This is a genomic window from Kordiimonas aestuarii (assembly GCF_025574465.1).
GTDB classification, from domain to species: Bacteria; Pseudomonadota; Alphaproteobacteria; order Sphingomonadales; family Kordiimonadaceae; genus Kordiimonas; species Kordiimonas aestuarii.
In genome coordinates this window covers 229592-287262 of record NZ_JAOBPP010000018.1, presented here as the reverse complement: position 1 = coordinate 287262, position 57671 = coordinate 229592, and the positions used below count along the sequence as shown (strand labels likewise).

General features: G+C 56.0%; 52 protein-coding genes (2 of these 52 running past the window's edge). 35 read left to right on the top strand and 17 right to left on the bottom strand.

Annotated features, from left to right (window positions below):
• Positions 1 to 365: the beginning of an SLC13 family permease gene (locus OEU85_RS07345; RefSeq protein WP_262690816.1), read on the bottom strand. It extends 1117 nt beyond the left edge of the window; 365 of the gene's 1482 nt are visible here — the first part of the coding sequence; it begins with the start codon at positions 363 to 365; its stop codon lies beyond the left edge, outside the window.
• A 194-nt stretch (positions 366 to 559) separates the two neighbouring features.
• On the opposite strand from OEU85_RS07345, the gene OEU85_RS07340 reads away from it, so the two are divergent.
• The 11 genes from OEU85_RS07340 to OEU85_RS07290 all read left to right on the top strand — a co-directional run bounded on the left by OEU85_RS07340 (position 560) and on the right by OEU85_RS07290 (position 12689).
• Complete coding sequence (locus tag OEU85_RS07340) at positions 560 to 2371, top strand: DUF885 domain-containing protein (RefSeq protein ID WP_262690815.1); 1812 nt, start codon at positions 560 to 562, stop codon at positions 2369 to 2371.
• Positions 2372 to 2552: 181 nt separating this feature from the next.
• Positions 2553 to 4343 (top strand): ATP-binding protein, encoded by a 1791-nt coding sequence (locus tag OEU85_RS07335; RefSeq protein ID WP_262690814.1) that lies wholly within the window; start codon positions 2553 to 2555, stop codon positions 4341 to 4343.
• A gap of 212 nt (positions 4344 to 4555) precedes the next feature.
• A complete protein-coding gene (gene ffh, locus OEU85_RS07330) occupies positions 4556 to 5938 on the top strand; it encodes a signal recognition particle protein (protein WP_262690813.1) in 1383 nt (460 codons plus the stop codon).
• A gap of 94 nt (positions 5939 to 6032) precedes the next feature.
• Positions 6033 to 6467: a 30S ribosomal protein S16 gene (gene rpsP / locus OEU85_RS18610; protein ID WP_394805391.1), complete on the top strand. Its 435-nt coding sequence runs from the start codon at positions 6033 to 6035 to the stop codon at positions 6465 to 6467.
• A 57-nt stretch (positions 6468 to 6524) separates the two neighbouring features.
• Entirely contained in the window at positions 6525 to 7130 is a 606-nt protein-coding gene (gene rimM / locus OEU85_RS07320; protein WP_262690812.1) for a ribosome maturation factor RimM, read from the top strand.
• Positions 7127 to 7846, top strand: coding sequence for a tRNA (guanosine(37)-N1)-methyltransferase TrmD (gene trmD, locus OEU85_RS07315; protein WP_262690811.1), 720 nt, complete (start codon positions 7127 to 7129; stop codon positions 7844 to 7846). The genes rimM and trmD overlap by 4 nt, the downstream gene beginning before the upstream one ends.
• Before the next feature lie 4 nt (positions 7847 to 7850).
• Positions 7851 to 8231 (top strand): 50S ribosomal protein L19, encoded by a 381-nt coding sequence (gene rplS, locus OEU85_RS07310; protein WP_262690810.1) that lies wholly within the window; start codon positions 7851 to 7853, stop codon positions 8229 to 8231.
• 192 nt (positions 8232 to 8423) lie between these two features.
• The gene (gene leuC / locus OEU85_RS07305; protein ID WP_394805394.1) at positions 8424 to 9830 is read left to right on the top strand and encodes a 3-isopropylmalate dehydratase large subunit; all 1407 of its coding nucleotides are present in this window, start codon (positions 8424 to 8426) and stop codon (positions 9828 to 9830) included.
• 15 nt (positions 9831 to 9845) lie between these two features.
• Positions 9846 to 10451, top strand: coding sequence for a 3-isopropylmalate dehydratase small subunit (gene leuD, locus OEU85_RS07300; RefSeq protein WP_262690808.1), 606 nt, complete (start codon positions 9846 to 9848; stop codon positions 10449 to 10451).
• A 34-nt stretch (positions 10452 to 10485) separates the two neighbouring features.
• On the top strand, positions 10486 to 11577 hold the full coding sequence (gene leuB, locus OEU85_RS07295) for a 3-isopropylmalate dehydrogenase (protein ID WP_262690807.1): 1092 nt from the start codon (positions 10486 to 10488) through the stop codon (positions 11575 to 11577).
• 92 nt (positions 11578 to 11669) lie between these two features.
• Positions 11670 to 12689, top strand: coding sequence for an aspartate-semialdehyde dehydrogenase (locus OEU85_RS07290; RefSeq protein ID WP_262690806.1), 1020 nt, complete (start codon positions 11670 to 11672; stop codon positions 12687 to 12689).
• A 36-nt stretch (positions 12690 to 12725) separates the two neighbouring features.
• Here the strand turns inward: OEU85_RS07290 and OEU85_RS07285 are convergent, their stop codons facing one another.
• Complete coding sequence (locus OEU85_RS07285) at positions 12726 to 13976, bottom strand: sensor histidine kinase (RefSeq protein WP_262690805.1); 1251 nt, start codon at positions 13974 to 13976, stop codon at positions 12726 to 12728.
• Positions 13977 to 14212: 236 nt separating this feature from the next.
• On the opposite strand from OEU85_RS07285, the gene OEU85_RS07280 reads away from it, so the two are divergent.
• The 3 genes from OEU85_RS07280 (at position 14213) to OEU85_RS07270 (ending at position 18617) form a co-directional block, all read left to right on the top strand.
• Positions 14213 to 16039 carry a M2 family metallopeptidase gene (locus OEU85_RS07280; protein WP_262690804.1) on the top strand — a complete coding sequence of 609 codons (1827 nt, stop codon included), beginning with the start codon at positions 14213 to 14215 and terminating at the stop codon, positions 16037 to 16039.
• Between the two features lie 59 nt (positions 16040 to 16098).
• Entirely contained in the window at positions 16099 to 16971 is an 873-nt protein-coding gene (locus OEU85_RS07275; protein WP_262690803.1) for an HpcH/HpaI aldolase/citrate lyase family protein, read from the top strand.
• A gap of 116 nt (positions 16972 to 17087) precedes the next feature.
• Positions 17088 to 18617, top strand: coding sequence for a tetratricopeptide repeat protein (locus OEU85_RS07270; RefSeq protein ID WP_262690802.1), 1530 nt, complete (start codon positions 17088 to 17090; stop codon positions 18615 to 18617).
• A 51-nt stretch (positions 18618 to 18668) separates the two neighbouring features.
• Here OEU85_RS07270 and OEU85_RS07265 read toward each other — a convergent pair whose 3' ends face one another.
• Entirely contained in the window at positions 18669 to 20645 is a 1977-nt protein-coding gene (locus OEU85_RS07265; protein WP_262690801.1) for an alpha/beta fold hydrolase, read from the bottom strand.
• Positions 20646 to 20726: 81 nt separating this feature from the next.
• Entirely contained in the window at positions 20727 to 22670 is a 1944-nt protein-coding gene (locus OEU85_RS07260; protein ID WP_262690800.1) for an alpha/beta hydrolase family protein, read from the bottom strand.
• Between the two features lie 314 nt (positions 22671 to 22984).
• Here OEU85_RS07260 and sdhC point away from each other — a divergent pair, with 314 nt between their 5' ends.
• The 6 genes from sdhC to OEU85_RS07230 all read left to right on the top strand — a co-directional run bounded on the left by sdhC (position 22985) and on the right by OEU85_RS07230 (position 28577).
• A complete protein-coding gene (sdhC, locus tag OEU85_RS07255; RefSeq protein ID WP_262690799.1) occupies positions 22985 to 23380 on the top strand; it encodes a succinate dehydrogenase, cytochrome b556 subunit in 396 nt (131 codons plus the stop codon).
• Positions 23381 to 23383: 3 nt separating this feature from the next.
• The gene (gene sdhD / locus OEU85_RS07250) at positions 23384 to 23767 is read left to right on the top strand and encodes a succinate dehydrogenase, hydrophobic membrane anchor protein (RefSeq protein ID WP_262690798.1); all 384 of its coding nucleotides are present in this window, start codon (positions 23384 to 23386) and stop codon (positions 23765 to 23767) included.
• Between the two features lie 3 nt (positions 23768 to 23770).
• Complete coding sequence (sdhA, locus tag OEU85_RS07245) at positions 23771 to 25558, top strand: succinate dehydrogenase flavoprotein subunit (RefSeq protein ID WP_262690797.1); 1788 nt, start codon at positions 23771 to 23773, stop codon at positions 25556 to 25558.
• A 15-nt stretch (positions 25559 to 25573) separates the two neighbouring features.
• Positions 25574 to 26350, top strand: a complete 777-nt coding sequence (locus OEU85_RS07240) for a succinate dehydrogenase iron-sulfur subunit (RefSeq protein ID WP_262690796.1) — start codon at positions 25574 to 25576, stop codon at positions 26348 to 26350.
• Positions 26351 to 26426: 76 nt separating this feature from the next.
• Positions 26427 to 27140, top strand: a complete 714-nt coding sequence (locus OEU85_RS07235; protein ID WP_262690795.1) for a substrate-binding periplasmic protein — start codon at positions 26427 to 26429, stop codon at positions 27138 to 27140.
• A 150-nt stretch (positions 27141 to 27290) separates the two neighbouring features.
• A complete protein-coding gene (locus tag OEU85_RS07230; protein WP_262690794.1) occupies positions 27291 to 28577 on the top strand; it encodes a type 2 periplasmic-binding domain-containing protein in 1287 nt (428 codons plus the stop codon).
• Here the strand turns inward: OEU85_RS07230 and OEU85_RS07225 are convergent.
• Positions 28560 to 29357, bottom strand: coding sequence for a tyrosine-protein phosphatase (locus OEU85_RS07225; protein WP_262690793.1), 798 nt, complete (start codon positions 29355 to 29357; stop codon positions 28560 to 28562). The genes OEU85_RS07230 and OEU85_RS07225 overlap by 18 nt on opposite strands.
• 195 nt (positions 29358 to 29552) lie before the next feature.
• Between OEU85_RS07225 and zapE the strand changes: the two genes are divergently transcribed.
• Both zapE and OEU85_RS18605 read left to right on the top strand, forming a co-directional pair.
• Positions 29553 to 30746 carry a cell division protein ZapE gene (gene zapE, locus OEU85_RS07220; protein WP_262690792.1) on the top strand — a complete coding sequence of 398 codons (1194 nt, stop codon included), beginning with the start codon at positions 29553 to 29555 and terminating at the stop codon, positions 30744 to 30746.
• Between the two features lie 322 nt (positions 30747 to 31068).
• Positions 31069 to 31440, top strand: coding sequence for a phytanoyl-CoA dioxygenase family protein (locus OEU85_RS18605; RefSeq protein ID WP_394805390.1), 372 nt, complete (start codon positions 31069 to 31071; stop codon positions 31438 to 31440).
• Here the strand turns inward: OEU85_RS18605 and OEU85_RS07215 are convergent.
• Positions 31437 to 32153: a 2OG-Fe(II) oxygenase gene (locus tag OEU85_RS07215; RefSeq protein WP_262690791.1), complete on the bottom strand. Its 717-nt coding sequence runs from the start codon at positions 32151 to 32153 to the stop codon at positions 31437 to 31439. The two genes, OEU85_RS18605 and OEU85_RS07215, sit on opposite strands and share 4 nt — an antisense overlap.
• A 389-nt stretch (positions 32154 to 32542) precedes the next feature.
• Here OEU85_RS07215 and mdh point away from each other — a divergent pair, with 389 nt between their 5' ends.
• The 8 genes from mdh to OEU85_RS07175 all read left to right on the top strand — a co-directional run bounded on the left by mdh (position 32543) and on the right by OEU85_RS07175 (position 42846).
• A complete protein-coding gene (gene mdh / locus OEU85_RS07210) occupies positions 32543 to 33505 on the top strand; it encodes a malate dehydrogenase (RefSeq protein ID WP_262690790.1) in 963 nt (320 codons plus the stop codon).
• 60 nt (positions 33506 to 33565) lie between these two features.
• Positions 33566 to 34735: an ADP-forming succinate--CoA ligase subunit beta gene (gene sucC, locus OEU85_RS07205; protein ID WP_262690789.1), complete on the top strand. Its 1170-nt coding sequence runs from the start codon at positions 33566 to 33568 to the stop codon at positions 34733 to 34735.
• Positions 34735 to 35610, top strand: coding sequence for a succinate--CoA ligase subunit alpha (gene sucD / locus OEU85_RS07200; RefSeq protein WP_262690788.1), 876 nt, complete (start codon positions 34735 to 34737; stop codon positions 35608 to 35610). Before sucC ends, sucD begins: the two co-directional genes overlap by 1 nt.
• Positions 35611 to 35668: 58 nt before the next feature.
• Positions 35669 to 38563, top strand: a complete 2895-nt coding sequence (locus tag OEU85_RS07195; protein ID WP_262690787.1) for a 2-oxoglutarate dehydrogenase E1 component — start codon at positions 35669 to 35671, stop codon at positions 38561 to 38563.
• 22 nt (positions 38564 to 38585) lie between these two features.
• Positions 38586 to 39860 (top strand): 2-oxoglutarate dehydrogenase complex dihydrolipoyllysine-residue succinyltransferase, encoded by a 1275-nt coding sequence (odhB, locus tag OEU85_RS07190; RefSeq protein WP_262690786.1) that lies wholly within the window; start codon positions 38586 to 38588, stop codon positions 39858 to 39860.
• Between the two features lie 83 nt (positions 39861 to 39943).
• Positions 39944 to 41350: a dihydrolipoyl dehydrogenase gene (gene lpdA, locus OEU85_RS07185; RefSeq protein WP_262690785.1), complete on the top strand. Its 1407-nt coding sequence runs from the start codon at positions 39944 to 39946 to the stop codon at positions 41348 to 41350.
• Between the two features lie 194 nt (positions 41351 to 41544).
• On the top strand, positions 41545 to 42072 hold the full coding sequence (locus OEU85_RS07180) for a response regulator (protein ID WP_262690784.1): 528 nt from the start codon (positions 41545 to 41547) through the stop codon (positions 42070 to 42072).
• A gap of 240 nt (positions 42073 to 42312) precedes the next feature.
• Positions 42313 to 42846 carry a response regulator gene (locus OEU85_RS07175; RefSeq protein WP_262690783.1) on the top strand — a complete coding sequence of 178 codons (534 nt, stop codon included), beginning with the start codon at positions 42313 to 42315 and terminating at the stop codon, positions 42844 to 42846.
• Between the two features lie 3 nt (positions 42847 to 42849).
• On the opposite strand, the gene OEU85_RS07170 is transcribed toward OEU85_RS07175, so the two are convergent.
• The 4 genes from OEU85_RS07170 to OEU85_RS07155 are packed head-to-tail and all read right to left on the bottom strand — an operon-like array spanning position 42850 to position 45137.
• Positions 42850 to 43170 (bottom strand): hypothetical protein, encoded by a 321-nt coding sequence (locus OEU85_RS07170; RefSeq protein WP_262690782.1) that lies wholly within the window; start codon positions 43168 to 43170, stop codon positions 42850 to 42852.
• Positions 43171 to 43215: 45 nt separating this feature from the next.
• Entirely contained in the window at positions 43216 to 44172 is a 957-nt protein-coding gene (locus OEU85_RS07165) for a tyrosine recombinase XerC (RefSeq protein WP_262690781.1), read from the bottom strand.
• A gap of 4 nt (positions 44173 to 44176) precedes the next feature.
• Entirely contained in the window at positions 44177 to 44833 is a 657-nt protein-coding gene (locus OEU85_RS07160; RefSeq protein ID WP_262690780.1) for a COQ9 family protein, read from the bottom strand.
• Positions 44805 to 45137, bottom strand: coding sequence for a hypothetical protein (locus OEU85_RS07155; protein ID WP_262690779.1), 333 nt, complete (start codon positions 45135 to 45137; stop codon positions 44805 to 44807). Before OEU85_RS07155 ends, OEU85_RS07160 begins: the two co-directional genes overlap by 29 nt.
• Between OEU85_RS07155 and rpsU the strand changes: the two genes are divergently transcribed.
• Positions 45136 to 45354: a 30S ribosomal protein S21 gene (rpsU, locus tag OEU85_RS07150; RefSeq protein ID WP_020401352.1), complete on the top strand. Its 219-nt coding sequence runs from the start codon at positions 45136 to 45138 to the stop codon at positions 45352 to 45354. The two genes, OEU85_RS07155 and rpsU, sit on opposite strands and share 2 nt — an antisense overlap.
• An 81-nt stretch (positions 45355 to 45435) precedes the next feature.
• Here the strand turns inward: rpsU and OEU85_RS07145 are convergent, their stop codons facing one another.
• From OEU85_RS07145 to OEU85_RS07125, 5 genes are all read right to left on the bottom strand, one after another.
• Positions 45436 to 45732 carry a DUF3892 domain-containing protein gene (locus OEU85_RS07145; RefSeq protein ID WP_262690778.1) on the bottom strand — a complete coding sequence of 99 codons (297 nt, stop codon included), beginning with the start codon at positions 45730 to 45732 and terminating at the stop codon, positions 45436 to 45438.
• Between the two features lie 245 nt (positions 45733 to 45977).
• Positions 45978 to 47489, bottom strand: coding sequence for an L-piperidine-6-carboxylate dehydrogenase (gene amaB / locus OEU85_RS07140; protein WP_262690777.1), 1512 nt, complete (start codon positions 47487 to 47489; stop codon positions 45978 to 45980).
• Between the two features lie 35 nt (positions 47490 to 47524).
• Positions 47525 to 49240 (bottom strand): thiamine pyrophosphate-binding protein, encoded by a 1716-nt coding sequence (locus OEU85_RS07135; RefSeq protein ID WP_394805389.1) that lies wholly within the window; start codon positions 49238 to 49240, stop codon positions 47525 to 47527.
• A complete protein-coding gene (locus OEU85_RS07130) occupies positions 49200 to 50366 on the bottom strand; it encodes a saccharopine dehydrogenase family protein (RefSeq protein ID WP_262690775.1) in 1167 nt (388 codons plus the stop codon). Before OEU85_RS07130 ends, OEU85_RS07135 begins: the two co-directional genes overlap by 41 nt.
• Positions 50367 to 50370: 4 nt before the next feature.
• On the bottom strand, positions 50371 to 51456 hold the full coding sequence (locus tag OEU85_RS07125; RefSeq protein ID WP_262690774.1) for a saccharopine dehydrogenase: 1086 nt from the start codon (positions 51454 to 51456) through the stop codon (positions 50371 to 50373).
• Positions 51457 to 51629: 173 nt separating this feature from the next.
• On the opposite strand from OEU85_RS07125, the gene OEU85_RS07120 reads away from it, so the two are divergent.
• Positions 51630 to 52055, top strand: a complete 426-nt coding sequence (locus OEU85_RS07120; RefSeq protein ID WP_262690773.1) for an Lrp/AsnC family transcriptional regulator — start codon at positions 51630 to 51632, stop codon at positions 52053 to 52055.
• Between the two features lie 5 nt (positions 52056 to 52060).
• Here OEU85_RS07120 and OEU85_RS07115 read toward each other — a convergent pair whose 3' ends face one another.
• Entirely contained in the window at positions 52061 to 53413 is a 1353-nt protein-coding gene (locus OEU85_RS07115; protein ID WP_262690772.1) for a sensor histidine kinase, read from the bottom strand.
• Positions 53403 to 54818: a sigma-54-dependent transcriptional regulator gene (locus tag OEU85_RS07110; RefSeq protein ID WP_262690771.1), complete on the bottom strand. Its 1416-nt coding sequence runs from the start codon at positions 54816 to 54818 to the stop codon at positions 53403 to 53405. The genes OEU85_RS07115 and OEU85_RS07110 overlap by 11 nt, the downstream gene beginning before the upstream one ends.
• A gap of 192 nt (positions 54819 to 55010) precedes the next feature.
• Between OEU85_RS07110 and OEU85_RS07105 the strand changes: the two genes are divergently transcribed.
• The 3 genes from OEU85_RS07105 to OEU85_RS07095 form a co-directional block, all read left to right on the top strand.
• Positions 55011 to 56372: an efflux RND transporter periplasmic adaptor subunit gene (locus tag OEU85_RS07105; protein ID WP_262690770.1), complete on the top strand. Its 1362-nt coding sequence runs from the start codon at positions 55011 to 55013 to the stop codon at positions 56370 to 56372.
• A 127-nt stretch (positions 56373 to 56499) separates the two neighbouring features.
• Positions 56500 to 57183, top strand: coding sequence for an ABC transporter ATP-binding protein (locus OEU85_RS07100; RefSeq protein ID WP_262690769.1), 684 nt, complete (start codon positions 56500 to 56502; stop codon positions 57181 to 57183).
• A gap of 56 nt (positions 57184 to 57239) precedes the next feature.
• Positions 57240 to 57671 carry the 5' portion of an ABC transporter permease gene (locus OEU85_RS07095; protein ID WP_262690768.1) on the top strand. It continues 2052 nt past the right edge of the window, so only the first 432 of its 2484 coding nucleotides appear in the window; its start codon is at positions 57240 to 57242; its stop codon lies beyond the right edge, outside the window.

The following is a 57671-nucleotide window of genomic DNA, read 5'->3' as shown; positions in this document are numbered from 1 at the left end:
AGAATCAACAGCGCGATGCGCCTGTGCAGGTTCCAGCGCTGCATGCCCATGGCGGCAAGGAAGCCACCGAGCAGCAGGAAGATCACGGGTTCAGCATAGGGCCAGGAGGCTTCCTTGGATGTGGTCACATCCAGGACCGGTAAAAGGACAAGGGGAAGCAAGCTGGTTGCAGGCACGGGGATCGCTTCTGTCGCCCACCAGCAGGCCATGAGGGTCGCGATGGCGACCGTCGTCCACGCAGCCTCGCCCAGGCCTTCCGGGGTAGGGGAGAACAGCAGAACAAGAAAAAGCACCGGACCCAAAAGCAGGCCGATCGTCTGGTATAATGCGCGCCCGCCTGTGTGCTCTGGCGTCAAGCCTGACATGGTGTTCTCCCCCGCATGTGTATCCCCGTCTCCCCAGTTGGTTGCTCCTTGGATAACGAACAAGCGGGATGGTGTGAAGGGAAACTTGACCTTATGCCCTGCAATTCAGCTCAAACCCGTTACAGGCGTAACATTCGCTTGTGCGCGCCGTTGGCTTTTGTATGCTGCGTGACAAAGATAAAAGGGAGGATTTCATGTCCATCAGAAAAATAGTCGGGCTGGCATTTCTGCTGCTCGTGATAGCGGGCGGGGTGTGGCTCGCAAAGCTTGTTTGGTTCAAGCCGTTCAGCTTTGACCATTTTCAAACCCGGGTTATTGTTGAGGAAGGCCTGCGCAGCCCGCAGACAATGTCCAGTCTGCGGATGCTGGAGCCGTATGGCATCACGTCCCACAATGGCGAGCTGGATGATATTTCCATTGAAGCAGACATGGAAGGACTGGCACGCACCAAGGATAACTTTGAAACCCTGATGTCCTACGTCGATGAGGATCTCACGGAAGCCCAGCGCTTCAACAAGCGCTTGATGGCTTATCCGATGGAGCAGGAGATCAAGAACGAACGCTTCATGTTCTATAATTACCCGCTGACGCAGCTTTACGGTTGGCACAATGGTGTGGCGAGCTTCATGACCGGCACCCATTCAGTTACCGATGCGCAAGAGGCGGACTATTACAATGCGCGCCTTCGCAAGCTTCGTACCCAGTATGAGCAGCTTATGGGCCAGCTCAAGAAGCGGGAAGAAATGGGCATCATCCCGCCAAAGTTCATTTTGCAGAAGGTCGAGAACCAACTGCGTCCTTTCCTGACTGATGATCCGAGGGATAACGCGTTTTATGCCGCGATGAAAGCCAACCTCGACAAGCTTGATGATATCAGTGCTGAAGAGAAGACGCGCATTCTGAATGAGACAGAAGCTGCCATTCGCGAAGTTGTATTTCCGGTGTGGGCGGAACTGCTGGACTATACCGTGCAGTTGAAGAACATCGCGACCGATGAGGCGGGTGTGTGGAAGCTGCCGGACGGCGCGGCCTATTATCAGACCCAGCTCGAGCATCACACGACAACCAAGATGACAGCTGAAGAAATTCACGCGCTTGGTTTATCTGAGGTGGTGCGTATCCAGAACGAGATGCTCGCGCTCTTTGAAGCGGAAGGGTATGACACGTCCATTCCGTTCGCGGAGCTGATCAACAATTTCACGGCGGAAGACCGTCACTATTACCCGGATACCGACGAGGGCCGTGCGCAGATCCTTGAGGATTACACCGCGCTCGTGCGGGAGATCGAAGCCGGTGTTGCCGGCATGTTCAACCGGACGCCCAAGGCGCAGGTTGAGGTTGTGCGTGTGCCGGTCTTTATCGAACAGGGTGCGCCGGGTGGTTATTATGAACAGCCAGCCTTTGATGGCAGCCGTCCGGGCCGGTTTTATGCCAACCTCTATGATATCAAGGGCACACCGAAGTTTGGTATGCGCGCGCTGACCTATCATGAAGCCGTGCCGGGCCACCACTATCAGATCGCGCTGCAGCTTGAGCAGGATGATCTACCACTGTTCCGCAAATTCTCGGGCTATGGTGCTTATGTGGAAGGCTGGGCGCTTTATGCCGAGCGGGTGGCGATGGAAATGGGTTTCCAGAAAACCAACGCGGACAAGATTGGCGCGCTACAGTCTGAATTGTTCCGTGCTGTTCGTCTGGTTGTGGACACCGGTATGCACGCCAAGCGCTGGACCCGGGAAGAAGCCATCAAATATATGGCGGACAACACCGGTATGGCGATGACGGATGTGGTGACCGAGATTGAGCGTTACATCGTTTGGCCGGGCCAGGCTTGCGGCTACAAGATCGGCCAGCTGACGATCCTGCGCCTTCGGGACAAGGCTCGCCAGGCGCTTGGTGACAAGTTTGACATTCGCGAATTCCATGATGTCGTATTGATGGGCGGCGCGGTGCCGCTGACCATTCTGGAAGAACAGGTGGATGCCTATATCGCCAGCAAAAGCTGAGCGTGAGATATACCATCAGGCAAGGGGTGGCTTTGGCCGCCCCTTTTTATTTGTGCGCACAAATGCATTTGCAGGCTGACCGCGAGAAGATTTTCTTTTAAGTTGCTTCAAGTGATTGGAGAAGGGCGAGCGAAACCTGACTAGGGTACGACATCCAGATGAAACCGGCGATCCCGCCGAGATGGCTGAGACGCAGCGGCTTATACGCCGGGCGATTGACGGGCTTTATTTGCGTCAACTCCCCATCGTTACCCTTGTTATCGGGTGCTATTATGCCTTCCTTACTCTGGCACATTATTTTGTGCTGCCACCTGATCTCAAGCCGACACTGATGGCATTGGCCGCAACAGCGGCTGTTGTATCTTTCCTGACCTTTTATGCCGCGCGTGCCGGGAAGATATCTGAACGGGCGTCGCATATCGCCTTTGTACCAACGGGGTTGCTGGGGGTTGCGAATGTTTACGGTCATGTCGCGCTGAGCGGCGACATGCTGCAAATGACCAATGCCGTGCTGGCGCTTCTGGTGTTCAGTTTTGTGACCTTGCTGCCCATGGTATTTTATGCGCTGACTGCCTTGTCTGTGGCGCTTTATGTACAGTGTCTCATTGCGCTTGGCGGTGACCAGACGGCGCATTTTGCCTTCATGCTGGTGCCAGGGCTTCTCCTTGGTCTTCTGTGTTTTACACAGCGTTACCGGACACTGACCCATCTTGAACGGTTGCGGATTACCGATAAAGCCAAGACAGACCAGCTTGAGCTGATGAACCAGCAAATCATGGGGCAGGTTGAGGAAGCCGAGCGGGCCGCGGCCGAGGCCAAGCGGGCCAATGAGGCCAAGGGCATTTTTCTCGCCAATACCAGCCATGAGTTGAGGACCCCGCTGACAGGTGTGCTGGGCACCATGAACCTGCTGGAACATACAAACCTTGACGACGAGCAGCGCGAACTTGTCGGCGCGGCCCAGGTCAGCGCCAAAACGCTCCTGACATTGATTAATGATATCCTCGATCTTGCCCGGCTGGATGAAGGTAAGCTTGCGCTGACGGCCCAGGCTTTTGAAGTGGGCGAACTTGTCCGCCACATCGCGGGGCTGATGCGCTCGGCGGCGGAGGAAAAGGGGCTCTCGCTGACTTGCCATTTTGGGGATGCGATGGATTACCGCCTTGTGGGGGACCCTGTGCGCATTGGCCAGATCCTGTTGAACCTGATCGGGAATGCCATCAAATTTACCGAGGACGGTCGCGTTGACATTACCACAAGCATCGACGCGCGCGACAGCAACCTGTACCGGCTGACCCTTCTGGTTGAAGATACGGGCATCGGGTTCAGCAAAGAGGAAGGCGCTCGCCTTTTCCAGCGTTTTGAGCAGATGGACAGCTCCGCCCGCCGCAAGCAGGGCGGCGCGGGTCTCGGGCTTTCCATTTGCCGCGAGCTTGCGGTGCTGATGGACGGGACACTCGACGCTGACAGTATGCCGGGTGTGGGATCGCGCTTCCGTTTCGCGGTGACATTGCCAAAAGCCGAGGGCAAATATGACCCGACACCCAAGGTGATGGACCACACTGAGACGCTGCAGCGTCTGAAGCTGAAGGTTCTTCTGGCGGAGGACAACAAGGTTAACCAGATGCTGATCGTGAAATTGCTGGAGCGCTACGGCTGGGAGATCATAGTGGCGTCAAATGGCGAAGAGGCGCTACAGTGCATTCTGGCGGACCGGTATGACCTTGTGCTGATGGATGTGCGTATGCCGGTCAAGGACGGCGTGACAGCTGTGCGCGAGGTGCGGGCCGCGGGCGGCGACAGGGGCGCGGTGCCGATCATCGCGCTTACCGCCAACACGATGGCGGAAGATATCGAAAGCTATCAGGCGGTCGGAATGAATATGGTGGTTGGCAAGCCAATCCAGATCCCGGAGTTTGAGGCGGCGGTCATGACCCTCTTCCGCGACCGCGTGCCGGATGCGGCGGAATAGCGCGGCGGCGCCTTGTTTTGCTTGACTCTCCGCCTGCTTCTTCCTACATAAGCCACGCTTTCCAATAGGAATGACAGACATAAGACGCGTCTTCAATGGTCCGCCCTGAGATGCCCACCAGTCAGCGAGTTTCGCCCACTGGTGCCATTATGGTTTGGCTAAGTCTTTGGAAAGTTTTGGAATTATGTACAAGATGCAAGGCGATTTTGCGTATGTTTGACAGCTTGTCCGATCGGCTCAGTGGTATTCTCGATGGTTTGAAGCGCCGTGGTGCGCTCAAGGAATCGGATGTCACCGAAGCGCTGCGCGAAGTGCGCATCGCGCTGCTTGAGGCCGATGTCGCGCTGCCGGTTGTCAAAGATTTCATCGCAAAAGTAAAAACCAAAGCCGTTGGCCACGACGTGCTGAAGTCGGTGACGCCCGGCCAGCAAGTGATCAAGATCGTCAATGACGAACTGGTTGCAATGCTGGGTGCTGAAAGCACGGGGCTGAACCTGATTGGCGTGCCGCCGGTTGTTGTCATGATGGTGGGTCTGCAGGGCTCGGGTAAAACCACGACAACCGCCAAGATCGCGAAGCGCCTTAATGAGAAGGACCGCAAGAAGGTCCTGATGGCATCGCTTGACGTGCGCCGCCCGGCCGCGCAAGAGCAGCTCAAGATACTGGGTGAACAGATCGGCGTGAAAACCTTGCCGATTGTCGCGGGTCAGATGCCGGTGGACATCGCACGCCGCGCGCTTGACGCTGCGAAGCTGCAGGGCTTTGACGTTGTCATGCTTGATACCGCAGGCCGCCTGCATGTCGACCAGGCGCTGATGGCCGAGGTTGTGGCCGTGCGCAACGCAACGATGCCGACCGAGACGCTGCTGGTGGCGGACAGCCTGACAGGGCAGGACGCCGTTAACGTGGCAAAAGAATTTGATGCGCAGGTCGGGATCACCGGCGTGGCGCTGACCCGTATGGACGGTGACGGCCGTGGTGGTGCCGCGCTTTCCATGCGTGCCGTGACCGGCAAGCCGATCAAGCTTGCGGGTACGGGCGAGAAAATGGACGCGCTTGAGGATTTCCATCCCGAGCGTGTCGCCAGCCGTATCCTTGGCATGGGTGACGTTGTCAGCCTGGTTGAGAAAGCGGCAGAGACGATTGAAAAAGAAGACGCTGAAAAAATGGCCAAGAAAATGGCCAAAGGCGAATTCGACCTTGATGACCTGCGCACGCAGTTGCAGCAGATGTCCAAGATGGGCGGCATGAAGGGTGTGCTGGGCATGTTGCCGGGTATGGGCAAGCTCAAGGGTGCCATGAATGCCGGTGTTGACGACAAGGTCTTCAAGCGTCAGGAAGCGATCATTTCATCAATGACCCCGCAGGAGCGTAAAAAACCGCAGGTGCTGAACGCATCGCGCAAGAAGCGTGTTGCTGCCGGTTCGGGTACCAGCGTGCCTGAGGTCAACAAGCTTCTCAAGATGCATATGCAGATGGCGAAGATGATGAAAAAGATGTCCCGCATGGGCAAGAAGGGCGGCATGCCCGGAATGCCAGGTATGGGAGGAATGCCGGGTGGCTTGCCGCCGGGCTTCGACAAGTTGTTCTCGTGAGCGGTTAGCCAACCTCTCACTGGAATTGTTTTGAAAACTTGAGAATACGTCCGGCAAGGCCCGCGAGGCATCGGACATCTGAAAGGAAAATAAAATGGCTGTTGCAATTCGTCTCGCCCGTGGTGGCGCCAAGAAACGTCCTTACTACCGCATCGTTGTTGCGGATACACGCGCACGCCGTGATGGTAAGTTCATCGAGAAAATCGGTCACTACAACCCGATGCTCGAGAAAGACGACGAAAACCGGGTGAGCTTCGACACTGACCGTGTGAAGCATTGGCTTGGTGAAGGCGCGAAGCCTTCTGATCGTATAGCTCGCTTCCTCGAAGCGGCTGGCATCGTTGAGGGCAAAACCCGCAACAACCCGAACAAAGGTAAGCCAGGCCAGAAAGCTCTCGACCTGATCGAAGAGAAAAAAGCAAAAGCTGAAGCTGCTGCGGAAGCTGCCAAGGAAGCTGAAGAAGCGGCGAAGGCTGCGGCGGCCGCCCCGGCTGAAGAAGCGCCAGCTGAAGAAGCTGCTGCTGAATAATCACAGACTTCAGTATTGCCCGGCGTATGTGCCGGGCAAACTTAAGGTGATTTCAAAATGGCCAACGGGTCTTCAGAACGACGCCAGCGCGGTGTCGAAGATGGCTGGATTTGCGTGGGCGCTCTTGCGGGCGCCCATGGCGTTCGCGGCGACGTGCGCGTGAAATCCTTCACCGAAGATCCAGAGGCCATTTTTGCGTTTGCGTCCCTGCACAAAGGGGCGAATGGGCCTGTGATCAAACTCAAGCGGTTGCGCGAAGACAAGGAAGGTTTTATCGCTCGCCTTGACAGTGTGAAAAACCGTGAGGATGCACAGGCACTTAAAGGCACGGGACTTTACGTTGCCCGTGATGTGTTTGCCGCGGAGGATGAGGACGAGTTTTACCTCGCCGACCTTATCGGCCTTGATGCGCTGGATAAAAGTGGCACCCGTGTCGGTTTTGTGCGCGCCGTCGAGAATTTTGGCGCGGAAGACCTTGTTGAACTGGTGCTTGATAAGCCGTTACCGGGCCTTGGCCGATTTGCCTTCATTCCTTTCCGTAAGGCCTTTGTGCCGGTGGTGGATATTGCGGGCGGCACGCTGACCATTGCGTTTGACGACTGGGTATCAATCCATGTGAGTGAACGCGATGAGGATGACACAGCGGGTGAGGCGGTAAAATGAATCCGTTCTTCACCGCGCAGGTCCTGACGCTGTTCCCGGATATGTTCCCGGGTTGCCTTGGTGGTTCGCTTGCAGGGAAAGGCCTTGAAGAAGGCCGCTGGGCACTGAAAACGCTGGACATTCGAGATTTTTCGAGCGATAAGCACCGCTCCGTTGACGATACCCCTGCTGGCGGTGGCCCGGGGATGGTGCTTCGGGCCGACATTCTAGGTGGGGCGATTGACGCCGCGCGCGAAAGTGCGAAGCCGGAATGGCCACTTGTTTATATGAGCCCGCGCGGCAAGCGCTTTGACCAGGCCGAGGCTCACAGGTGGCAGGACGCAGGTGGTGTGACCATCCTGTGCGGTCGGTTTGAAGGTGTTGACGAACGTGTGCTTGAGGCACGCGGTGTTGAAGAGATAAGCGTGGGTGATTTTGTACTCTCAGGTGGAGAGCCGGCAGCCCTCGTTATGTTGGATGCGGTTGTGCGCCTTTTGCCCGGTATTATGGGCGCGGCTGCCACGCTGGATGAAGAGAGTTTTGAGAGTGGGCTCCTGGAGTACCCTCAATACACCAGACCTCAGGTCTGGGAAGGTCGGGAAATTCCCGAGGTGCTCACAAGTGGGCACCATGGCCGTATCGCCCAGTGGCGACGCGAAAAAGCAGAAGAGTTAACCCGTATACGCCGGCCGGACCTCTGGTCGACCTATGTGCGGGGAAAAGAAAAAAAGGTATAGACCGATGAATATCATTCAAAAGCTCGAGCAAGAGAAAATTGCTGGCCTCACGGAAGGTAAAACCATCCCTGAGTTTGGCGCTGGTGACACGCTGCGTGTTGATGTGAAAGTCGTTGAGGGTGAGCGCGAGCGTATCCAGGCTTTCGAAGGTGTTTGCATTGCACGCGCCAACAAAGGCATCAGCTCCAACTTCACCGTTCGCAAAATCTCCTATGGTGAAGGCGTTGAGCGTGTATTCCCGCTTTACGGCCCAACCGTAGACGCGATCACCGTTGTTCGCCGTGGTAAAGTACGCCGCGCCAAGCTGTACTATCTCCGTGGCCGTCGCGGTAAGTCTGCTCGGATTGTCGAAAAGCGCGATTTCCGCAAAAACGACGCGAAATAAAATTACACACTTCGGCGAGAAGCTTTTTATTTCTTGCGTAATGCCGAGGGTGACTATAAAGAACGGGGGCGGGTCACAGATCCTGCCCCCGTTTTTCTTTTTGGCTGAAACACAAGCCGTGCTCTAGTGCGAGCATGATAAAGGAAAACACCCTCACGCGCTGATGGCGCACAGGCAAACGATGAAGCGGAGCTGAAAATGCCGAAGACGATGTACGATAAGATATGGGAAGGTCATGTTGTCGAACAAAGAAGCGACAATGTTGCCCTACTATATATCGATCGTCATCTTGTGCATGAAGTAACCTCCCCACAGGCGTTTGACGGCCTGCGCGCGTCGGGTCGCACTATCCGTCGGCCTGACAGCATCATTGCCGTGCCGGACCATAATGTGCCGACCAAGGACCGCAACAAGCCGAACCCGGACCCGATGTCCACGGCACAGCTGGCGGCGCTTGAGGATAACGCCAGGGAATTTGGCCTTGATTATATTCCCATGGATGATGTCCGGCAGGGTATCGTGCATGTGGTTGGACCTGAACAGGGCTTCACGCAGCCGGGTGTAACCCTTGTGTGTGGTGACAGCCATACTTCTACCCATGGTGCCTTTGGCGCGCTGGCGTTTGGTATCGGTACCAGCGAGGTTGAGCATGTGCTGGCCACGCAGACGCTGATCCTCAAAAAAGCAAAGAACATGCGGGTGACGGTTACTGGTGAATTGCCGCTGGGTTGCTCTGCAAAAGATGTTGCGCTGGCTATTATCGGCGAGATAGGCACGGCTGGTGGTACGGGCCATGTGATTGAGTATGACGGGCCAGTGATTGCAGGCCTATCGATGGAAGGGCGTATGACTCTTTGCAATATGTCCATCGAAGCAGGCGCGCGTGCAGGCCTTGTGGCGCCGGACGACAAAACATTCGACTATCTCAGGGGCCGCCCTTATGCGCCAAAAACAGGCCAGTGGGAAGCTGCGGTTTCTTATTGGAAATCGTTGCGTTCGGACGAGGGCGCGAAGTTCGACCGCGAGGTCGTGATCAACGGCAGCCAGATCGTGCCGCTTGTGACGTGGGGCACCAGCCCTGAAGACGTGGCGCCAGTGACGGGCTCCATTCCGCTTATCGCCAGCTTCAAGGATCGGTCCAAGCAGGAAGGTGTCGTCAAGGCACTTGAATATATGGGCCTTAAGGAAGGCACCGCGATCACCGATATCAAGGTGGACCGTGTGTTTGTTGGCTCCTGCACCAATAGCCGGATTGAAGACCTGCGCGAAGCGGCGGCGGTTATCAAGGGCCGCAAGGTCGCCGGCCATATTATCGAGGCGATGATTGTGCCGGGTTCTGGCCTGGTGAAGGAGTTGGCAGAGCAGGAAGGCCTTGACAAGGTATTCACTGATGCGGGCTTTCAGTGGCGAGAGCCCGGTTGCTCCATGTGCCTTGCGATGAACCCCGATAAAGCGGGGCCGGGCGAGCATGTTGCAAGCACGAGCAACCGCAACTTTGTCAGCAGGCAGGGGCCGGGTGCCCGTACTCATCTTGTCAGCCCCGCGATGGCGGCGGCAGCGGCCATTGCCGGCCATTTTGTTGACGTGCGTGATTTTTAAGGCGGGAGAGAGACGATGGAAAAGTTCACTGAAATCAGCTCAATCGCCACACCGTTCCCACGCTCGAATATCGACACGGATATCATCATCCCGGCCAAACACCTGAAGTCGATCAAACGCACAGGCTTTGGCCAGCACGCGTTCGAAAGTATCCGTTTTGATGCTGACGGGAACCGCATCAAAGACAATGTGTTTGATGGAGAGCGGTATAAGGGCGCGAAGATTCTGATCGCGGGTGACAACTTTGGCTGTGGGTCAAGCCGCGAACACGCGCCCTGGGCCATTGCCGACCTTGGTTATCGCTGCATCATCGCCCCCAGTTTTGCCGATATTTTTGCTGGCAACTGCATAAAAAACGGTATCCTGACCGTTGAACTGTCACAGGATGCGGTGGATGCGCTTGTGCTGGCGGCGGAGGCCGGGCATGTCATCAATGTCGACCTTGGCGACCAGACGGTGACCTGCGGTAATGCGCGTTATGAATTTGACTTCAATGGCGAGCACAAAGAGATGCTGATGAAGGGGCTGGACGAAATTGGCCAGACCTTGACCGCCAAGACTGCCATTGCAGGCTTTGAAGGCAAACAGAAGACCCAAACCCCGTGGCTTTACCGCGCATAAGCCGCCTTGCAGACAGACATTCGAGGAATATTTCATGAGCACCTATAATATCATGTTGCTGCCAGGTGACGGCATCGGTCCGGAGATCACAGCAGAAGTTCGCCGGATCATGGCGTGGGTTGAAAAAGCGTATAGTGTTACCTTCAATACTGACGAAGGCCTTATCGGCGGTTGCGCCTACGATGCGGAAGGCACGCCGCTGTCTGACGCCACGCTGGCGAAGGCAAAAGCGTCGGACGCTATCCTGCTTGCCTGCGTCGGCGGTCCGAAGTGGGACGGGAAAACAGCCTATGACAAGCGCCCGGAAGCGGGGTTGTTACGTCTCCGTAAAGACCTTGACCTGTTTGCGAACCTGCGCCCGGCCATGTGTTTTGATGCGCTGGCGGACGCTTCAAGCCTGAAGCGCGAGTATGTTACAGGGCTGGATATCCTTTTTGTGCGCGAGCTTGCGGGCGGTGTGTATTTTGGCGAACCACGCGGCATTGAAGACCTGCCGGAAGGCGGGCGTGTGGGCATCAACACCCAGCGTTACACTGACAAAGAGATCATCCGCATCGCGCGGGTGGGGTTTGAGATGGCGCGCAAGCGGGGCGGGCTTGTGCACAGCGCCGAGAAAGCCAATGTAATGGAAGCAGGCCTGTTGTGGCGCGAGGAAGTAACCAAGCTGCACGCGCAAGAATATGCAGACGTCAAGCTTGAACATATTCTTGCCGACAACTGTGCGATGCAACTGGTGAAGGCCCCCAAACAGTTTGACGTTATTTTGACCGACAACCTGTTTGGCGACATCCTGTCTGACGCTGCGGCCATGTTGACTGGTTCGCTGGGTATGCTGCCGTCCGCTTCACTTGGCGATGGTGGGCCCGGGCTCTATGAACCTGTGCATGGTTCTGCGCCAGATATTGCGGGTCAGGGTGTTGCCAACCCGCTGGCGGCGATCCTGTCGTTCGCGATGGCGCTGCGTTACTCACTTGATATGGGTGATGCGGCTGACAGGGTCGAGGCGGCTGTATCAGCCGCGCTGAATAGTGCGCGCACGGGGGATATATGGGCCGAAGGTTTCGAGAAGGTGGGCACGTCCGGGATGGGCGCTGCCGTGCTCGAAGAGCTTGAAAAGTCGCAGTAAATCTAACGTCTGAGTTCATCTAATAGAGTTTGACCAAGCCTCGGGCGGGCCTCAAAAGGGTAGCCCAAAATGTAACCCCACAGGAGATTAAGATGGGTTTTCGTGTCGCTGTCGTTGGTGCGACCGGTAATGTCGGTCGTGAAATGCTGAATATCCTTGCCGAGCGTGATTTTCCGGCAACGGAGATTATTGCCATTGCGTCGCGAAAATCGATTGGCCAGAAGGTAGGTTACGGTGAAAAAGAACTGAGCGTTGTCGCGCTTGATACCTTTGATTTCAAAGGCGTTGATATTGCGCTGTTTGCTGCGGGTTCAGGTGTCTCCAAGGAGTTTGGCCCCAAGGCGGCTGCGGCTGGCGCCATGGTGATCGATAACTCATCCTTCTTCCGCATGGACCCGGATGTGCCGCTCATTGTGCCTGAGGTGAACCCGCATCACCTGCAGAAGATCAAGAAAAACATCATCGCCAACCCGAACTGTTCCACAGCGCAGATGCTGGTGGCCTTGAAACCGCTGCATGACGTCGCAACAATCAAGCGGGTTGTGGTGTCGACCTACCAGTCGGTATCGGGTGCGGGCAATGAAGCGATGGATGAGCTTTTCACCCAGACCCGGGCGATTTTCGTGAACGACCCGATCGTGAAAGAGAAATTTTCCAAGCAGATCGCCTTCAACGTGATCCCACATATCGACGTGTTCATGGACGATGGCTCCACCAAGGAAGAATGGAAAATGGTGGCCGAGACGCACAAGATGCTCGATCCAAATATCAAGCTGACCGCGACTTGTGTGCGCGTGCCGGTATTTGTCGGCCACGCGGAGGCAATCAATATCGAATTCAAGAACGAGATCACCGAAAAGCAGGCGCGTGCGTTGCTGCGTGAGGCACCGGGGTGTCTGGTGGTCGACAAGCGCGAGGACGGGGGTTACATCACGCCGGTTGAATGCGTTGGCGACTTCGCAACTTTCATCTCGCGTATCCGCAAGGACTCGACGGTCAAGAATGGCCTTAATATCTGGGTGGTGTCGGACAACCTGCGCAAGGGCGCGGCGCTGAACGCGGTGCAAATTGCGGAATCACTGGTGAACCAAGGCATTCTGACAGCAGAATAAGGTCTGGTGGTTTCAGGAGTTTCTGGGACGGCGGCTTTAGATAAAGTCGCCCCCTTCTTCTGTGACGATGCAACTTGGGAAGATAAGATGGGCTTTTGTGCCCTTGCCGCTTTCGCTTTCCATCTCAAGCCGCCCGTTCTGGCGTTGCATCAGCAGCATGGTGATCGGCAGGCCAAGCCCCGCGCCTTCCTGATGCATGTCGTAAGCATGGGTGAATGTGCCAAGTGGCTGGCAGGCCGCCTTGATCTCCTCGGCATTCATGCCGACACCGGTGTCGGTCACACTGAGACGCGCTGATCCATCTTCCGCACGGTCAACCGCAATTTCAATGGTGCCCGAGCTTGTATATTTGACGGCATTTGTCAGCAGGTTCATCAGGGCTTTCTTGGTGTGTCCGGCGTCCCCCAGAACCAACAGGGAGTCTGTTCGTGTGGCGGCGCGTACGGCCAGGTTTTTGCTCGCGGCCTGTTGCTGGATCAGCCTGCGCCCGGTGCGTGCAATATCAAGGAGGTCAAATCGTTCCCTCTTGGCAGTTTCGTCCGATATCTCAAGCATGGCCAGCGACATGATATCGCCGATCAGCGCCAGCAAAGATTCGCCCGACGCCGCGATCTGATTGGCGTGACTGTGAAGCGTTTTTTTGTCCAGTTCGCTGTCGCGGATAAGCGAGGCATAGCCGACCATGGCCCCGATCGGGGTTCTAAGCTCGTGGCTGATATTGGCCATGAACATGGATTTGGAATAATTAAGCAGCAGCGCCTGACTAATGGTTTCCTTGAGTTTCCTTTCCGCAACATAGTGCAACAGCTCCGACCGCGTCCTGCTGGAAGCTGCGGCGACAAACGTGCGCAGGGGATCGTCTTCCTGTAACGGTGTCCTTGCCATGGCAACCATTACGCCGCATCGTTCCTTGCCGTCTTCACCGGGTAGTGCAACGCCGACATAACTTTCGATCTCATGACGCGCCAGATATTCATCATCCGGGTAGACGTCACGCACGCCTGAGGCGTAAAAACACGATCCGTTGTTTGCGGTTTCCCAGCAGGGTGTGCCGGGGAGCGGAAAATTCGCGGGGGGCTTTGTTTCGCCATTTTCACATAACGCCAGTGATTTTGCGGTCTCTGTACCAGCTTCGGCGAAATAGGCGATGAAAGCGATGTCCGCGCCAAAATCGTCGCAGAGAGCCTGCGTCAGTTCCCTGAAATAGGTAAAGCCGATATGCGACGATATCTGCCCGAGGGTAGATGACGGAGCGGACGATTGACGCTGTTGTCGTGCAGCCGACATAGGCTCTCCTGCATGCATAGCGGGACGGGAAAGCTTTTCCCCACCCAACCTGTTCGAATATAGCGTCTCTCTGAGCGGCTTCTATTACACCACAGGATGGTTAACGAAACGTCAGCAAACTCCCGCCGCATTCAAGTTGACTTCTCGCGGGCCATTTGCCAGACCTGTGGTTGGGAACCCCGCGTGTGAGCATGGGCGGCAAACGCGGCACAATAAAACAAAAGGGAGAGGACCCAATGGCTGGGTGGAAATCAGGAATTTCGACAGTTGCGCTTATGGCTGGTATGTCGCTGGCGCTGGTGGCTTGTAGTGACAGGGCGGTCGAAGAGAAAAAAGCACCGACGGTAGAGGATGCACAGGCTTTCATGCAGGAAGCTGAAAAGAAACTTTTTGATGAAAGCGTGAGCCTCAGCCGCAAGGCGTGGGTGCAGGCCAACTTCATCACCCATGATACCAATGCGATTGTAGCGGAGGCTGACGAGGCGTTCACGCTACTCGGCGTAAAGCTGGCGAACGACACCAAGCGCTTCGCGGACCTCGAGTTGCCGGCAGAGCTTCGTCGCAAAATGAATATCCTCAAGGGCGGACTGACGCTGCCGGCACCAGATGATGCTGCCAAGACGGCCGAGCTTGCCAAAATCAAGGCGAATCTTGACGCCACCTACGGCACAGGCAAGGTGGAGATGGAAGGCGAGACGCTTTCGCTTGGCGGTGTGTCTGACATTATAGCGTCCGACCGCACACCAGAGCGGCTGCTTGAGGCATGGAACGGCTGGCACAAGATCTCCAAGCCGATGAAAGCAGACTATGCCCGCATGGTTGATATCGCCAACGAAGGCGCGCGTGAGCTTGGCTACACGGATGTAGGCGCCATGTGGCGGTCAGGCTACGACATGGACCCCGATGAGTTTGCGACCATGGTGGACGGACTCTGGGCCGATGTGAAGCCGCTTTATGATGCGCTGCACTGTGAAGTGCGCGCCAAACTTTCCGATTTCTATGGCGACCGCGTCGTGCCCGATAACGGTCCAATCCCGGCGCACCTTCTTGGTAACATGTGGGCGCAGGAGTGGGGCAACATCAATGATATCGTGCAACCGAGTGCAAGCGCCGACGCAAGCATTGATGTCACCAGCCTGCTGGTTGAGAAAGGCTATGACGCGACAAAGATGGTGAAAACGGCGGAAGGCTTCTTCACCTCACTCGGTTTTGATCCGTTGCCGGAAACTTTCTGGGAACGTTCGCTGTTTACCAAACCAGCTGACCGCGAAGTGCAGTGCCACGCGTCTGCCTGGGACATCGACAACAAGGATGACGTGCGCATCAAGATGTGCACCAAGGTCAACGCGGAAGATTTTGTCACGGTGCACCACGAACTGGGACACAACTTCTACCAGCGTGCTTACAAGGACCAGGACACGCTGTACCTGAGCGGTGCCAACGACGGTTTCCACGAAGCCATCGGCGATATGGTTGCGCTGTCGATGACGCCGGACTACCTGAAGCAGATCGGCCTTATTGATGAAGTGCCCGCAAGCGGCGACCCGATCCCGGCGCTGATGCGTCAGGCACTCGATAAGGTTGCTTTTCTGCCATTCGGCCTGATGGTTGACAAATGGCGCTGGCAGGTCTTCTCCGGCGACGTAACGCCAGAGCAGTATAACGCGGCCTGGTGGAAACTGCGCGAGGAATACCAGGGCCTGAAGGCGCCGAACGAACGGCCAGCGGATGCGTTTGACCCGGGTGCCAAATACCACATTCCGGGCAACACGCCTTACATGCGCTATTTCCTTGCCCGCATCCTTCAGTTCCAGTTTTACAAAGCCGCCTGTGATCAGGCTGGCTGGACAGGGCCGCTGCATGAATGCTCGGTCTATGGCAACAAGGAAGTCGGCGAAAAGTTCAACGCCATGATGGAAATGGGTGCCTCGAAGCCGTGGCCGGAAGCGCTTGAAGCCTTCACTGGCAGCCGCGAGATCAGCGGCGAAGCGCTCATCGCTTACTTCGAGCCGCTCAAAGCATGGCTGGATGAGCAAAACAAAGGCCGCACCTGCGGTTGGTAAACGATGAAACCGGCCTGTGATTAGGACACAGGCCGGTTTCCCGATCCGGGGAGGGGCAAATGCAGCCATTCAGGCCCATGCGCAGCATGCTTTTTATGCCCGCATCCAATGCGCGTGCGCTAGAGAAGGCGCGTGACCTGCCCTCTGACGGTGTAATATTTGACCTTGAGGATGCCGTTGCGCCTGAGGCCAAGGCGGAGGCGCGCCAGCAAGCGACGAACGCATTGAAGGCCGGCGGCTACGGCCAGCGGCTGCGGGTTGTGCGCATCAACGGGCTTGATACTCCCTGGTGGCGTGACGATCTTGCTTCAGCGGTGGCGGGCAAGCCGGACGCGGTCCTACTGCCAAAAGTGGAACATGTGGAAAGCTTGCAGCGTGTCGAGGAAGAGATGGCGTGGCTTGGCGGCTGTGACGATATCGTCTTGTGGTCGATGATTGAGACGCCGATGGCGTTCCTGCGTCTGGAGGCCCTGGCCCAGGTGACAGATCGCCAGACTACATGGGTTATCGGCACCAATGACCTGGTGAAAGACCTGCGTGCCGAACATACCAAAGACCGTATGCCGGTGATGATGGCGCTCTCTCAGGCGCTTCTGGTGGCGCGGGCCTATGGTCTGACCATCCTTGACGGCGTTTACAGCAATTTCCGTGATAGTGAGGGTTTTGCTGTTGAATGCAGGCAGGCAAAAAGCATGGGTTTCGACGGCAAGACGCTTATCCATCCAGGCCAGATTGATACTGCAAACACTGTATTTGCTCCCAGCGAAGAAGAAATTGCACTCGCGCGCCGCATGATAGCGGTCTTTGACGACGCCAAGACCACAGGCAAAGGCGTCGCGGTGCTGGATGGCCGCATGATCGAGGAACTGCATGTCGAGGTCGCACGACAGCAAGTGGCGATGGCCGAAGCCATCGCACGTCTGGCCGACTGAATAAACGAAACATATATTGAAGGTTGCAGGTGCGGCTAATTTTCCTATAGTTGCCTCTATATATCTTATTGTCCGCGGTACAGGGACTGCGACAGTGACGGTGTTTGGGGGCGTTCATGTTTCGCGTGACAAGTATAGTGTTGTGTTTCTTTTCTGCCGTTTTTCTTTCCGATACCGCGTCAGGAAAAGAGGAAGCTGTCTGGGCTGAATATTCCAGCAAGAATTTCATCCTGTTCAGCGATGCCGACCCGGCTCTGGCCCGAGAAACCATCATCAAGCTGGAGAAATATCGCTTTGTCCTTGGGCAAATTACCGGGCTTGACCTTGAGAATGATAACGCGCCGCCACTGAAATTATACGCTTTTCGCACAACGGATTCCTTCCAACATGCGATACGGACGGGCGACGGCATTCTTGGTTATTATAGCGACAACCTGCAAAGCCCGCTTGCCGCGCTCTCGCTTGAACCGCGTGAGGATTTCTGGGAGCATGATGGGCTTGAGACAATTTTCCATGAATATAATCATTATATCCTCCGGCGTTACAGCCGGATGGACTATCCCCAATGGTATAGTGAGGGGTTCGCCGAATACACCTCCACGGTAGAGTTCGACGGGGAAGTGGCGATTGTCGGCAAACCTGCGGTGCCAAGGTTCATGGTTTTACGTCGCGCGCCCAGTTGGAAAAAGCTGAAGGATCTCATGCATGTCAAATCGCGGGTGGGTGGACGCTGGGACCCTCCTATTTGGAGCGTCCAGACGTATGCACAAGGCTGGCTACTGACCCATTTTCTGCACCATTCCGAGAAATATTCCGGGGTGCTTCCGAAGTATCTGACGGCTCTCAACACGAATGGTGTGGATGAAGGTGAGGCTTTCGTCCGTGTTTTTGGCGACCGGCGCGACGCACTTGCGGACGAGTTGAAAGAATATTGGCATGGCCAATCACTTCCTTACTTCGCGTTCGATTTTACCGGCAAAATGCCAGGATTTACCTTTGAGACACGTGAACTGCCAGCGGCGGAAGCCGATATTCTGCCGCTTGAGGTCAGGATTCTATCCAAGACGATCGAACTGGATCGTCATCAGAAGTGGATAAGGTCGGAGCTGTTGAAAGCGCTTCGCGCGGAGGTGCGGCCGGTTGACATGCTTTATTGCCTGGCTTTGCAGGCATATGTGAATGAGCGCTGGGAGCGGGCCATTGGGCACGCGGATGCGGCGATCGAATTGGACCCGGATAACGTGCGGGTGCTCGAAATCAAAGCCAGAGCAACGCGCCGGAAGGCCGAGGAGGATGGCACACTTGAAGCCACCATGCCGGAAATTGGCAGGCTATTTGGACGTGTGGTGAAGCTCGACAGCCGCTATGTTCTTGGGCTTGTAGGGTACGCCAAGCTGGCCCTGACGGAAGGTCAGACGGTGACCCCAGCAGTCTTGCAGGCAGCAAGAGCCGCCCGCATGCAGGCCCCGCGGAATTCTGCAACCATCAAGCTTGAGGCGGACCTGCTGGAGAAAGCGGGCAAATATGGCGAGGCGCGTGACCTGTTGGAGCACGCCATCGAATGGTCTTTTGTGAAGGATGATTACAAAGCTTATCAGAAGCAGTATGACCGCATTCTCAAGAAGGAAGCATCGGCGGCACCGTGACTGTGTTCTGGATAAATGTGAAACGGGGGCCAGGTTGACCCCCGCTTTATTTTAGTCAAGGTGTTCGCCAAGGAACTTTTCCAGTTCGGCCAGTACGGTCAGGCGCGAGGCGGCGGTATCCATGCCGTGGCCGCCATCTTCAATCTCCACATAGCGGCTTTTTTTGCCAAGCTTGACGAGGCGCTTGTGCATATTCTCCGACACTTCATAGTCAATGCGGGTATCGTCCTTTGACGACATCAGCAGCACCGGCGCGCTGACATCTTCGGCGCGGTGATAGGGGGATACATCGCTGACCGAAGCCCCTTCAAGGCCAATGGTTTTCACCCAGTCCCGTCCGCCTATGACGCCGTATTTGTCCTCTGAGATCATCCGTGGCAGGTCGGTGACGCCGTTGATCGACGCGGCACAGGCATAAAGCCCAGGTTCCTTGATAACGCCCATCAGGGCGGCATAACCCCCATAGGAGGCGCCGATGATGCAAATGTTGTCTTTGTCGGCGGTGCCGGACTGGATCAACCATTTGGTGGCGTCGGTTACATCGTCCTGCATCAGGCCGCCCCACTGGTTTTCACCGGCTTCTTCAAAGGCTTTGCCATAGCCGGTTGACCCGCGGAAGTTTGGCTGCAGCACAGCATAGCCGCGGCTGGCAAGGAACTGTGCCCACCAGTCCCAGTCCGCCGTGTCACGGGCCTGCGGGCCGCCATGCACAAGCACGACCGCAGGCCGATTGCCTTGATCGGCGTCGTTTCTGGGTAGCGTGAGATAAGCAGGGATTTCAGTCCCGTCACGCACCGGGATGGACACGGCCTTGAGGAGCCCGGATTGCGCGGGGTCGATGCCATGCATATAGGACCCAAGCACTTTCATTTCCTTGGTCTTGAAATTCAGCCAATAATAGGCGCCGGGGTCGGCTGGACTATCGGAAAAAATCAGATAGGTGTGGGCGCCTTTTGCCTTGCCATAGATATAGTTATTGGTGTTGGGAAGGGCCTTGTTAATTGCCTCCTGTACTTTTTGCATCGTCTTGTCGAAGTAAACAACCTGGGATACCTCTCCGGTATAGAAATAGCCGGCGGGTTTGCCGGTTTCCGGGTGTTCCAGAACCCCGCCGACGTTGTATGCAGGGTCTTCAAAGACGGTCTCGATGATCTCGCCGCTGCTCAGGCGCAGCTTATAAAGGCCATCGGTTCCATATTGGCTGGGCCCTGAGACAAAAACCACGTTGGGATCGTCGCTGAAGCCGTCAAAGTCATAGGTGTCGGCCCACTCAGTTTTACGTAACGCCAGCCACTCGCCATTGGCGTCCTTCAGTGTAGAAGTTCGTTGGCTGGTGCCATCTATATAACCCGCGCCATACCGAATTTCGCCAGTATGGTCCGTGTACCAATGTTGCACACCGCGCTGGTCGGGGCGGACAATTTTATAATTGCCGTTATAGACGTTTATTTTGCGTACCTCGTTTGCGCCGTCATGGTCCGCGTCGAGCGATAGCAGAATGTGGTCGGGGTCATCGGCCAGCATATCGGGAATTTGGTGTTGAAACTGGGCTGGTGGATAATCAACCTTTCCCCCCAGTGTGCCCTTTTTTTTCACGGTGTGGTTTTTGACCACCCAAGTAGGATTGCCCCCGTCCCGGTCAACGCCAATCAGGCGGGTCATCGAATATTGGCCCGAGATACCGCGCCAGGAACCCGACATCTCATAGACAACCAGCACACGTTGGTCGTTGGCCCAGTGAAAGGTCACGATATCAGCGTTCTCCACAGGGGGGATCAACACGCGGTCGCTGCCATCGATATTCTCGAGTATCAAAACCTTGCGGCCCTCATGGTGGCTTACATAACCAATCTGCATGGCATCCGGTGACATCTTGACGCTGCGCAAGTTCGGCAGCGAGGCATAGACTTCAATGCTTGCCGGGGTTGTGCCTGCTTCACTGGCAAAGGTGGGATGGCCCATTGTGGCGAGTGCGGCAAGGCAGGCTCCGCGCAGGAAGGGTTTCAATCTCAAACATGGCAGGGTCATTGGGCAAGTCCTTGTCGTTAATAAAAATATGCATCAATACGGTGTCGGAGCGTTGTTTGCCCCGAATTAATTTACGGGTGATTATTTGAGGTGCGTTGCAAGGAAGCCTTCAAGCGCTGCCAGCACCTCGATACGCGATTGTTCGGTGGCGAAATAGTGGTCTGCGTTTTCAAGTACCTTGAAGGAGACCTTCTTCTTCAGCTTTTTTAGGGCCTTATACATTTTTTCGCCATGCTCGAAGGGCACTACCGGGTCATCCTTGGCGTGGATGATCAGGACGGGAATATTAATGCCCTTGACGCGGTGGTATGGGGAAACCAGTTTTGCACCCTCGCCCTTGAGGCCGACGGTATTCGCATATTTTTTCAGTAGAAAGTTATCCTTCAACCGGCGGGTCAGGTGGATCAGGTCAGTCGCGCCATTGATGGACACGGTGCAGCGATATAATGACGGCTCTTTGATGGCACCCATCAGGGCCGCATACCCGCCATAGGATCCCCCGGCAATACAGATACGGTCCGGGTCGGCAATGCCCTGTTCGATTGCCCAGAGTGTGGCGTCCGTCACGTCGTCCTGCATGGCGCCGCCCCATTGCCCGCGGCCCAGTCGTCGGAACCGTTCTCCGTAACCGGTGGAGCCGCGAAAATTTGGCCGCAGCACGGCGTAACCCCGGTTGGCGAGAAACTGGGAAAGGAAATCATAATGCATGGTGTCGCGCGCGTGCGGCCCGCCATGTGGCAAAACGACCATGGGCAAACGTTCTGGCGCTTTGTCGTTTGGTAGTGTCAGATAGGCGGCAATGGGTAGGCCATCACGCATTTCAATGGTGTGTCGGCTGGTTGTCGCCAGCAAGTCCGCTGGAACAGGAATAGCGTGACTGATCAGTTTTGCACCGCCTGTTAGAGTGTTGAGCAGGTAAAAACTGTCTTCCCGGTCGGTGACATGGTTGACGGCATACAGGCCTTTTTCCTTGTTCCAGGAAATGATCCGGTTGCTGCCGCCGGGTAGCCATCCGTCCAGTTGGGTTTTCAGCGCGGTGAGGTCGGGGTCGAAATAGACGGCGTGGGTCAAGTCCTGCGTGTACGTGACACCGGCCATTTGTCCGCTTACCGGGTCCCTGAAATACCGGTTTATTTCAACTTCGGGGTGTTCAAAAATGACATCCTTCACCTCACCGGACAGGATGTCGAGCGTTACAAGCCGCTTTTTATCGCCCAGATAGGGTTCCAGTGCGTAAGCAATGGTTGGGTCCGCGGTGAATGAGAGCGGCACAATACTACGGTTTTCAAACCAGTCTGTGTTGTCCAGATCAATGGCGTCGCCGCTATTGGGGTCGATGTAGAGCAGGCGTGTGCCCTTGTGAGATTTCCCCCAGCCCAAGCGGTATTTGTGATTTTGATCAGTCACCCATGAGTTGATCCACTCATACCCCTCGGTAATATTGACATAATGACCCGTCTCCACGTTGACCTTGCGGATTTCGGCGCGGTGGTCAAAGTCGGAATCGATCGCCAGCAGGAAGTGCTCGGGGTCGTCGGGCAGGGTATCGATAATTCGATCCCTTATTTGCGGCCGTTGCCGCGCGTAGGGATTGGCGTCATGGGCCTTGGGTTCGCGCGCCATATCGACATAGCCTGGCTTGCTGACATGCACGCTGAAAAGCGCCGTCCGCGCATACGCCGCGCCGATATCGTTGGTATACCGGTATGATAGTACGATGCGCTGGCTGTTTATCCAGGTAAACCGAATGATGTCGGTTTCTTCCACTGGCGGGATGGCTTGCGCCTTTTCCGGCTGGTTCAGCGGCATGATCACAAGGTTTCGCTGGCCACCAATGGGCGCCAGATAGGCGATGTGCGTGCCGTCCGGCGACAGTGCGGGTTGGGATATCTGTGGCAGCCGCGCAAAAGCTTCAATCGGGATCAGGTCAGCGGCGCCCGCAAAGGAGGAGATTGTAAAAGTGAACAAGGTACCAAATACCAGCAACAGGGGCCGGAACAAGCCCTGGACGATCTCAGCCTTCATCTTGAATAGTCCCCCAACCACTACAACACCCGTACGCCATGAACGTTATGGTGGTAGCAAAGCCCTAGCATAGGCGCAATATTTGGTTGTTGTTATTTTTAAACTAAGTGGCGAAATTTGCTCTTTTTACCAGCGGCTCTACTTATCGCAGCGAGTGTCGGGCAACTGAAATTTGGGTTAAAACCCAAATCCTTTCTTGCGATTGGTACGTATGGAGAGCTAAAACAATGCCTGATTCTTTCTGCGGTGCAATATGGCGTGCCGCAGGGCCAAAATAGCAATTCTGCCATAAGATCAATGTCAGGGGATTTTTCATGGCTCAAGTGAAACGCCCACTCTCGCCCCACCTTCAGGTTTACCGTTGGGGATGGCATATGGCAGCGTCGATTTTCCACCGGGCGACCGGTTCGGCGCTGGCTGTTGGTTCCATCCTTCTGACCTGGTGGTTTGTGGCCATGGCGACAGGGTATGAGTATTTCAACACCGTCCAGGAGTATGCGGGCAGCGTTATTGGCCGCATTGTGCTTTTTGGCATGACGCTGGCGCTGATGCAGCACCTGCTTGGTGGTATCCGTCACCTCTTTATGGACATGGGCAAGCTCTATGGCCTCAAGGTCAATACTGCGACGGCGCGCTTCACCTTTATCGGCTCGGTTTTCCTGACGCTGGTGATCTGGTATGCAGCTTATAAAGTGATGGGGGTGATCTAAGCCATGACTGATATGAAAACACCTCTCGCGAAAGTGCACGGCTTTGGGTCGGCCAAGGAAGGCACCCACCATTGGTGGCTGCAGCGCGTCACGGCGATTGCTAATATACCACTCGTGATCTTCATGGTGATCTCTTTTGTCGGCAACGTTGGCAAAAGCCATGCGGAATGGGTGGCTTGGCTGAAGCAGCCCATGGCTTCCGTGCTGGTGATCTTGTTTGTTGCCAACTTCGTTTATCACATGCGGCTTGGCTTGCAGGTGCTGGTAGAAGATTATGTGCACGATCACGGCACCAAGGTCGCCAGCATGCTGGTGATCACTTTCGCCTGTGTGCTAATCGCGGCACTCAGTATCTTTTCCGTTCTTCGTATAGCGTTTGGGGGATAAGCCATGACCAACGCCTATCCCATTACAGTTCACACCTATGATGCCGTTGTTGTCGGCGCCGGCGGCTCCGGCCTGCGCGCCACCATGGGCCTGGCGGAAGCGGGCCTGAAGACAGCCTGCATCACCAAGGTATTCCCCACCCGGTCCCACACTGTGGCGGCGCAGGGTGGTATCGCGGCATCGCTTGGTAACATGGGCCCCGACACATGGCAGTGGCACATGTATGACACCGTCAAGGGCTCTGATTGGCTCGGTGATCAGGACGCGATTGAATATATGGTGCGTCAGGCACCGGCGGCTGTGTATGAGCTTGAGCACTATGGTGTGCCGTTTTCGCGCACCGAAGAAGGCAAGATCTACCAGCGTGCCTTCGGCGGCATGACCACCGAATTTGGTGAAGGTCCGGCTGCCCAGCGCACCTGCGCCGCGGCTGACCGCACCGGTCACGCCATGCTGCATGGCCTTTATCAGCAGTCACTCAAGTATGACAGTGACTTCTACATTGAATATTTCGCCATCGACCTGATCATGGAAGGCGGCGCGTGCCGTGGTGTTATTGCCATGAATATGGAAGACGGTTCATTGCACGCTTTCCGCTCACAGTCCGTTACGCTGGCGACCGGCGGTTATGGCCGGGCCTACTTCTCGGCTACTTCTGCCCACACCTGTACGGGTGACGGCGGCGGCATGGCGCTGCGTGCCGGCATTGGTCTGCAGGACCTTGAGTTTGTTCAGTTCCACCCAACCGGCATTTACGGTGCGGGTGTCTTGATCACTGAAGGCGCTCGCGGTGAGGGCGGTATCCTCATCAACAGCGAGGGTGAACGCTTCATGGAGCGATACGCACCTTCGGCCAAAGATCTTGCCAGCCGCGATGTGGTGTCGCGTTCAATCTCGAACGAGATCAGGGAAGGCCGCGGTGTTGGCCCTAACAAGGACCATATGTTCCTGCACCTTGATCACCTTGACCCTGCGCTTCTGGCGGAACGCCTGCCGGGAATCTCTGAGTCTGCGAAAGTGTTCGCGGGTGTGGACGTGACCAAACAGCCGATCCCGGTTATTCCAACAGTGCACTATAATATGGGCGGCATCCCGACCAACTATCATGGTGAGGTGATCAACCCGACGAAGGATAATCCTGACGCAACCGTGCCGGGTCTATTTGCTGTGGGTGAAGCAGCGTGTGTGTCGGTACACGGTGCTAACCGTCTTGGCTCCAACTCGTTGATCGACCTTGTCGTTTTTGGCCGTGCGACCGCGCACCGGATTGCCGAAATCACCAAGCCGGGGGCCACGCAGGCGCCGCTGCCAAAGGGTTATGACGAGATGGCCGTTGGTCGCCTTGATGCGGCCCGGTATGCGCATGGCTCCACTACCACCGCCGACATGCGGCTTGATATGCAAAAGGTCATGCAGAATAACTGTGCGGTATTCCGCACAGAAGAAGTGCTGGCCGAAGGCGTGAAAAAGATCGACGCGGTGGCGGCATCCTTTGATGACCTCAAGACGATGGATCGTTCGCTGGTCTGGAACAGTGATCTTATCGAGACGCTGGAGCTGCAGAACCTCATAGGTCAGGCTGTGCTGACCATGCACGGTGCGGCGGCGCGGAAAGAAAGCCGTGGTGCGCACATGCATGAAGACTATCCTGACCGCGATGACGCCAACTGGATGAAACACACCGTTGGCTGGTTTGACGGTAAAAAAGTAACACTTGGCGAGCGCCCGGTGCATGATTACACGCTCTCGGAAGAGGTCGAGTATATCAAGCCCAAGGCTCGGGTATATTAAGGGAGGACGAAGACAATGGCTGAATTTTCACTTCCTAAAAATTCCCGTATCGGCAAGGGCAAAACTGTCAAGGCTGAAGGGGCATCCAACACCCGGGACTTCCATGTTTATCGCTGGAACCCGGATGATGGTGAAAACCCGCGCATGGACACCTTCGAGGTGGACATGGACAACTGTGGCCCCATGGTTCTTGATGCGCTGATCAAGATCAAGAACGAGATGGACAGCACGGTCACGTTCCGTCGGTCCTGTCGTGAGGGTGTGTGCGGCTCATGTGCCATGAATATCAACGGCAAAAACGGCCTCGCTTGCACAACCGCGATCGAAGACGCCAAGGGCGCTGTCTCCATCACGCCACTGCCGCATCAGGAAGTGGTGAAGGACCTTGTGCCGGACCTCAGTAACTTCTATGCGCAATATGCCTCGATCAAGCCATGGATGCAGACGCAATCCACCACGCCTGAGAAAGAGCGCCTGCAATCGCGCGAGGACCGCGAAAAGCTGGACGGCCTTTACGAGTGTATCCTGTGCGCCTGTTGTTCAACATCGTGCCCAAGCTACTGGTGGAATGGTGACAAATACCTTGGCCCAGCCGTGTTGCTGCAGGCCTACCGCTGGCTGATTGATAGCCGTGATGAAGCAACAGGCGACCGTCTGGACGATCTTGAAGATCCGTTCCGGCTTTATCGTTGTCACACGATCATGAACTGCGCAAACGCTTGTCCGAAGGGCCTGAACCCCGCAAAGGCGATCGCTGAGATCAAGAAAATGATGGTGGAACGCAAGGGCTAGGCGCCAGCGTTCAGCTACATTATGTACGCGGGCGCCATTGGCGCCCGTTTTTGTGTGTTTGAAGGAAGTGCGGCGAATGAACCTCATATCCCGACTGGTATGTACGGTGGCCATTTTGGCGGTAAGTTCACTTGCCCATAGCGCGGAGCCTGTGACGGCCAGCCGGTTGGGGGACAGTGTGTTTCGTGATGTGTGGCATGCTATCTTGAACGAGGCAGGGATTGAGGCCAAGCTGATCGCCGCCCCGCGTGGTGTGCGCCGCGATATGTTTGTGCGCGGCGAGCTTGTGCTGGACTGTTGCTCGGTGGAAGCGTGGCGTAACCGCGCGGACGAAATAGAAACACAGCTCTGGACGGTACCCTTTTTTTACACCGTGGATCATCTCATTCTGCAGGCGGGCCGCAGGTATGATATTCCTGACCCGCTTGACCTGACGGCGTTCAAGGTGGGTATCGTGCAGGGCTTTACTTATAAGAAAGACACCCATTTTGGCGATGTGATATCCCGCGTCTCGTTGGGGGAGGTGTTTGAGGCTGTTGCAGCGGGCGAGGCGGATCTCACGATTGCTAATCATCAGGAATTTCGCCGGCGGCAAAAACTCACCCCCTTACCGCTTGTGCTTGGCCCCGAATATCACCGGCTTGGGCTTCGGGCGCGTGTGCATAATTCGCGGCCTGATCTGTTGCCGCGCGTTGAGGCCGCTATCAAGCGGCTGAACGCCAATGGCACGATCGCAAGGCTTACGGGAGCACGGCTAAGAGACATGTCCGAACGGGGTGAACCACAGTAGCGAAATCTTAACGTCGCGGATGCTAGACAGGACCAGCATACCAACAGTTTCAAGGACAGGCGTCTGTTACGGATTTTGACCATATTATGCTTGGCCGGACTTTTGTCCCCATCTACGGAGCCGTCATATGCGTCAGCGGAGGCCCCAACCGTGCGGGTGGGGCAAAGCGATTCAATTGCCTATTCCAGAGTGTTTGCCGCTATCCTTACAGAGGCGGGTATCAGCGCCGAATTTGTTGCCGCGCCCCATGGCCGGAAACGGCGCATGTTCCTTGACGGAGTGATCGCAATCGATTGCTGCGCCTCTCCCATTTGGCGGCAAGCACCAGGCGAAGCTGAGGTCCAGCTTTTCTCTGATGCCTTTCATCATTCGCCGGAGCATTATGTTTTCAGGAAGGGGCAGGTTGTCGACATCGCAAAGCCCGAGGTATTACGCACCTTGCGCGTCGCAAAAGTACGGGGTTTTAACTATCAGGATGAGCGTTTTTTTGGCGAAACCATTGCCGTGCGCGACATGGAAGATGTGCTGGATATGCTTGTGGCAGGGCGCGCCGATGTCGGCATGATCAACCGGCAGGATTTTTACCGTCGTATGCGCCTTAAACCACGCCCGCTTGAACTTGGGAAAGCACATTTTATCGCGGACCTGAGATTGCGGGTCCACAAGGATCACGCCGCATTGCTACCCAAAATCAACGCGGCAATCACGCACCTTCGCCAAGCGGGCCGGATCGCAGAAATTCTGAAGGACGCCGAAGAACAGCGGATGGTCAAAGAGGCTGATGAGCCAGTTTCGTTGAAGGTTGGGCAAAGTGACAGCGTTGGCTTTCAGGCTGCATGGCGCGCCATTTTGGACGAAGCAAATATCAGCTCTAGCTTTGTTTCCGTGCCGCCGGAACGCAAACGGCGCCTGTTTATCGAGGGCGGCATCCTGCTTGATTGTTGCGCGGCATCGGTGTGGCGTGACCGGCCGGCCGAGATTGAAGTCCAGCGCTGGAGCGAGACATTTTACCTGACCCGGGAGCAATATGTGTTCCCAAACGGCAAGGCCAAGCCTATTGATGTCCCGGAAGACCTCAAACTCCTGCGGGTCGCCACCGTGGGCGGGTTCGAGTATCAGGATCGCGCGTTTTTTGGCGTCGAGGTGCCAGGGCGCAATATTGAAGATGTGCTCAAGCTCTTGCTCGCAGGGAGGGCGGATGTCGGCATTATCAGCAACGTTGATTTTATCGCATTGACCCAGTGGACGCCGAACAGCTTTGAGCTTGGCGATGTACGTATCCGCGCACAGCAGAAGGTCCGGGTTCACCGTTCGGTCGCGCACCTGCTGCCGCGTATCAACGCGGCGATCACGCGCCTGAACAGCGATGGCCGGCTGATTACACTGCTTGAAAGACAGACGCCGGTGGCGCTGGACCCCTTAGCCACCAAGGAATGAAGTGCGCAGTTTCTCAGCGCGTTTGGCGGTAAGGCCCAGGGCATTTTCCAGATAGGCGTCTACACTGCCGTATTCCTTCGCGATCGCGGCATAGGCGGCATGAAGGAAATCGGGCTCCACGCCCACAAGTGGGAAAACATCCCTTGGGGCAATGGTTTTACCTGCCCGCGATGATAGCCAGCTGGCCAGGCGTTCACTCGTCTCATCAAGGTCGACCGCTTCATTGGTCAGCAGGAAATCTTCCATGACCTGTTCGTCACCCACCCCCAGTGCCCGAAGCAGCAGAGCACCGGTGATGCCGGTGCGGTCCTTGCCCGCGGTACAGTGGAAAAGCGCGGCCCCATCGCCTTCATGATCTACCAGCGTGTCGAAAAACTGCCGCACGCCAGCGGTGTTTTTAAGCGGGATTGTTTCGAATGCCAGGATGAATTGCGCCCTGAGGTCATCGGCTGGGAAAGGGCTGGCTGACAGGCGTTCAAACAGTTCATGCACCCATGCCGCTGCGTTTCCGCCGATGGGCAACGGGTGATACCTTGGCACCCAGCCCTGCGCCCAGCGCACTGGGTGGCGTTTTTTTTCCGCGTCCGAGCGGAAGTCTATCACCGTGGTAATATTGCGCGCGACAAGCTCGGTTCCACAATCGTCGGTCATGTCTGATAAGTGGCCTGAGCGGAACAGGCGTCGCCACGCCACAGGTGTCCCTGACCGCGTGCTGTAGCCGCCCATGTCGCGAAAGTTCTTGACCCCGGCGAGGGGGAAGATGCGGCTGTTTAGGGTCATGAAGAGGTGCCTTGTCGTCATCGAGTTTCACTGGAACTTTCCCTGTTGAATATGACGATGCGGCGACAGGTCAAGGAAATGGGCCAAATAAAATGCCGTAAGTGGCAGTGTAGTGACCTCCTTTCTTTCAGTTTGTCGACGTCAAAACTGCGTGCTAGGGAAGGATGAACCAGAGCGACGAGTGGCGGAGCATTTATGTCAGAGACACCTAAGGCGGCCTACCGGCGGCTGATTGAAGAAGGTGAGGTACGCCCGGATGTGGATCAGGAGCGGGTCATCGCCCATTTTGAGCGCCTGTACCATGAGCTGGCAGACTATCCCGAGGTTGCCGGGCGGTCCGGTGGCTTGTCGATCAAGAGCTGGCGCCTGTCGAACCTGTTCCGTTGGTCGGGCGGCGATAAAAACGTCCCCAAGGGCCTCTATATCTATGGCGGTGTAGGGCGCGGAAAATCCATGCTGATGGACCTGTTCTTCGAGCTGGCGCCGGTAAAGCACAAAAAACGTGTGCACTTTCATGAATTCATGCTTGATATCCACGCCCGGCTGAAGGAATGGCGCAGCCTTTCCGGCAAGGAACGGGCGGCGAAAGGTGGAAGGGCGTCAGAGGATGACCCTATCCCGCCGGTGGCGCGCCAGATCGCGCTCGAGGCAACGTTACTGTGTTTCGATGAAATGCAGGTTACCGACATTGCCGACGCCATGGTGCTAGGTCGTCTCTACAAGGAAATGCTGGAGCGCGGTGTGGTGATTGTCGCCACCTCAAACCGGGTGCCGGATGACCTTTATAAGGGCGGCCTCAACCGCCAGCTTTTCCTGCCGTTCATCGAAAAGATCAAGGCGGAGTTTGAGGTCGTGCCGCTCGATGGCCCCACCGACTATCGCTACGACCGCCTCAAGGGGGTGGATACCTATTATACCCCCATCAATGAGGAAACCACCGCGAAGCTTTCGGAAGCCTTCTTTCGTTTGACCGACCGCAACGTGGAAGATCGCGACAAGGTACCGTCGGACGAACTGACTGTGCAGGGGCGCAAACTGTTTGTGCCCAAGGCCGCGCGGGGTGTGGCGGTGTTCTCGTTCAAGCGCCTGTGCGCCAATGCGCTTGGGGCGGCGGATTATCTGGCCATCGCGCGTGCGTATCATACGGTTATTTTAGTCGCGATCCCACAGCTTGGGGCGGAGAAACGCAACGAGGCAAAACGTTTTGTCACCCTGATTGATGCGCTTTATGAGCATGGGGTAAAACTGCTGTGCTCGGCCGCTGTGCCGCCAGACAAGCTATATGAAGCCGGTGATGGTCACTTCGAGTTCGATCGCACGGTTTCCCGTCTGATGGAAATGCAGTCGGAAGATTATTTGCACCGCGGGCACGGAAAAGATAATGACTGAACGAGAGTGGGTGCATCCTTCCAATCTGTTTCGTGAGTCTAGTGGTGCGCAGATCTTTAAGAGATGCATGTCTCAGTCGATCATGCATAGACTTCAAACCATCGCGGATAGGCTTTTGGGGAACAGCGCAGGCTACCGTGTGTCAAACTACGAACTTGATTGGTTGTTTCGCAACCGTAGCTCTTTGAAGACTTTGGCGTCTGATTTGATCGGTAGTCCGGCATTTCCGGTCAGGGCGGTGTTTTTTCAGAAGAACGTGTGCTGCAACTGGATTACGCCGTGACATCAGGACCGTACCATACCGGTCGTCTCAAAACATAAATTGCAGGATTACGAGACATGGACGCATAAGAACGGGACTCCTCATGTAGAACCTCCGATTGAGTTGTTAGAGAGTATGGTTACCTTAAAAATTTATTTGGACGAATGTTCAAAGGAGTCTGGGCCGCTCCGTATTGCTCTTGATAGCCACCGTTTAGGGAGGATAAGCAACACTGAAGCTGCTGCGACAGCAGCATCGTTACCTCAGTTGGATTGCGAGGCCGACGCGGGCGATGTGTGGGGTCTCTCTACGCCTATTTTGCATAGTTCCCAAAGATCCGAGGTATCTGGGCCTCGCCGCATTCTTCACGTTGATTTTGCTGCAACTGAGCTACCAGCACCGCTTGCATGGCGTCCATTGATGCGTAGTTAAGGCCGTTTCAGCCACCCCAGATAACTCAGGCGGCGTTCGCCTGCGAATGGGGCAACATGTTGCACGGCGTGCGACTGTGGCACGGTGAAGATGTTCAATGTGTTGAACGATGGCTTGAAGCCGCCGGTGATATTGCCGCTTTTGTCGAGGAACATCAGGTTGCCGCCCCAGTTAGGGTTCCAATGTTTGGTCATGGAGATGGTATAGGCCGCCACGCGGTTTTCATTGGCGTGGGTGTCATCATGAGTGGTGAGGAAATGGCCGGGCAGATACTGGCTGGCAAAACTGTCTGACCGGTCGATCTCCGGCGCGCCGGTGAGGGTGCGCATGAAATCAAGAAACTCGGCGGAGTTCACATAGTCGTGCATCTGATGCAAGGGGTGGCCTTGCTCGCGCCCGTTTTTGATGGCCTCTGTCATATAATATTGGTCGAAGAAATACTGGAAGCCTTTTTGCGCCCCCAGTTGGATCTTCTGCATGAACTGGATTTTCTGTTCGCGCGGCATGTTCATCATACTGGCGACCGGCACTTCGAAATAATTATTGCCGTCGTTGTAGGCAGAGAACCATGTTTTGTTGTTGGCGATCAGGTCATACAGCGCGGTGGCCGTCTCACTGGTGAAGAAATCAGGCACCTGCAGCCGACCGGTTTTCCTGTATTCTTTCGCCAGTTCGACAGGATTATGCCGTTGGTCAATGGTGATGTTAATCATCTGCCTGCAGTCCGTCCGTAATGGTCTTGTGGCGCATATCCACGCCCCGTGCTTTCCCTCGTGCGTTTGTTGTAGTGACGGAAGGCTGGCTTGGCAACCTTACCCTACGACGTGCGCAAATGAGAGACTCGGGCACCGCTCAATAAGTGAATTTTGAGTAATTTTATTTCAAGCCATGCGCCATTTGCATAGCTGGTAACCAAAAAATAATGTCCATTACCGCTGAAAGCCTACTAAGGTAACGATTCATAAAGGTATAAGAGGGAAGGTAGCACTTCATGACTTGTCTCAATGGGGTAAACGCGCTAGGTACCTCCCAGAATATTCATCGTTTTTCAGTAAGCGGTTACTGATCTCAAGTGGCCCCAAAACTTGGCTGGAGCATTCTCATGGCACGTAAAAAAATTGCATTGATCGGCAGCGGCCAGATCGGTGGTACCCTTGCACACCTCGCAGCGCTTAAAGAGATGGGCGACATCGTCCTTTTCGACATCGCGGAAGGCCTGCCCCAAGGCAAGGCACTTGATCTTGCGCAAAGCGCACCGGTTGAAGGGTATAACTCGGTCCTTAAGGGCGCGAACGATTATGCGGATATCGCAGGCGCGGATGTGGTGATTGTGACCGCAGGTGTGCCGCGCAAACCCGGCATGAGCCGTGACGACCTCCTGGGCATCAACCTCAAGGTTATGAAAGCAGTTGGTGAAGGCATCGGCAAATATGCGCCCGATGCCTTTGTTATTTGTATCACCAACCCGCTGGATGCAATGGTCTGGGCGCTGCAGAAATTCTCCGGCCTGCCTACGAACAAGGTTTGTGGCATGGCGGGTGTTCTGGATAGCTCGCGCTTCCGCCACTTCCTTGCTGAAGAATTCAATGTATCGGTGCAGGACGTCACAGCGTTCGTTCTTGGCGGCCATGGCGACACCATGGTGCCGCTGACCCGCTACTCCGCTGTTGCGGGCATTCCGGTGCCGGACCTCATCAGGATGGGCTGGTCCACCGAAGAAAAGATCAACCAGATCGTACAGCGCACCCGTGACGGTGGCGCAGAGATCGTTGGTCTTCTCAAAACCGGTTCGGCTTTCTATGCCCCGGCGACAAGCGCGATCGAGATGGCGGAAAGCTACCTCAAGGACAAGCGTCGGCTGCTGCCTGTTGCCTCGTACCTTTCCGGTGAGTACGGCCTGAAGGACATGTATGTGGGTGTGCCGGTCATCATTGGTGCAAACGGCGTTGAAAAAGTTGTCGAGATCGACCTTCATGGAGAAGAGAAGGCTGGCTTTGATCACTCTGTAAACGCGGTTAAGGGCCTGATGGAAGCTTGCATCAATATCGACCCGTCGCTGAAGTAACGACTGGCGCTGACACAGTTGGAACTTTCCAAATCTGGAACTCAAGGAGTTGGATAGCAGATGAATATCCATGAATATCAGGCGAAAGGCCTGCTTAAAAAATATGGCGCGCCCGTACTTGACGGCGGTGTGGCCTATACGGCGGCGGAAGCTGTTGACGAAGCGAAAAAACTTGGCGGCCCGGTTTGGGTTGTCAAAGCGCAGATCCACGCTGGTGGCCGCGGTAAAGCGGGCGGTGTGAAGGTTGTCAAATCGCTCGATGATGTTGAAGCGGTTGCAAAAGAGCTGATCGGCAAGACGCTTGTTACACACCAGACAGGCCCTGAGGGCAAAGAGGTGAAGCGTGTGTATGTGGAAGACGGATGCGCGATCAAAAGCGAATTCTATCTCTCCATGCTGCTGGACCGTGCGTCCGGCAAGCTTGCCATCATGGCCTCGACCGAAGGCGGGATGGACATTGAGGAAGTGGCAGAAAGCACACCTGAAAAGATCGTCACCATCACGATCGACCCGGTGACGGGCCTTCAGCCTTTCCACTGTCGCCGCGTGGCCTTTGGGCTCAATCTTGAAGGTGCCGCCGCTAAAGAATGCCAGAAAGTCGTGGCGTCGCTTTACAAAGCCTATACCGATCTGGATGCATCGCTTCTGGAGATCAACCCGCTTGTGCTGACCGAAGACGACAAGATGGTCGTGCTTGACGCCAAGATGTCCTTCGACGGCAACGCGCTGTTCCGCCACGGTGACGTGCGTGAGCTGCGCGACGAATCAGAAGAAGATCCAAAAGAGATCGAAGCCAGCAAATACGACCTCAACTATATCAGCCTCGATGGTTCCATCGGCTGCATGGTCAACGGTGCCGGTCTTGCGATGGCAACCATGGATATTATCAAGCTCAAGGGCGGCGAGCCTGCCAACTTCCTCGATGTTGGTGGTGGCGCCACAAAAGAGCGTGTGACAGAAGCCTTCAAGATCATCCTGTCGGATGACAATGTTGAAGGCATCCTCGTGAACATCTTTGGCGGCATCATGCGCTGTGACGTGATCGCGGAAGGCGTTGTTGCCGCAGCGCGCGAAGTGGCGCTTAGCGTGCCGCTGGTGGTCCGCCTTGAAGGTACGAACGTAGAACTTGGCAAACAGATCATGGCGGACAGCGGTCTGCCAATCATCACTGCCGACGATTTGAATGACGCGGCTGAAAAAGTTGTGAAAGCCGTGAAGGAGGCAGCGTAATGTCCGTTCTCGTAGGAAAAAATACCAAGGTAATCTGCCAGGGTTTCACCGGCGCGCAGGGCACCTTTCACTCTGAGCAGGCGATTGCGTATGGCACCAACATGGTTGGTGGGGTGACGCCGGGTAAAGGCGGCTCCAAGCACCTTGATCTGCCCGTGTTCGACACAGTGGCCGATGCCCGTGAAGCCACGGATGCCAATGCGTCCGTGATCTATGTGCCGCCACCATTCGCCGCTGACGCTATTCTTGAAGCCATCGACGCCGAGCTTGAGCTTGTTGTGTGTATCACGGAAGGTATTCCGGTGATGGACATGGTGCGCGTCAAGCGCGCGCTCAAGAACTCCGGCACGCGACTGATTGGCCCGAACTGCCCCGGCGTGATTACGCCGGGTGAGTGCAAGATCGGCATTATGCCGGGCCACATCCACAAGCGCGGCAACGTGGGTATCGTCTCCCGCTCGGGTACGCTGACCTATGAAGCTGTTGCACAAACAACGGCTGCGGGCCTCGGCCAAAGCACTTGTATCGGTATCGGGGGTGACCCGGTAAACGGCACCAACTTTATCGATTGTCTTGATATGTTCCTTGGTGATGATGAAACCCATTCGATCATCATGATCGGTGAAATCGGCGGCTCTGCGGAAGAAGAAGCGGCTGAATTCCTCAAGGCGAGCAAGACCAAAAAGCCGGTTGCTGGCTTTATTGCTGGTCGTACCGCACCTCCTGGCCGTACGATGGGCCACGCTGGTGCGATTGTATCCGGTGGTCAGGGCGGTGCCGAAGACAAGATCGAAGCAATGAAAAGCGCGGGTATCGTTGTTTCCGACAGCCCGGCTGCACTTGGTACGACGCTTCTGAAAGCCATCAACGGTTAAACCGTCACGAAGAGGGGCGCGGTGAAAAACACCGCGCCAGTTGCCCATGGGTGCAGATATGGACCGCATCGCCGCGCTTGAAGGCGTTAGCCCTCAGTTTGTTGAAACGCTGTATGATAAGTATTCCAAGGACCCCGGCTCTGTTGATCAGGGCTGGGCCGAATATTTTTCAGACCTTGAGGCGGGTGTTTCAAAATCCGGCCCCAGTTGGGCCCGTTCCGACTGGCCGCTTCGGCCAAACGATGATCTGACGACGGGCCTTGATGGCTCCGATATGTTCATTGAGGACAGCCGCCCGGCCAAGGACGCGGGCACGGCAGTCAGCCAGGCGGACGTTCGCGCTGCAACCATTGACAGTATCCGGGCTTTGATGATGGTGCGCACCTACCGGGTGCGTGGACACCTGATGGCCAATCTCGACCCGCTTGGGCTTGAGGAGCGTCCGGTGAACCCTGAGCTTAAGCCGGAAACATACGGCTTTGGTCCCGGTGACATGGACCGCAAGATTTTCATGGACGGTGTGCTTGGGCTTGAGACAGCTTCCGTTCGTGAGATCATCGATATTCTCAAGCGTACCTACTGCGCCAATCTGGGCGTTGAGTTTATGCACATCAACGACCCGGAGGAGAAAGCGTGGATCCAGCGCCAGATCGAAGGGCGTGACAAGGAAATCCAGTTCACCGACCGCGGCAAGATCGCCATTCTGAACAAGCTTATTGAAGCGGTTCAGTTCGAACGCTTCCTTGGCCGTAAATATACCGGAACCAAACGCTTTGGTCTTGATGGCGGTGAAGCCATGGTGCCCGCGCTTGAGGCGGTGATGAAAACCGGTGGCCAGTACGGTCTTGATGAGATTGTCATCGGCATGCCGCACCGGGGGCGGCTGAATGTTCTCGCTAACGTGATGCAGAAGCCCTACCGCGCTATTTTCAACGAATTCCATGGTGGTTCTTTCAAACCTGACGATGTTCAGGGCTCTGGCGACGTGAAATATCACCTTGGTACCTCGGCTGACCGCGAGTTTGACGGCAACAAGGTACACTTGTCGCTGAATGCCAACCCATCGCACCTTGAAGCGGTGAACCCGGTTGTGATCGGTAAAACCCGCGCCAAGCAGGAACAGAAAAAAGACACCAAGCGTCACACCACACTGTCCCTGCTGCTGCACGGTGATGCTGCGTTTGCGGGCCAGGGTATCGTTGCTGAGTGTTTCGGCATGTCCGGCCTGCGGGGTTACAACACGGGCGGCACGGTGCACTTCATTGTAAATAACCAGATCGGTTTCACCACCAGCCCACAATTCGCCCGCTCCAGCCCGTATCCAAGTGATGTGGCCAAGATGGTACAGGCGCCAATTTTCCATGTGAACGGCGACGATCCGGAAGCGGTGACATATGCATCGAAACTGGCGACGGAATTCCGCCAGACCTTCCGCCGCGATGTGGTGATCGACATGATCTGCTACCGCCGCTTCGGACATAACGAATCGGATGAGCCTGCATTTACGCAGCCGCTGATGTATGCCGCGATCAAAAAGCATCCGAGCGTGGTGAAGATTTATGCTGACCGTCTGATCGAAGAAGGCGTGATCACCGCCGAGAAGTTTGAGCAGATGGAAAACGAATTCGTCAGCTATCTTGAGGACGAGTTTGAATCCGCCAAGGAATACCGCGTAAACAAGGCTGACTGGTTCGAAGGAAAATGGGAAGGCCTTGGCCTTGCCGACAAGGACCACGAGAAGCGTCGAGCTCAAACCGGTGTGGCAGAGATGATGCTGCGCGAAGTGGGCGAAATCATCACCAGCGTACCGGAAAAGTTCAACATTCACCGCACGCTCAAACGGGTGCTTGAGAACAAACAGCAGATGTTTGAAAACGGCGCCGGTTTTGACTGGGCAACGGCTGAGGCGCTGGCGTTTGGCACCTTGCTGCGTGAAGGGTATGGCGTTCGTCTTTCGGGGCAGGACTGTGGCCGGGGTACGTTCAGCCAGCGTCATGCTGTCTTTGTCGACCAGAAGACCGAGGACCGTTACATCCCGTTGCAGACGGTGAATGACAACGCGCAGTTCACAGTGCTGGATAGCCATCTGTCGGAATTCGGGGTTCTGGGGTTTGAGTATGGCTACTCAATGGCGGAGCCAAATTCGCTCACGCTGTGGGAGGCGCAGTTCGGCGATTTTGCCAACGGTGCCCAGATTATTATCGACCAGTTCATCTGTTCGGCGGAGGCCAAATGGCTTCGCATGTCGGGCCTCGTGCTGCTGCTGCCGCACGGGTATGAAGGGCAGGGGCCTGAGCACTCTTCCGCGCGGCTCGAACGCTACTTGCAACTGTCTGCCGAAGACAACTGGCAGGTGGTGAACTGTACGACCCCGGCAAACTATTTTCACGTGCTGCGGCGGCAGATGCATCGGGCTTTCCGCAAGCCACTGGTGATCATGACGCCGAAGTCGCTGCTCAGGCACAAGCGCTGTACGTCGGAGCTGGCTGATTTTGGCCCCGGTTCGCAGTTCCACCGGGTTTTGTGGGATAGCGCTGAAACGCCGAATGGCGGTTCGATCACACTCAAGAGCGACGACAAGATCAAGCGTGTCGTCCTATGTTCCGGCAAGGTCTACTATGACCTGCTGGAAGAGCGCGACAAGCGCGAGCAGGATGACACATACCTGTTGCGTGTGGAGCAGCTCTACCCGTTCCCTGAGCGGGCAATCAAAATGGAGCTGCAGCGCTTCAAGAACGCTGAAAGCATCGTCTGGTGTCAGGAAGAGCCGCGCAACATGGGGGCGTGGTTCCATATCCATGAACCACTTGAAGACGTACTAATTGATCTTGAAATGACGTGCAAGCGGCCAGCATATGCAGGTCGTGCGGCGAGCGCGTCGACCGCAACCGGCCTCGCGTCCAAGCACGCGGCGCAGCAGGAAGCGCTCGTAAACGAAGCACTGACAAAATAGGATAAGGGTAGGAGCACACCCAATGGCAATCGAAGATATCAAAATCCCGCAGATGGGCGAGTCAGTCGCTGAAGGCACCATCGGCACTTGGCTGAAAAAGGTGGGCGACCGCGTCGAAGCGGATGAACCGATTGTAGAGGTTGAAACCGACAAGGTAGCAATGGAGGTGCCAAGCCCGGTGGCTGGCGTCCTTGTTGAGATCGTTGCGGAAGAAGGTGAAGACGTTGAGATCGGTGCGCTGATCGCCAAGGTCGATACCGAAGGCAAGGCCGACAGCGCGCCAAGTCCGGCACCAAAGGAAGAAAAAGCCGAGAAGCCTGAAAAGGCGGAAGCCAAGGAATCCGCGCCCAAGAAGGAAGAAAAGAAGGAAAGCGCCCCGGCGCCGAGCCCTTCTTCGTCCTCAAGCGATGAGCTGATGCCGATGTCACCAGCTGTGCGCCGCGTGGTTGAAGACTATAACCTTGACCCCGCCTCGATTGAAGGCACCGGCAAGGACGGGCGCCTGACCAAGGCGGATGTCATGAGCGCGATCGAAAGCGGCAGTGCCCGCACGCTGTCACAGCCTGCCGTTACGGCTAACACATCACCTGTTGCTGGCCCGCGTGAAGAACGCGTGAAGATGACCAGGCTGCGTAAACGCATCGCCGAGCGCCTGAAGGATGCACAAAACACTGCCGCCATGCTGACCACCTATAATGAGGTGGACATGACGGCGGTAATGGAAGCGCGCACCAAATACAAAGACCTGTTTGCGAAAAAGCACAACATCAAGCTTGGCTTCATGAGCTTCTTCACGAAGGCCTGCTGCCTTGGTCTCAAGGAAATACCGGCCGTGAACGCGCAGATTGATGGGGACGAGATTGTCTATCACAACTATGCCAACATTGGCGTCGCTGTGTCCTCGCCAAATGGTCTGGTTGTGCCGGTGCTCAAGGACGCGCAGGGCATGTCGTTTGCTGACACAGAGTTGTCGATTGCAAACTATGGCCGCAAGGCGCGTGACGGCAAGTTGACGGTTGACGACATGCAAGGTGGGACGTTCACCATCTCCAATGGCGGCATCTTTGGCTCATTGATGTCCAGCCCGATTTTGAACCCGCCACAGTCGGCTATCCTTGGGATGCACAAGATTCAAGAACGCCCGATGGCGATTGGTGGACAGGTTGTGATCCGGCCTATGATGTATCTGGCGCTTTCCTACGATCACCGCATCATTGATGGCCGTGAGGCTGTGACCTTCCTGGTTCGCGTGAAGGAAGCGCTTGAAGATCCAACCCGCCTGCTCCTTGACATGTAAGGCGGCCAGGCCGACTTGTGAGATAAATAGTGATGGGTGGGGCCGTGTTCTCCACCCTTTATTGCGATAAGAAGGGACATGAAATGTCTGACGTATTCGACGTAGTTGTCATTGGTGCTGGCCCCGGCGGTTATGTTGCCGCCATCCGTGCCGCGCAACTTGGTCTCAAGACCGCCTGTATCGACAAGCGCGACACCTTGGGCGGCACCTGCCTCAATGTGGGCTGCATGCCTTCCAAGGCGCTTCTCAATGCGTCGCATCTCTATCATGAAGCTGCACATGACCTTGGCAAGTTCGGCATCACCACCAAAGGGGTTTCTTTCGACCTCAAGGAAATGATGGCAGCCAAGGACAAGATTGTTGATGGGCTGACGGGCGGCATCGAGTTTCTGTTCAAGAAACACAAGATTACCTGGTTCAAGGGTACGGGCCGCATGACTGCGAAGGACAGCATTGAGGTTGACCTCAATGACGGCGGCAAGGAAACCATCAAAACAAAAAACACCATCATTGCAACAGGCAGCGACGTCGCAAGCCTGCCGGGCGTTGAGATCGACGAGAAAAAGATCGTCTCCTCCACTGGCGCCCTGAGCTTGCCCAAGGTACCGAAACATCTTGTGGTGATCGGTGGCGGGGTGATTGGGCTTGAACTTGGTTCTGTGTGGCAGCGCCTCGGCTCAGAGGTTACGGTTGTTGAGTTCATGGATCAGGTTTTGCCGGGCATGGATGGCGAAGTTCGCAAGACCTTTGGTCGCAGCCTTAAAAAACAGGGTATGAAGCTGAACCTGTCATCGAAAGTTACGTCGGTCGAAAAAACCAAGTCCGGCGTGAAGGTGACCTTCGAGCCCGTCAAGGGTGGTGACGCAACCACGATTGAAGCTGATGTGGTGCTGGTCTCCGTTGGGCGCCGTCCGTATACCGCCGGCCTTGGGCTTGAGACCGTGGGTGTGGAGCTTGACGACCGTTCCCGCATCAAGGTCAATCACGATTTCTCCACCAATGTCGCGGGTGTGTGGGCGATTGGCGATGTGATCGAAGGTCCGATGCTGGCGCACAAAGCGGAAGATGAAGGGGTCGCCTGTGCGGAGAATATTGCCGGACTCACGGGGTATGTGAACCACGACGTTATCCCGGGTGTTGTCTATACCTTCCCTGAGGTTGCCGCCGTTGGCAAAACCGAAGAAGAGCTCAAGGATGCGAAGGTTGATTACATCGCGGGCAAGTTTCCATTCACCGCCAATAGCCGGTCGAAAGCAAACCTGCAAACCGAGGGTTTTGTGAAGATTCTGGCGGACAAGAAAACTGACCGTGTGCTTGGTGTGCACATTATCGGTGCGGATGCCGGCAACATGATTGCGCAGGCTACGACAGCGATGGAATTTGGTGCATCAGCCGAAGACATCGCGCTGACATGTCATGCGCATCCCACCGAAACAGAAGCGGTAAAAGAAGCCGCCCTCGCGGTGCATAACCGAACTATACATATGTAGGTTTTACAATAAGTGTTAAGTGAAGAACCCCGGCTTATTTGGTCGGGGTTTTTATTTAAAATTTTAGATGTTTTTTGACTCGTTGCCGCAGACGTTTTATTTACAGGCTATTATTAATTTAGCTAAAATTGGCCCGTTCAGGCACATAGCGGACCGGCATCAGGCGTAGCTTAGCTGCTGTTGGGGAACAGTTGATGCAACGTAGAAAAATTGATTATGGCTCACTTAATGCGATGGTTGCGCTATCGAACGCGCAGCTTGGTCGCACCATCTGGCACTTCCTGCGTGAACAAGGGATTGGTGGAGGCCGCTTGGTAACAAGCGCCCGCGACGCAGTTGTCCGCATGGAAAGCGCGCGTTTCTCCCTGTTTTTTGTTGACTATGAACTGCCGGATTTCGGCGGTGTGGATTTCATTAAATTCATTCGCATGGTTGATGGTCCTATGTCCGAAGCCTTTGTGGTGATGGTCATTCCAAACCCGGATCGGGAAAAGGTCTGGGCGGCACGGGATGCTGGCGCCCATGAAATCCTCGGTCTGCCACTGACCGCCAAATTGTTGCATGCCCGCATGAACCATATGGTAGGCAACCCCAAGCCATTCATCCGCGCCACTTCCTATATCGGTCCCTGCCGAAGGCGTGAGGTGGTGAAAATCCACCATGGCGTCGAGCGACGCAAAAAGGATGATAGCGATCCACGTCGCATGCGTCGCGCGTCATAATTTTGGAAATAAATTCTACAATTGTTGAATTCTGCGCAGCAATGCCGTGAGTGGTGTTACGGCTATCTATGGTTTATGTAACGGGTTTCATGATATTTTTCCTAAATAAGCTTTTGACGTAATAAGAAAAAAATACTAATCGGACATCGGCGGATATGAAGCGGCGGGGGCCGCGTTACAGAGTATTCAGCGCCGCGCATTCGCGTGCTCAGGGGGACTATTTTGACGACATAGATCGGCATGAATTACAGCGCTATGCATGCGCTGGTGGCTTTGTCGAACAAGCAGCTAGGTGAAACTCTCTGGCATTATCTGAAGGAATTTGGTGCAGGCACGGTACAGCTTGTATCCACCCCTGAGGACGCTGAGCACCGGATGAGCGAGTTCACGTTTACACATTTTTTTATCGACTATGACCTGGGGGTAAACGGCGGTGACGACTTTGCCAAATTCATCCGAATGTGCGATGGCCCAATGGCCGAAGCTGCAATCGTCATGATCATGCCACAGCCGAGCGCCGATAAAGTTTATGGCGCGCGTGATGGTGGCGTGAATGAGATTCTAGAGCTGCCACTTACAGCCAGGCAACTGTATAGCCGACTGAAATATATCGCGGCGCACCCCAAGCCTTTTGTGCGCGCAGGCGCCTATATAGGCCCGTGCAGGCGGCGGGAAGCAATGAATGTATATCACGGTACGGAGCGGCGTTCATTGGGGCGGCACGCGGGCGCCAGTCGTCGCGCGGATCAGCTCGCTTTGGTCCAGGCCTGGTAGCGCTTACATACCGCCAAAGACCTGGCTTGAAGCCAGTATGGTCAGGGTCATGAAAATGAATGGCATGAAAGCAACGCCGGGGTCGCCCGCATTTGAGCGCATTGCACTGATAAATGCCAGCGTCGCGCGCAGGCTGAAAATCGCGGTCGCGAGACTGATCAGGCCGGTGCCCATCACCATCACGGCGTCACCCTGATAGGACGGGTAGATCAAATAAGCCGCAAGCACCAGCATCAGGCTGAAAAGGGTCATGGCACCATAAAGTGCGGTCAGAGCCCAGCCGCGGAAACGATCAATATTTGGGGTTTCTGGCGGCAGTGACACGTGGAATTCTCCCTTTCAGTCTTGGTATTGGTTGCCGCCGTGGGGTCATGCCCGGCGGAAGGCCTTATCATACACATCAAGCAGACGCGCGCTATCGACTTCTGTGTAAACCTGTGTGGCCTTGAGGTCCGCGTGGCCCAAGAGTTCCTGAATAGTGCGCAGGTCGCCGCCGCGCGACAGGAGGTGGGTGGCAAAACTGTGACGCAGGGCATGGGGGGTCGCGCTTTCCGGCAGGCCGAGGACGGCGCGGACCTTCTGCATCGCCAGCTGCACCGCGCGTGGGCTCAACCGCCCGCCACGTTTGCCCACGAACAGGGCATCGTCCGAATTGCCCAGGGCAAAGGGGCATAATTTTCTGTACAGTCCAATGGTGTCACGCACCGCGGGTAATACGGGTACCACGCGTTCCTTGCCGCGTTTGCCGGTGATACGCATGGTATCGCCGGAAGGGACGTCACCAACGTTCATCGACAGGGCTTCCGCTATCCGGAGGCCGCAGCCGTAAAGCAGCGCGATCACGGCGGTGTCACGCGCGGCAATCCAGTCCTCCTCCGCGAGGTCACCGATGCTTTCCATCACCGTGCGCGCGCCTTCTTCCGTTAAAGGGCGTGGCACGCGATGTGGCAGCTTTGGTCCCTGAATGGCTTTGATGGCGTCATTCTCAATGCCTTCGTTGCGCGCGAGGAAGCGGTAGAAGTTGCGAACGGTGGAAAGCGCCCGGGCGGTGGACCGTGCGCCGACACCCGACCCACGCTTGCTGGCAAGGAAAGCACGAAAGTCCCGCACACTCAGGCGGGCAAATGTGCGGGGGCTGATGGTGTCGCCCGTATGGCCAGCGATAAAACCGATAAAGCCTGCGAAATCGCGGCTGTAGCCGTCCAGTGTGTGGGCGGAAACCCGCCTTTCGCTTTCGAGATACCGGCGCCAGCGCATCACAAGCGCCGCCGCGTCGCCGTCAAGGCCGATGAGCAGGGTTTCGGTGTCGAGTGCGTTTATTTTCATGGGCTCAGGTGTGTGGGTAGCGCAACCGGCCGAGGAAGCGGCTGAGTGACGGCGCGTTCGCACAGGCTTCGCGCGCCCTGAACTTGGCTTTTTCGAACTGCATGACATTCTCAATGCGCCGGTCGAGGAAAGCCCATGTGTCTTCAAAGCCCTCGGATTCGTCGTTCAGCCAGAAAAGCAAGGTTGAACTGTAGACCGCGAGCAATGACGCACGTTTGGTGTACCAGTTATGATCCGTCGATGTATCGCCACAGGCGCGCCAGATAACATCGCACGTGCGCCAGCCAGCTTTCGCGCCTTTAGCTATGTTTTGTGGCAATGCATGGACAGCGACACCACGTTTAACGGCTTCGCGGTGTGTGGTGGCCTGCTCAAACCGCGTGCGTACAGCGACGGTAATGCGGTCGCGAATGCGCATGTTCATAAGGTCAAGGGCGGCGAGCGCAGTCGCCATTTTTTTGTCGGCCAGCACCAGATGGGCTTCAAGCGCTTCCATTGCGCCGCCGGGAAAGGCCAGTTCTGCCATCTCTGAGCTGACGCCGATGTCTTCAGCGGCGTGGCATAAGGCCTTGTCGCTCCAGCCGTCAAAGGGCACATGGTCAAGCATGGCATCCAGAAGCGGTTCACGAAGTTCAAGCGGTGTCTTGTCGTTCTTCATCATCTTCATCCGTTTTGACCATCATAGCACAGCTTGGTGCCGCTTTCATCTTAGCCGAATCCCTATCACGGAAACCAGGCTTGGGCGAGGGGCATGTTGCCGCAAGCTGGTTTTTACCCGCCGTCTGTGTTATGCTTTTTGCAATGTTCCAAACCAAATGCGGCGCGAAGCGTTGGGCCGCAACGGTTTGTTGTGTGAAAATGACTTGTGCGCCGGGGGGCGCTCTGCTATAGGCCTGTTGCCCTATGGTGCGACCCCGATGTCCCGCACTATAAATTTTGGCTTTAGAAAGGAAGGTGTAACCCATGGAGGTTACCGTTCGGGATAATAATGTGGACCAGGCTCTTCGTGCGCTGAAAAAGAAACTTCAGCGCGAAGGCGTGTACCGCGAAATGAAAATGCGTCGGTTCTACGAGAAGCCATCTGAAAAGAAGGCTCGTGAACAGGCTGCAGCCGTTCGCCGTGCTCGCAAGCTTGAGCGCAAGCGCCTGGAGCGCGATGGTCTGGTAGTAAAAGGTCGTTAAGTCGTCCTTTGACAGATACGCAAAAAAACAAAACCCCTTAAGGTCGTGCCTTAGGGGGTTTTTCTTTGCCTCAAGGCGCGCCTAGTATCCATGGGGGGGCGGCAGGCTCAAAAGTAGTCTTGGTTCGCCGCGGTCTTTGTCTGTCTTGAGGTAATAGTTGCCGTAGGGGCTGCGGGCGATGCGTAGGGCCAACTTGCTGCCCTCCTGGCCCGTGACCAGAAATTCGAAGCGCCCGCAGCGTACGCCCTCAACAGCATCCTCAAGCGGTATTTTCCAGATCGAGCCATCATACGATTTGCCGCACAAATGGGTGACGGTTTCAAACGCATTACGGCCTTCGGTTTTGCACACGGCGGTCACATCATAACGACTGGGCATTCCTGTCCTCTTGAATGCAATTGGTCCTGATAATGCCTGATGTCTGGATAGGTATTTTGCCTGAATAGTCACTATACCCGGCAAGCCTTGCGGGATTATTACGAACAGCCGGGCATTTGAGGAAAAGTTTAAAAGTTTGGTGGGCTAAATTCTCAAAGAAAAAGGGCGGCCCCGCAAGGAACCGCCCTGAGTTTTCTTAAGGCTATCGTTGTTGTATCAGGCTGTCCTGATTCTTTGCCCAGGCCTTAGCCGAGGTCAAATTTGATACCTTGTGCGAGGGGCAGTTCGCGGCTGTAGTTGACGGTAGATGTCTGGCGGCGCATGTAAGCACGCCATGCGTCAGATCCACTTTCGCGGCCGCCGCCGGTTTCTTTCTCGCCGCCAAACGCGCCGCCGATCTCGGCACCGGATGTACCGATGTTCACATTGGCGATGCCGCAGTCGGAGCCCGTGGCGGAGATAAAGGTTTCCGCCTCGCGCACATCCGTGGTGAATATCGCGCTTGAGAGGCCCTGCGGTACGCCGTTCTGCATCGCAATGGCGTCATCGAGGTTTTTGTATTTCACGATATAGAGGATCGGCGCGAAGGTTTCTTCGCGCATGCTTTCCGTTTGGCTGTCCAGTTCCACAATCGCCGGGTTCACATAATAAGCACCTGGATAGTCGTCCGCCAGCGCGCGTCCACCACCGGTGATGGTCGCCCCTTCACCGCGCGCGGCTTCAAGCGTTTTTTCCATGTTCTTGAACGAGGCTTCGTCGATCAGGGGGCCAACAAGCGTACCGGACTTGAGCGGGTCCCCAATACGGATGCTGGAATATGCTTTCTTGAGTTGCGGCACCAGCGTGTCATACACGTCTTCATGCACAATCAGGCGGCGGGTCGATGTGCAGCGCTGGCCGGCAGTACCCACGGATCCGAACACGATGCCCGGGATCGCCATCTCAAGGTCTGCGCTTGGGGCCACAATAATGGCGTTGTTGCCGCCAAGCTCAAGGATGCACTTGCCGAAGCGCTCGGCAACGCGCGGGCCAACCTGGCGGCCCATGCGCGTGGAACCCGTGGCAGAGATCAGCGGGACACGCTTGTCGTCGACCATGCGTTCGCCAATGTCGCGCATGCCGATGATGACGGAGGACAGGCCTTCCGGTGCATCGTCGCCAAATTTCTCGATCGCGCGCTCAAGGATTTTCTGGCACGCGAGCGCGGTCATTGGGGTTTTCTCCGACGGTTTCCAGATGATCGGGTCACCGCACGCCAGTGCGAGTGCGGAGTTCCACGCCCATACGGCCACAGGGAAGTTGAAGGCGGAGATAATACCCACGGGGCCAAGCGGCTGCCAGTATTCCCGCATGTGGTGGCCGGGGCGTTCGCTTGCGATGGTCAGGCCGTAAAGCTGGCGGGAAACGCCAACGCCGAAGTCGCAGATGTCGATCATCTCCTGTACTTCGCCTTTGCCTTCTTCGTAGATCTTGCCGCATTCAGCGGAGACGAGGGCACCCAGCGGGTCCTTGTATTTCCTCAGCTCCTCACCCAGCAGGCGCACAAGCTCACCCCGGCGCGGGGCTGGTACGGTGCGCCATTTCTTGAAGGCCTCAGCCGCCTTGGCGATTTTGGCGTCTACGGTTTCAGCCGTGTCCATTTTTACTTTGCCCATCAGGCCGCCGTTGATTGGCGAATAAACCTCGAGGTCGCCATTTTCAAAAGCGCTTGGCTTGATGTCCAACTCGTTCAGGATGTCAGCAACACGTGCCTGCATCAGTACTCTCCTTGGGTGTTCGTGTGAGTGTCTGTTTATTTTTTAGTTCTGAGACCCGATAGCGTGGCCGTGGGGCCGATAGCTTCCGGGTCTACCATGATCTCGATGAGGGCGGGCCGCCCGCTCTCCAGCGCTGCCATCAGGGCTGGCGCAAAGGCGTCGGTGTTCTCGACGCGGGCCGCAAAAGCACCAAAGCTTTCCGCCAGTTTGACAAAGTCCGGGTTTGTGAGGTCGGTCGCCGATACCCGCGCCGGATAGTCGCGTTCCTGATGCATACGGATGGTGCCATACATGCCGTTATTGAACACGAGGAAAATGACATTTGCACCATAACGTGCTGCGGTCGCCAACTCCATCGCGCTCATCATGAAACAGCCGTCGCCCGCGCAGGCCACGACGGTCTTCTCCGGGTTGACAATCTTGGCGGCAATGGCCGCCGGTACGCCGTAGCCCATGGCGCCTGACGTGGGCGCAAGCTGGGTCGGGAAATCGCGGTAGCGGTAAAAACGGTGTAGCCATGCGGCATAATTACCCGCGCCGTTACAGAAGATGCTGTCCGCGGGCAACCGTTCCCGCATGTGTTTATAAAGTGCAGCCAGCTTCACGTCGCCCGGGTTATCGGTCGGGGTGGTCCACGCCTCAAACGCGGCCCGGGCCTCTTTGGTGCCTTCTGCCCACTTGTCGCTGCCTGTCAGTTTCATGCTGGCAAGTAGTGGCGCGATGGTTTTCGGGCCTGCATTGATGGCAAGCGTCGGGTGGTACACCCGGCCGAGCTCTTCCGCGCCCTGATGCATGTGAATAAGTTTTTGTTTCGGTACCGGAACAGATAGCCGTTCATAACCGCCGGTGGTCATCTCACCCAGTCGGGGGCCAAGCACCAAGAGCACATCTGCGTCCTGCATGCGTTTCACCAGTGCCGGGTTTGCGCCGATGCCCATGTCACCGATATAGTTCGGGTGGTTGTTATCAAACCGGTCCTGGCAGCGAAAGGATACCGTCACGGGCAGGTTGTTGTTCTCGGCAAACACTTGCGCCTGTGCGGCGGTTTCCTTGGTCCAGCCGCTACCGCCTAGCATCACCAAGGGGCGTTCGGCTCCTTCCAGCAAGCGTTTGAGTTCAGCCATGTCATCTGCACCCGGATGCGCGATTGCGGGTTTATAGGCGATCTGCTCCTGCGGGTCACACAACTGACGCAGCATATCTTCCGGCAGCGCAAGCGCCACGGGGCCGGGGCGTCCTGATGTGGCGACACGGTAGGCACGGCCGACATATTCGCTGATGCGTGACGCATCGTTGATCTCGGCGGTCCATTTGGTCACTTCCGATAGGAAACGCCGATAGTCGATTTCCTGAAACGCCTCGCGCTCCACCTGATCAGCCGCCACCTGCCCGATGAACATGATCATCGGCGTGCTGTCCTGAAACGCGGTGTGCAGGCCAATGGAAGCATGTGTTGCCCCAGGCCCGCGGGTGACAAAGCAGATACCCGGTTTACCGGTCATCTTGCCGTAGGCTTCCGCCATGTTGGCGGCCCCCGCTTCGTGGCGGCACGTAATGAACTTCAGCCGGTCTTCCGCATCGTGAATGGCGTCAAGCGCGGCGAGGTAACTTTCACCTGGCACACCAAAGGCAATCTCGCTGCCATTTGCCAGCAGCGCGTCAATCAGCGCCTGCCCACCTGTTATTTGTGTTTTTGACAAAGCCGTCACCTTAAAGCTCAATATTTTCTGCTCGGATCGTAACCCCGGCATCTTTCAAACCACGCAGCCACCGTTTGGCTTCCATAGCATCCGTGAGCGCCGCGTGCACACCCGGCTCAAAGGCCCCGCGCCGAACCGCCTTGATCGCTTGTGCCACGGTCAGCGACACTGTCCGTGCCATCGCGGTCTGCCAGCCGCTGCCAACTTCGTCAAGCGCTAGTGAGGCCGACCATACGGTCTCGTCGTTCTCGTCGCGCGCCTTCAGGGCTACATAGAGCACCACACGGTCTTTTTCGTCATCGCCATAGCGGTGTTCCTGCCACAATTTTTCGGACAGCGCCTTAAGGCTCGCAGCATCGCCGTTTTCCACCTGCGTGAAAATATCGCTCCATGCGTCTTTCCAGCCGCCAAGGCGTAGCGTGCCGCGCACGAAGGTTTCGAGCCTGTCTTCACCATCAAGGCCGTATTCCCTGATATAGGGAATGCTGTTGCGGTTGGGGTAAACCTCAAAGGTTTCACCCGCCACCTCAAGCTCTGACACATCACGCCAGACTTTCTCGGTGACCTTTTCCTTGCCGTCTTCAATGCAGCGGGCGGGGTTGGTCAGCGCCTTGAGCACACCAAAGGGTGTCCAGGAGAATTTATAGGCAAAGCCGCCTTTTTCCGCCGGGATGCCACCACAGTGCGAGACAAAGTCTATCTTGTAGCCTTTACCCAGTACACCGGCGCCGCGTGCCGCGTCCACAAGGATATGGGCAAACAGGTGGTCGATACCGGGGTCAAGGCCGACCTCATTGACAAGGGCCACACCCTTGGCTTTCGCCCGCGCGTCGAGCGACGCCATGGCATCATCCACATAGCTGGAGGTCACAAGATGCGCGCCCACCTCAAGGGCGATATTGGCAACGGTGACATGCAGGGCAGCCGGCAGCATGGACACTACAACGTCACCGGTATTCAACTGGTCCTTGAACGCACTGAGCGATGTGTCTTCACCAAGGTCAAGCTGGCCAAAGCCAAGTGTTTTGCCTTCCGGCATCTGGGCCTGAAGCATGCTGGCGCGCCCATCCGTCATATCCCAGACGGTAACACCGTCCTGTTCGCTTGCCAGCGCCACAAGACCGGGGCCTGAAGCGAGACCCGCGCCAATCCAGTGAATGCGTTTTGTATCGGTCATAAAATTAAGAAGCCTTGCGTTTGTTGATCGTAGAGCAGGCGCGCTGGAATGCGGCGTCGCATGCAACCCAGACCGGATCGCCCTTACGGTTGCTCAAAGATTTTAGATACGGCAGCATCATGCCCGCGAACTCTATACTTGCCTCGGTCGGTAATAAAGAGGGCAGGTTGTCGACGGCGATCAGGTCAACGTTGCCGGACTGTGAGCGCGCGGCGATGGCCGGGGTTTTCCAGCAGGTCGGCGCGTCATACAGTGGTAGCGGGTTATAGTCACTGAACGGGTCGCAGGAGACATCGGAGATTACCTTCAATCGGCACTCTTCGGTGATGTGTTCCGGTGTCAGGAAAGGCGGGATCTTGTCTGCGACAAAAGCGCAGTTGATCAGGATGTCATGATCGAGGATTGCGTCGCGATCGAGCAGGTTGGTTTCCTCGCGCCCCCATCCTGTCACTTTGACGCCGTGGCGTTCGAGGATTTTGACCGCGCCTGTACCGCTGCGCCCCCGTGCGCCGATTACAAGTGCGGTTGGCGTGGTACCGTCTATGGCCTTGCTGGCGATCAGGGCGTCAAGTGCCTTGGCGCTTTCAAAAGGTGTCAGGCCCTCGTTGATGGCAGATGGCTTGCCTGCTTTCTGGTCGTACCACTGCATCAGCGCAAGCGCGGCGCCCATATAACCCGCCCAGAACCCGAAGGCTGCAACCCGGCGGCCGTCTTGACGGGTCATATATTCGATGTCGAGCAGCGACCCACCGCCCCGCAGGAAGCGACCCAGCAGGGTTTGCCAACCGCTTTGTTGCTTGTAGGCGTGGGCGAAGTAGATATGAGTGTGCTGAAGCGAATGTGGTGTCTCCGGCAGTTCCTTCAGCCCCAGGATGATGGCGTCCACGGGGGCGTTTTCCCATGCACCGGGTTCTGCCATCGCGCAGCCTGCGTCCGCATAGGCCTTATCACGCACGATTCGCTTGTCGGATTTCTCGACCACTACATTGACGCCTGCGGCGATCAGTTCTTTCGCGCCGTCAGGCAGCAAAGGTGCCCGCCGCTCGGTTTTCCGGGCTTCATCCCGAAGCCAAAGTGTCAATTTCGACATCCCACCACTCACTTACATTATTCCGTCCCTTTATGAACTCTAGCCGTGAATGTGCCGGTTCTAAATAGCGATTTGGCATATTTAATCCGTTAATTTAACGGTTTATGTTGTTTTTTGCCGGTAAAATGACAATGGTGAAAAGACCGTATTTTACCATGGCAGGAGACCGGGTTTTGGACGCGACCGACCAGAAATTATTGAAGCTTTTGACCGTGAACAGCAGGGAGGCGACTTCGTCGCTGGCGCGCAAACTCGGGCTTTCGCGCTCAACGGCTCAGGACCGAATAGGCAAGTTGATTGATCGCAAGATCATTGCCGGCTTTACCGTCAAGCAACATGAGGAATATGAGGGCAAACTGATTTCCGCCCATGTGCTGCTGTCCATTGACCAGAAATACGCCCAGCAGGCGATCGGCATGATGAAAACACATGCCCCGATCAAGACACTTTATGTCGTGAGTGGTGAATATGACCTGATCGCCATCGTAAAGGCCCCTACCATGGAAGAGATTGATCAGACGCTTGATTTCATCCTCGCGATCAATGGTGTGATGAAAACCAACACTTCGCTTGTGCTGTCGGCCAAGAAGGAAAGCTGATACGCCTAGAATGTCAGGGTAAACTTGGCGCCGCCGCCGTCCCGTTCACCCACGCTGACGCTGCCGCCGTGCGCGATCATTACCTGGCGTGTCAGGGCCAGGCCGACACCGCTGCCGTCCCGCTTCGTGGTAAAAAACGGCACGAAAATCTTCTTGGCGATATCCGCCGGAATACCGGGCCCATTGTCGGCAATTTCAACGATGACATGGCCACGCCGGTTCAACCTCGCAGAAAGGTGCAGGGCAGCATGTTCGCGCCCGGCCATGGCTTGCTCGGCGTTCTGCAGCATGTTGATCAATACCTGTTCGATCATATCGCGGTCGGCTGCGATATCCAGTTCCTCGGGCTCTATGGCGATGGAGAAACCAATGTTTTTCTCGTCCCACTCCAGCGTCGCAACCTTGGCGACACTTTGGAAAAGATCATCAAGGCGGACAAGGCTTTTCTCCGGGGGTGGCAGGCGGGTAAGGCGGCGGTAGCTTGATACAAATTGCATCAGGCTGTCTGAGCGCCGGGCCACCGTCTCCACCGCGTCTTTGACGTCGCCAAGTTCTTCAACCAGTTCCTCATTACCCTTTAGCTTGTCGGATACATCCTCAACGAGGTCGACTGCGGTTTTGGCAAGGCTTGCCACTGGTGTGATGGAATTCATGATCTCGTGGGTCAGCACACGAACAAGGTCCTGCCATGCCTGAAGCTGTGCAATATCCAGCTCGCTCTGGATGTTTTGCAGGCTGACCAGTTTTTCGCTGTGGCCGCCGATGATGATCTGGGTCGCGGCCAGCGCCAGCTGTTGGCTCATATCGTCGCTTGTGAAGGTGGCGAGGCGTTTTTCGCCGGCTTCAAGGCCACGCACCTGCTTGGCGAATTCTTCTCCAAACTGGTCAAGGTCGCGGATGCGAGTCACATGTGCACTGCCGAACATGCGGCGCGCGGCATTGTTCCACTGTGTGACGCTGCCGTCGGCGTGGATCGACATCAAAGGCACAGGGACATGTTCCACCAGCGCCTTCAGGTGTCTTAGTTCGGCTTCCTGATTGGAGCGCGCCGCCTGAAAACGGTTGAGGATGTCCGTGAAGGTTTCTCCCAGCTCACCAAAACCGGCACCCAGCTTTTGCAGGTTGAAACGCTGGCTGAAATCGGCATAACGTGCGGCGTCGAGAAAACGGGAAATTTCCGCATTGGTTTTGGAGACAAAGTGGAATACCTCCCACGTCTGTCCAGCTACGACAAAAAACACCAGCAGGGTTGCCGCGTGGTAGCCGGGTACCGCGACAAGATATGTCAGCGCAAGCAGCGACATCATGATAAGCGCCAGCCTGCCCGCTAGCATAAGGCTGAATTTTTTAAAGCCCATGCTTTTCCATCCTTCTATAGAGCGCTGCGCGGGTCAGGCCCAAATCCTTTGCCGCATGGCTAATGTTATAGCGGTGTTTTTTCAGCGCCTCTTCGATCGCGCGACGCTCCAGGCGCTCAAGGTTCAGGTCTGCGTCGGGCTCGTTTTCGCTAGACTTCGCATCGGCTTTCACATCGGCTACGTCGCCAGCCTGATTTGGTTGGGAATCGAGCTGGAAGTCCTCTGCCTCAAACTCGGGGCCTTCCGAAAGAATGACCGCGCGCTCAATAGCGTGCCTGAGCGCGCGTATGTTACCTGGCCAACTGTATCTCCTAAGGGCATCAAGGGCCTCCGGGGACAGGCTTTTGGCGGCCTTGCCATATTTGCGCGCATAAAAGGCAATGTAATAGTCCGCGAGCTCCGGCACGTCGTCGGGCCGGGCCCGCAGGGGAGGCAGGGTGACCTCCACCGTATTGAGACGGAAGAGCAAGTCCTGCCGGAAAATATCTTCGTCCCGCAGCTTTACAAACGGTACGTTGGTGGCGGCGATCACCCGGACATCGATGGGAATGGACCGGTCCGACCCCACAGGGGTGACATGCCGTTGCTCGAGTACAGTCAAAAGCTTGGCCTGCAGATGCAGGGGCAGGTTGCCGATTTCATCCAGAAACAGCGTGCCGCCGTTTGCCGCCTGCAACCTGCCGACCCGGTCATCCCGTGCGTCCGTAAAGGCCCCCTTCTTGTGGCCGAACAATTCACTTTCAAACAGGCTTTCGGTCACGGCCCCCAAATCCACGGACATGAACACCTTGTCCGCGCGCAGGGACCGCCGATGCAGTTCCCGCGCGATCAGCTCTTTACCCGTGCCGTTTTCTCCCAAAATAAGGACATTGGCATCGGTAGGGGCCGAGCGGTCCACCATCGACATCACGTCGCGCATGGCGGCGCTTTGGCCGAGGATGGGCTGTTTCGGTTCGCTGACAGCGCGCACAAGGGTGCGGTTGGTTTTTTTCAGTTCCTCCGCTTCGGACCGGCTGCGGCGCAGCTTCACGCTGGCGGAAAGCGTGGCGACCACTTTCTCGTTCTGCCATGGCTTGGCGATGAAGTCGGTCGCCCCTTTTTTCATGGCGTCCACGGCGACATTGACGCCGCCGTGGGCCGTGATCATCACCACAACCGCTTGTGGGTCGATTTCCAGGATGCGGGACAGCCAGAAAAAGCCTTGATCACCAGAGCTTTCGCCCGGGCCAAAGTTCATATCAAGCAGAATGGCGTCAAAATTCTGGCCGGCCATCAGCTCTTCAATATGTTCGGGTTTGTTGCAGGTAACCACCGAGCCATAGTGGCGTTTCAGCAGCAGTTTTCCTGCGACAAGAATGTCCTCATCATCATCGACAATCAGGATTTTACCGTCCTTGCTCGCCATGGTTTTGTGCCTCGCTTGTCTGTTGGTTTTGTTGTCCGATACCGTACACAGCGTGTTCGATTTCGTACAGTATTTTGTGTTCGATACCGTACACATGATTATAAAATTATTCAAAATCAATGCGTTATATTGTGGCACGGACTTTGCGGATAGACCCACTACAGGGAAAACGCCGGAAACGGATGACAGCAAATGGGTACAGTGACCGATATGGAACATAAGAAAAAGACAGACCAGACGATCTCGATGCATGGCGGGCAGGCCCGCACCTCAGGAGGGGCTGTATCAGGGTCGGGCATGGACCGCAGGGTCGAGAAGAAAAAAACGCCTTGGAAAACAGTAGGGATTGCCGCGGGGGCCATCGGCCTTGTGGCGCTTATCGCAACCGTGGTGATGGACGCCTCTGGCGGCCGGAGCTTCAAGGTGAATGAAGGCCGCGTCGTAATCTCCGAGGTTACCGAGGGCACGTTCGAGGATTTCATTCCTGTCCGGGGCCGGGTAACACCGCTGAAAACGGTCTTCCTTGATGCTATCGAAGGAGGCCGGGTTGAGCGGGTGTTGGTTGAAGACGGCACCATGCTTAAAAAAGGTGACCTGATTGTCGAGCTTTCGAACACCACCCTTCAGCTTGAGGTAACGCGCAACGAAGCACTCGTGACCGAGCAGCTTAACAACATGCGCTCAATCGAGCTGAGCCTTGAGCAGAACCGGCTTGAGCATAAACGCAATCTTGTTGAACTTGATTATCAGATCAAGCGCCTGGAGCGGCAAGTGCAGCGCGAGCGTGAGCTGATCAAGACCAACGCCGTATCGCAGTCCAAGCTTGACCAGACCGAAGACGAGCTTGCCTATTACCGTGCCCGTCGGGCGGTAACGCTGGAAAGCCAGGCGACAGACGCCCGTATGCAGGAAACCCAACTGGCGTTTCTCAAGAAGTCTGGCGCGCAACTTGAGGCAAGCCTTGAGTTTGCCCACAAGAACCTCGAGGCGCTGAATGTGCGCGCACCGGTGGCCGGCAAGCTTTCGGGCTTTAATGTCGAGGTTGGCCAAAGCGTTACGCGGGGTGGTCGTCTGGGCCAGATTGATGACCCTGAAAACTACAAGCTTGCAGCGATGATCGACGAATTTTACCTCGGCCGTGTTGACCTTGGGCAGGAAGCACTGTTTGAGCGCGGGGGCGATGATTACCGCATGTCCATTGCCAAGATTTATCCGCAGGTATCCAATGGCCAGTTCGAGGTGGATTTTGTTTTTGAGGGCGAACAGCCTGATGGCATCCGTCGAGGCCAAACCCTGCAGGCCAAACTGACACTCGGTGACGCGACAAAAGCAACCCTCATCCCGAACGGCGCCTTCTATCAGGACACCGGCGGCAACTGGGTCTTTGTTGTAACGCCAGAGGGTGACCAGGCCGTGAAGCGCACGGTGCGCCTTGGCCGCCGCAACTCCCGCTATATTGAAGTTCTTGACGGACTTGAAGTGGGCGAGCGGGTCGTCACCTCACCTTATACCAGTTTTGTGGAAATGGACCGCCTCAAGCTGGGTGAAGAATAAACACGGTCCGAGACATGACGCGAGGCGTGCCCGGGTAGTTTAGCGAGAAGTATGGGGCTGCCCGGGCCCGACAAATATTACAAGGCCCCTGGCAAGAAATTTGGGGCAACGAGGAAAGGAACACGGAATGCTGAAACTTCATAATCTCTCCAAGGTTTACCGCACGGATGAGGTGGAAACCGCCGCGCTCAATAGCGTGAATATTGAAATTGAAAGCGGTGAATTTGTCGCCATCATGGGCCCATCGGGTTGTGGTAAATCCACACTGCTGAATATTGTTGGTATGCTCGATACGCCCTCAAGTGGCGATTATGTTTTCATGGGCGAGAATGTGGCGCGCTATAGCGAAGCCAAGCTGTCCAACATCCGTAAACAGAACATCGGTTTTATTTTCCAGAGCTTCAATCTGATCGACGAACTGTCGGTGGAAGAGAATATCGAACTGGCGCTTCTTTACCACAATATCCCGGCCAGCGAGCGTCGTGCCCGTGTTGAACGTGTGATGGACAAAGTGGGCATCGCACACCGCGCCAAACATATGCCAAGCCAGCTTTCCGGTGGTCAGCAGCAGCGTGTTGCCGTAGCCCGTGCGGTGGTGGGGGACCAGGCCATGATTCTGGCGGATGAGCCGACCGGTAACCTCGACAGCGCCCACGGTCAGGAAGTGATGGAAATGCTGCAAGCACTTAATGAGGAAGGCACAACCATCGTTATGGTGACGCACAGCCCGGCACATGCCGACTATGCCCGCCGTACCATCAATCTCTTTGACGGCCATGTGGTCACAGAAAACCTGCGCGCAGCGGTCTAAGAACCGCCCATAAAAATAAGCGCCCATAAAAATAAAGACGACAGCGGGAGGAACCAATGTTCCAGAACTATATAAATGTGGCACTGAGAAACTTGTTCAAACACAAGCTCTACAGCGCCATCAATATCATCGGTCTTGCTGTAGGCCTCGCGGCCTGCATCATGATCATGCTATTTGTGCGTGACGAGCTTTCCTATGACAAACACTGGTCCAACGCGGACAGTATTTACCGGCTGAACACAACATTCAGCCCTCCGGGTCGTGAACCCTTTGTCACCGTCATGGCGCAGGGGCCGACCAAAGCCGCCCTCAAGAACTATTTTCCTGAGGAAGTGGGCGCAGTAACGCGCTTCAACGGCATGCGCGTCATTATGCAGAAGAATAATGATATTTTCAGCGAGTCCCTGATGTGGACGGACCCTGAAACGGTGGATATCTTTGATTTTGATGTCGTCGCCGGTGACTTGCGGCAAACCCTGAACGACAAC

Coding starts and splice junctions, on each gene's coding strand:
- OEU85_RS07340 (WP_262690815.1), top strand. CDS start 560: ATGTCCATCAGAAAAATAGTCGGGCTGGCATTTCTGCTGCTCGTGATA.
- OEU85_RS07335 (WP_262690814.1), top strand. CDS start 2,553: ATGGCTGAGACGCAGCGGCTTATACGCCGGGCGATTGACGGGCTTTAT.
- ffh (WP_262690813.1), top strand. CDS start 4,556: ATGTTTGACAGCTTGTCCGATCGGCTCAGTGGTATTCTCGATGGTTTG.
- rpsP (WP_394805391.1), top strand. CDS start 6,033: ATGGCTGTTGCAATTCGTCTCGCCCGTGGTGGCGCCAAGAAACGTCCT.
- rimM (WP_262690812.1), top strand. CDS start 6,525: ATGGCCAACGGGTCTTCAGAACGACGCCAGCGCGGTGTCGAAGATGGC.
- trmD (WP_262690811.1), top strand. CDS start 7,127: ATGAATCCGTTCTTCACCGCGCAGGTCCTGACGCTGTTCCCGGATATG.
- rplS (WP_262690810.1), top strand. CDS start 7,851: ATGAATATCATTCAAAAGCTCGAGCAAGAGAAAATTGCTGGCCTCACG.
- leuD (WP_262690808.1), top strand. CDS start 9,846: ATGGAAAAGTTCACTGAAATCAGCTCAATCGCCACACCGTTCCCACGC.
- leuB (WP_262690807.1), top strand. CDS start 10,486: ATGAGCACCTATAATATCATGTTGCTGCCAGGTGACGGCATCGGTCCG.
- OEU85_RS07290 (WP_262690806.1), top strand. CDS start 11,670: ATGGGTTTTCGTGTCGCTGTCGTTGGTGCGACCGGTAATGTCGGTCGT.
- OEU85_RS07285 (WP_262690805.1), bottom strand. CDS start 13,976: ATGTCGGCTGCACGACAACAGCGTCAATCGTCCGCTCCGTCATCTACC.
- OEU85_RS07280 (WP_262690804.1), top strand. CDS start 14,213: ATGGCTGGGTGGAAATCAGGAATTTCGACAGTTGCGCTTATGGCTGGT.
- OEU85_RS07275 (WP_262690803.1), top strand. CDS start 16,099: ATGCAGCCATTCAGGCCCATGCGCAGCATGCTTTTTATGCCCGCATCC.
- OEU85_RS07270 (WP_262690802.1), top strand. CDS start 17,088: ATGTTTCGCGTGACAAGTATAGTGTTGTGTTTCTTTTCTGCCGTTTTT.
- OEU85_RS07265 (WP_262690801.1), bottom strand. CDS start 20,645: ATGACCCTGCCATGTTTGAGATTGAAACCCTTCCTGCGCGGAGCCTGC.
- OEU85_RS07260 (WP_262690800.1), bottom strand. CDS start 22,670: ATGAAGGCTGAGATCGTCCAGGGCTTGTTCCGGCCCCTGTTGCTGGTA.
- sdhC (WP_262690799.1), top strand. CDS start 22,985: ATGGCTCAAGTGAAACGCCCACTCTCGCCCCACCTTCAGGTTTACCGT.
- sdhD (WP_262690798.1), top strand. CDS start 23,384: ATGACTGATATGAAAACACCTCTCGCGAAAGTGCACGGCTTTGGGTCG.
- sdhA (WP_262690797.1), top strand. CDS start 23,771: ATGACCAACGCCTATCCCATTACAGTTCACACCTATGATGCCGTTGTT.
- OEU85_RS07240 (WP_262690796.1), top strand. CDS start 25,574: ATGGCTGAATTTTCACTTCCTAAAAATTCCCGTATCGGCAAGGGCAAA.
- OEU85_RS07235 (WP_262690795.1), top strand. CDS start 26,427: ATGAACCTCATATCCCGACTGGTATGTACGGTGGCCATTTTGGCGGTA.
- OEU85_RS07225 (WP_262690793.1), bottom strand. CDS start 29,357: ATGACCCTAAACAGCCGCATCTTCCCCCTCGCCGGGGTCAAGAACTTT.
- zapE (WP_262690792.1), top strand. CDS start 29,553: ATGTCAGAGACACCTAAGGCGGCCTACCGGCGGCTGATTGAAGAAGGT.
- OEU85_RS07215 (WP_262690791.1), bottom strand. CDS start 32,153: ATGATTAACATCACCATTGACCAACGGCATAATCCTGTCGAACTGGCG.
- mdh (WP_262690790.1), top strand. CDS start 32,543: ATGGCACGTAAAAAAATTGCATTGATCGGCAGCGGCCAGATCGGTGGT.
- sucC (WP_262690789.1), top strand. CDS start 33,566: ATGAATATCCATGAATATCAGGCGAAAGGCCTGCTTAAAAAATATGGC.
- sucD (WP_262690788.1), top strand. CDS start 34,735: ATGTCCGTTCTCGTAGGAAAAAATACCAAGGTAATCTGCCAGGGTTTC.
- OEU85_RS07195 (WP_262690787.1), top strand. CDS start 35,669: ATGGACCGCATCGCCGCGCTTGAAGGCGTTAGCCCTCAGTTTGTTGAA.
- odhB (WP_262690786.1), top strand. CDS start 38,586: ATGGCAATCGAAGATATCAAAATCCCGCAGATGGGCGAGTCAGTCGCT.
- lpdA (WP_262690785.1), top strand. CDS start 39,944: ATGTCTGACGTATTCGACGTAGTTGTCATTGGTGCTGGCCCCGGCGGT.
- OEU85_RS07180 (WP_262690784.1), top strand. CDS start 41,545: ATGCAACGTAGAAAAATTGATTATGGCTCACTTAATGCGATGGTTGCG.
- OEU85_RS07175 (WP_262690783.1), top strand. CDS start 42,313: ATGAATTACAGCGCTATGCATGCGCTGGTGGCTTTGTCGAACAAGCAG.
- OEU85_RS07165 (WP_262690781.1), bottom strand. CDS start 44,172: ATGAAAATAAACGCACTCGACACCGAAACCCTGCTCATCGGCCTTGAC.
- OEU85_RS07160 (WP_262690780.1), bottom strand. CDS start 44,833: ATGATGAAGAACGACAAGACACCGCTTGAACTTCGTGAACCGCTTCTG.
- rpsU (WP_020401352.1), top strand. CDS start 45,136: ATGGAGGTTACCGTTCGGGATAATAATGTGGACCAGGCTCTTCGTGCG.
- OEU85_RS07155 (WP_262690779.1), bottom strand. CDS start 45,137: ATGGGTTACACCTTCCTTTCTAAAGCCAAAATTTATAGTGCGGGACAT.
- OEU85_RS07145 (WP_262690778.1), bottom strand. CDS start 45,732: ATGCCCAGTCGTTATGATGTGACCGCCGTGTGCAAAACCGAAGGCCGT.
- amaB (WP_262690777.1), bottom strand. CDS start 47,489: ATGCAGGCACGTGTTGCTGACATCCTGAACGAGTTGGACATCAAGCCA.
- OEU85_RS07135 (WP_394805389.1), bottom strand. CDS start 49,240: ATGCCGGGGTTACGATCCGAGCAGAAAATATTGAGCTTTAAGGTGACG.
- OEU85_RS07130 (WP_262690775.1), bottom strand. CDS start 50,366: ATGACCGATACAAAACGCATTCACTGGATTGGCGCGGGTCTCGCTTCA.
- OEU85_RS07125 (WP_262690774.1), bottom strand. CDS start 51,456: ATGTCGAAATTGACACTTTGGCTTCGGGATGAAGCCCGGAAAACCGAG.
- OEU85_RS07115 (WP_262690772.1), bottom strand. CDS start 53,413: ATGGGCTTTAAAAAATTCAGCCTTATGCTAGCGGGCAGGCTGGCGCTT.
- OEU85_RS07110 (WP_262690771.1), bottom strand. CDS start 54,818: ATGGCGAGCAAGGACGGTAAAATCCTGATTGTCGATGATGATGAGGAC.
- OEU85_RS07105 (WP_262690770.1), top strand. CDS start 55,011: ATGGGTACAGTGACCGATATGGAACATAAGAAAAAGACAGACCAGACG.
- OEU85_RS07100 (WP_262690769.1), top strand. CDS start 56,500: ATGCTGAAACTTCATAATCTCTCCAAGGTTTACCGCACGGATGAGGTG.